This window comes from Pseudomonas sp. PDM02 (assembly GCF_014852285.1).
Classification (GTDB): domain Bacteria; phylum Pseudomonadota; class Gammaproteobacteria; order Pseudomonadales; family Pseudomonadaceae; genus Aquipseudomonas; species Aquipseudomonas migulae.
In genome coordinates this window covers 1-57,671 of sequence record NZ_JACVBL010000014.1, presented here as the reverse complement: position 1 = coordinate 57,671, position 57,671 = coordinate 1, and the positions used below count along the sequence as shown (strand labels likewise).

Sequence of the window (57,671 nt, the reverse complement as noted above, 5' to 3'; positions counted from 1 at the left end):
CGAAGATTGTGCTGGAGCGCCTGCAATCAGATGGTCCTACCACGAGATTGGTTGATATTGAGAAGTAGAGACAAATAGTTCCTTATGAGGCGCACTAAATACTGGCCAAGCTCATATTAAACAATTTACATCTCACTAAACGCGCAGAATGGCAAACTGCCTCCGAGACTATCTAAGTTAAGGACGCGCACACAGATGCCTCTTGGCTACAAGTAACAATCGACTCGCGGTAGTCATCCGACTTTTCAGTTGAGCTAACATGCCATCCAAACCAGAACAGCAAGTCGAGCTTGACCTCAAAAATCACCGCCCCATGGCGGGTGAAACTCGTCGTTTTTCCACAGGTGAAGCATTATTCTTCTCACCAGTGCCCGTTCCTACCGGGCAAATCCCAATGGATCTCGGCGGAAGCTTCGTTGAAGTCAACGACACCTACCTGGACTTGGGCAGCAGCAACCTCACCAAATCTTTCCAAACACGCTTAGCTGTGTCGCTTCCTACAGTCGTAGTTCTCGTTTGTCTGTTTGTTCTCCCAACCTTGATGGGCTTCGCAGCATTCATAAATCCATTCGGTAGAAGCTTTTGGTTTTACTTCAACGATTTTTTTGAGTTTGGACTATCACTAGCGCTCTGGTGTGGAGGAGGAGCAGCGCTGATCGGCCTGTACGCGATTATCAGCACCACCAGAAGCAAAGCCCGTACCCGACCTATTCGATTTAACCGGCAACGCCGAGAGGTCTGTTACTTCCCGGATGACTCCGATGAACCTGTGATCCAGCCTTGGGAAGACACGGTTGCGTGGATCTCAGTCAGCAGCGGATTTACAGGAGTAGGCGTAATCAGTAGCTACACCTTTGGCATGGCCATTGATAATCCCAAGGCCGATACGGTGCACTTTCTTACACAAGAGGTCATGACTCCTATTCATGGATTAGGCAAATGGGAAGCCATACGTGTCTACATGGAAAAAGGCCCAGAATTCTGCCCTGGCAAAGCCCCCTACGAAGGCCGTCACACCTTCGATAAAGAACGACAAGACATGCATGAGGAATACCAGCACAACGAGCGTTCCGCTTTAGGCGTTGGCTGGTGGTACCTGACACACCTGATCACCTGGTGGCGTTTTCCGTACTGGGTAGCGGAATGGGACCATCGTTTCAGCATGAAATCTCTACCTGAATCCATTGCTGAGTGGTCTAAATCTCTTCCGTCTGAGAAGTGGGCGAAGCCAAGCCAAGTTTTGAAAGAGCAAAGCACCAAGATCGAGGAGGCTTTTGCTCAGGGACAAGATTTCATGACTTACTTCAAGGTAAATCTAAACGCAAACAAGACAGAAGAATCGATAAATAGCTGAGTAAAAACGATGAGCCGCGTCCTTGAAGCATAAATATGACCGACTACCTCATGCCGGAGACTTTGAAAGTGACTCCGGCACGGAGATTGTCTACTTATCACCTAGGCCCGTCCCTACAGGGCTGTTGCCTTTCAGTCCGCGCCAACTGCACCGCTACGCCAATGAAGTTTTTTTAGACTTTGCTATTTCTCGAGGAAGCTTTGAGTTTATGGCCCGAGCTGGAATCGGGGCGGTGATGTTCCTGTTGATTTTTCTTTTTTTTACAACAGGGCTTGGATCTTGGATAAGAAGAGATATAGAGCCATTCTGGAGTAGCTGGCTGGATTTCTTTACAAGCATTGCGGTTTGGGGCTTTGTGGGTGCGCTTGCCATTCTTTACCTTTGCGTGTTTTTCTTTGCCATTCGCCAAGTCAGCAATCAACCTCCAATACGCTTCAATCGCCAGCGCCGGGAAGTTGTTTTTGTTCCCGAGAAGGGAATACTCCCTCGTTATGTTCCGTGGGAAGAAGTAATTGCAAGCGTTTCAGTTAGCAAACTGATCACTCAATATGCTGCAATCCCCGAATTTAAACTAATGATCGGACTTCGTGACAAAAATGGCGATGTGCTTTGGGTCAGCGTTCCGAGCGGGAACTTGAACCAAGCCATAGCTGAGTGGGAGGCCATACGCGTCTATATGGAAGAAGGGCCTCAAGCATTACCTATGGGGCAATCAGATGAGTTCGAAGCAGGTTCAGTCGCCTATTTCCATATGTGCAGACAAGGATATCGTTCTCATCATTCATTCCTTCGATATATATGGGGCTTTTTGACAATTCAGTTTTTCAGTGGCTGGACGATACCCTGCTACATCGCAGCCTGGATCAATAACCGCCCCAAAGCAGGATTCCCCAAGGAAGTTCTGGATTGGTCACTATCACGTCCTATTGAAGAACATGCGGTACCTAGCGATGGGTTGTTGAAGGAAAGTGCTGAGATCCGAAAAGCATTTGCGAAAGGCCAGAACCTGCTGGATTACTTCAAGGTGAAATTTTCCGAACCGGCTCAAGAGCCCACAGTGGACGCTTCCTAGGCCGAACACCCTTTATGGATTTCCGAATGATACCTATCTCTGCGCAGCACAACGAGTTCGATATTAAACAGCAGCGCCCTGTCGCTGGTGAAACTCGGAGCTTTGTCACGGGAGAGGCATTGTTTCTTTCACCACTGCCAGTCCCTACCGGTCAATTCCCGGTGGATCTAGGTGGAAAATTTATCGAAGTCAATGACACGTATCTTGACATCGGAACCAGTAATTCCGGAAAAGCGTTTCAAGTGCGAATCATGATAGCTAACACCATGTTCATTGCTTTTTTCTTTTTTATATTTGCGCCGCTTCTAGCGGGTACAACAGCGTGGGGAAACCCCTACGGAGTAACCTTCTGGTCTAGAGCAGAAGTCGTATTTGATTATGTATTCTATATGGCACTTGGACTAACAGGAGCCACCGCTTTAATTGCGATTTACGCAATAGCTGGCACAACCCTTAAAAAATTAAAAACAACTCCAGTTCGGTTTAATCGTCAACGGCGTGAAGTTTGCTACATCCCAGAAAAGTCGGATACACCTATAATTCGCCCTTGGGAAGAAACGATAGCCTGGCTATCGATAGGAACAGGCACAACCGGAGTTGGAGTCGTTAAAACCTTTACCCTTGGAATAGCCATAGAAGATAAAGCCAATGGGCTAGCCTACTACATTAACGATACTGTTCCGTCTCCGTTTCATGGGCTAGGACAATGGGAAGCCATGCGAAGCTACATGGAAAAAGGTCCAGAGTTCTGTCCTGGCAAAGCCCCCTACGAAGGCCGTCACACCTTCGATAAAGAACGACAAGACATGCATGAGGAATACCAGCACAACGAGCGTTCCGCTTTAGGCGTTGGCTGGTGGTACCTGACACACCTGATCACCTGGTGGCGTTTTCCGTACTGGGTAGCGGAATGGGACCATCGTTTCAGCATGAAGTCTCTACCTGAATCCATTGCTGAGTGGTCTAAACCTTTGCCGTCTGAGCAATGGGCCAAACCGAGCCCAGCTTTAAACGAGCAAAACGCAAAGATCGAAAAGGCCTTTTCTCAAGGACAGGACTTCATGACGTACTTCAAGGCCAACCTCAGCAAAACCGAGGCAAAAGAATCAGCGGGTAGTTCTGCATTATGAGCGTAGAGATCAAACAGCCCGGTGATTGGCGGGAGTTGAGCAATCAGCGCCCTGTCGCTGGTGAGTCCCGACGTTTTGTCACTGGAGAAGCTTCGTTTTTATCGCCTCTGCCGGTGCCAACCGGACAAATACCCTCGGATTTGGGTGGGAGCATTGTTGAGGTAAATGACATATATCTGGACATTGGTAGCAGCAGTTTTGGTAAAGCATTTCAAGCCAGAGCAATGATTGGTCTGTGCATGGGTTTCATAATTTCTTGCCTGCTGGTTTTACCTACAATTATGGGATTATCAACATTCAACAACCCTTTTGGACGTAACTTCTCATGGTATTTCAGCGAGTTTTTTGAATTTGGTATGTGGATTTCCGGTTGGGGCGGCGCGGCATTTGCCATTATCGGCTGTTATGTTGTCATCAGTTCCACACTCACCAAATCCCGCACCCGCCCCATTCGCTTCAACCGCCAACGCCGCGAAGTCTGTTTCTTCCCCAACAACTCCGACGAACCCGTCATCCAGCCATGGGAAGAACTGGTCGCCTGGCTCTCAGTCAGCACCGGTTCAACAGGCGAAGGCATCATCAGCACTTACACCTTCGGCATGGCCTTCGACGATCCCAAGTCCAGCAAAGTCCATTTTGTAAACCAAGGCGTAGCAACCCCCACCCATGGCTTGAGCAAATGGGAAGCCATACGCGTCTACATGGAAAAAGGCCCAGAGTTCTGCCCTGGCAAAGCCCCCTACGAAGGCCGTCACACCTTCGATAAAGAACGACAAGACATGCATGAGGAATACCAGCACAACGAGCGTTCCGCTTTAGGCGTTGGCTGGTGGTACCTGACACACCTGATCACTTGGTGGCGTTTTCCGTACTGGGTAGCGGAATGGGACCATCGTTTCAGCATGAAGTCTCTACCTGAATCCATTGCTGAGTGGTCAAAATCTATATCACCTGAGCAGTGGGCCAAGCCGGGCCAAGCTTTGAAAGAGCAAAGCGCGAAGATTGAAAGAGCCTTTGCTCAAGGACAGGATTTCATGACGTACTTCAAGGCCAACCTCAGCAAAACCGAGGCAAAAGAATCAGCGGATAGTTCGGCATTATGAGCGTAGAGATCAAACAGCCCGGTGATTGGCGGGACTTGAGCAATCAGCGCCCTGTCGCTGGTGAGACCCGACGTTTTGCCACTGGCGAGACATTGTTCTTTTCACCACTACCCATTCCTACCGGGCAGACACCAATGGATTTGGGTGGAAGCTTTCTTGAGGTCAATGATACTTATCTCGATGTCGGTAGTAGCAACTTCAATAAGGCTTTCCAAGCCAGAGTGATGATCGCAAGTGTAATGCTCTTGTTGATTGTAAGTTTGATAGTAGGACCTTTTATCGCAGGCTTGATGAGTATCGGTGATCCCTACGACCGAACATTTATATACATTTTCAAAGAGTTTTTTCCCATGGGTGCTGCCATCGGCGCTTGGGGAGCGGCAGGCGCAGCGGTTTTAGGACTGTATGCAGTGATCAGTACCACCCTCAATAAATCCAAGACCCGCCCCATCCGCTTCAACCGCCAGCGCCGCGAAGTCTGTTTCTTCCCCAACAACTCCAACGTACCCGTCATCCAGCCATGGGAAGAACTGGTCGCCTGGCTCTCAGTCAGCACCGGTTCAACAGGCGAAGACATCATCAGCACTTACACCTTTGGCATGGCCTTCGACGATCCCAAGGCCGACACAGTCCACTTCGTAAACCGAGGCGTAGCAACACCCATCCATGGCTTGGGCGAGTGGGAAGCGATCCGCGTTTATATGGAAAAAGGACCGCAGTACTGCCCCGGCAAGGCGCCTTACGAAGGCTGCCATACCTTCGATCAAGAGCGTGCCGATATGCATGAGGAATACCAGCACAACGAGCGTTCCGCGTTAGGCGTTGGCTGGTGGTATCTGACACACCTGATCACTTGGTGGCGTTTCCCTTACTGGGTTGCAGAGTGGGACCATGGCTACAGTATGAAAGCGCTGCCGGACTCGATTGCAGACTGGTCGAAACCACTGCCGCCGGAGCAATGGGCAACGCCAAGTGCCGAGTTGGTTGCACAGAGCGCCAGGATTGAAAAAGCCTTTGCTCAGGGCCAGAGCTTCATGGAGTATTTCAACGCCAGTAAGCACCCGATGCAAAAAACAAGTTAAGAAAAACGGGCGATCAAACGATCGCCCGTTTTTTTATGCACGCTCAGCCAATAAACTCTCTTCAACCTCATACTTGACCACCACCCGATTCTTATAAAGCCGCACACTCTCCAACACCTGACTCTCCTGGCCCCTAGTCCTCACATCCCGCCAGATTTCATTCTCCCGAAACACCCGCCCGCCTTCACGCACAAACCGGTGTTCCCGTTGATAAACGTGATACCGAAACGCCCGGATCTGATCACACAACAACTCCCCTTCCAACTGCCGCTCAGCCACTTTCAACTTCAACTGAAAGTGCCGATCCGTCGGGTTGTGCAGCACCAGGTCGATGTAGTTGTAAAAGATCGCCGCCCCGGAACCGAATGGCAGCACGCGCCCCTCGTCAGGAAATGGGTCGAAGCTGTGATTCGATCGCTCGACCACCAGCAGCGGGGAGTGAATCGCCATCCAGTGGATCAGGTTGCTTAGTTGGCAAATCCCGCCACCGACGCCGCTGCGTGCTTCACCAAAGGACAGTTCCATGCCTTCGACGTAACCGCGTTTTCGGGTCGGTCGGCCGACCAGACGGCAGAAGGAAAAGTATTCACCGGGGCCAATGACCACGCCGTCTATTGAAGCCACCGCCAATTTCAGGTTCACGACTTTGTTGTGTTGCAGCTGCACATCGGAGTTGCCGAGTTTGCGGATCAGTTTGGAGGTGTGTTTGAGGTATCGGTACGGCAAGCGCTCAAAGGTGTCTTTCGGGCGAGCGTAACGTTTGCGGGAGAAGCGCCATGCCAGTTGGCGGAACAGTCTTTTTTGCCACACGCGCAGCCAGTAGAGGGCCGGGTGATAAAGGGAGAGAGGTTTCATCCGTGTCAGAACGGCGGCTGCCGTTTTCATCCTTTATAAGAAATGCTGGGCATCCTATCGGATTTATGCAGTGCATATTGCACTTGAAGAAGGTGTTCGCCCAGTGTAATGGCCTCGGCAATCCATGCACTGGTAAAGAGCCCTGACACTGGGCGAACGGGAGGGATTTTAATAGAAGTTGGCGGATATGTCCGTGTGCATAAACATGAAATTTGTGTACACAATGTTTAACAAAATGTCGATTGCAATATTACGCCGACAACTTTTTAAACCCACCAGTTAGACCATTAAGTCTGATCATTCCTATACAAGAAACTGTACAGGAATGATCAAGCTGTAGAGCCAAGACTCAACTTTAGTGTTGAGTGGTCACTTTCAATACATCGGTATACGTCACGACGACGCTCTGCCCTACTTTCAAGTCTTTCAGTTTTTTCTGAACTTCAGGCTTTTCAACGTTGATGGTTTTCGAGTGTCCGCGGGGCCCCTTGAAGGTCACCTGATTTTTCGCCACATCAATTTTGGTGATTTGCAGTTGTACCTGCACCTGACGGAAGGCTTCACCCCCAGGGTTGGGGTCGTCTTTGGTGGCGCGGATTTCTCCGGTGCGTTCGGTAGAGCCCGGCAGACCTTTGTCGACATCGGTGTCGAGGTAAGCGGCAACCGAGCGGATAACCTCGACAGTGACCTTATCACCGACCTTCAGGTTACCCAGATTCTTGGCCTTGTCGCTCAGTTGTACATTCACCTCACGGCCTTCAGCACCTTCAAGGACGACTTGGTGGTTGGCGGCGTCTACGGCCAGGACTTTGGTCGTGACTTGATCGGCTTCAACGACGGCAGACAACGGAATGTCCGCTGCCACGGCGCTGAAGCTGACAGTGGACAGCACGGTGGCGAGGGTGATGGCTTTGGTCAGAGCATGAAGTTTCATAAGCGGAACATTCCCTGTGGTGGATGGCAGCAGACGGCTCTGAATCGAGGTTCGGCGCCGTCTGTGCCACTGAGCATAGACGCTGTTCAGCGATTGTCCGCCGTCTCTTGCACGGGTGGACGCGGTACGTCGGAGTATTTCGAGGCACGCGCTGTCGAGAGCTGCGACTCAATACCCGGTCATTTCCAGATAGCCCTGCCCCGCATGACTGCCGCTCAGGCGCACGGGGCCTTCCCAGTACGGAATGCGCAAATTCATCCAGGCATTGCGATTGAGGGCATCGAGGGTGATGTCGAGGTGCTTGGCGGGGATTTTGATTGACCAGCGCACCGGCATCGGACGACCGGCGACTGTCGCGGTGTCTTGTGGCGTGAGGATGATGTCGGCGGCGTGCAATAACTGAGTCTGGCCCTGCGCGTCGATCCAGGTGCCGGTGAGATACGGCTCGCCGTTTTTCAGCCGCATGCGGTACAGCATGACCTGTTCGCCGCTGTCCAGGTGCAGGGAAAACCAGTCCCAACCCGTCTGATTGGCGGTCAGTGGCTGGCTGCTCCACTCGCGGTCAAGCCAGGCTGGACCGCTGACCTGATAGGCCTTGCCGTCGATATCCAACGTGCCGCTCGCCTGGAAGAACGGCTGGCTGTAGTAGTACGACGCCTGTCCTTGTTCGGATTTCTGACTGAAACCCTTGTCGCCTTGGAGCACCAGAGGACGCGTGGACGTCAGCCGCAGCTGGTAGCTGAACGCCTTGTCGCGGGCACTGAGTTGAAGCTCCGCCAGAGGATCGGCGCCCTGGCTGCTGAATCGCCAGTCGTCGATCCACGCATTGAACGGGTCAAGACTCACACCCGCCTGACCAACGCCGCCCCGGGAATAACGCTCGGCAGCATGATGCACCGTGGCAGACGTCACCGCAGCATGCCCCAACCAGATCACCTGATTGCCCCAACCCGCCACCTCGGGCGCGGCTTTCAACGCACTACGAAACAGCGTCCATTGCACGCCGAACTCGCGGCCCTGATCGTCCTTGAGGTTAGCCGTGACGTACCACCACTCGATCCGAAAGCCATCGTGGGGACCGTGATCCGCCGGGAAGCTGAACACCCGGCCGGGCACTACCGGTGTGAACGCGGCGGCTTCACCCCCGAGCCCGGCGAAACCTTTTTCAACCGGCGCCGTGTCATCGCAGCCGCTCAAAAAAAGTGCCAGCAACAACGCGCCGAGCTTAATCCTCATGAGCAAACGTCCTCAGCAGGTCCGCCGGTTGCGAGCGATACAGCGCGTACAGCGGCCACGCCGACGCCAGCAAGGTCGCGAACAACGCCAGCCCCATCAACTGCAACAACTGCAACGGAAAGACCCGTAACGGCAGGCGCCAGCCGAACGCCTGAACGTTGATCACCGTGTCCAGGCACCACGCCAGCGCGATGCCCAACGGCAACGCCAACATCAGCGTCAGCACTGCCAGCAGCCAGGTTTGCCCGAGGTTGAGCAGCATCAATTGTCGGCGCGTCACGCCCAGCGCCCACAGGGGCGCGAGTTGTCCGAGGCGGCTTTGGCTCTGGGTCAGCAGGCTGATGAACAGCGCCACGCCCGCGACTGCGAGGGTCAGGCTGTTCAGCGCGGCAGTGGCGGCGAAGGTGCGTTCGAACACTTGCGTGGACCAGCCCTTGAGCCGGGCCTGATCGACGATGCGACTGTCATCGAGGGCGAAGCGCGCTTGCAGGGTTTGCAGGAACGGCGCAATCAACGGCGGGTCGATGCGCAGGTTGAAACGGTTCGGCGTCAGTTGCGGCCAGCCGCGCAGCAGGTGATTGACGTTGACCAGGAGGTGGCCCTTGGGGTTGCCGTAGTCGGCGTAGATCCCGACGATTCGCGGCGACCAGGGGCCCGCCGGTGTGGGAATCGTCAGGTGGTCGCCCAGATGCACTTTCAACCGCCGCGCCAGTTGTTCGCTGAGCATCAAGGCGTCGTCCTTGGCCAGCCGGTCCCACGGGTTGTCGCCCAAGGCCTCCAACAGCGGCCAGTGCTGGCGATAGGTCGGGTGATCGATCACGCCGAACACGTCCGCCGGCCAGCCTTGCAACTGGATCGACACCTGCCAGTTGGGCAGCACCGCGCTGAGGGAGGGTTGCTGTTTGAGCCAACTCTGCAGTTCTCGGGCCTGGGCCGGATTTTGCGGGTTCACGTACAGCTCGGCAGTCAGGCGTTGTTCGAGCCAGTTGCTGAAGGTCTGGCGGAAACCGGCGGTCATGCTGCCGGCACCGATGTTCGCCGCCAATGCCAACAGCAGCGCCATCAGCGCCAGGCTCAGGGCTGGCAGTTGCTGGCGGCAATCAGCGAGAAACCATTGGCCGAGCACCGAGCGGCTGCGATGCAGCGTCAGGTTCAACACGCTGTTGAGCACCACCGGCAGCGCCAGTGCGGCACCGATCAACAATGCCGCCATCAGCACAAATCCACTGGCGAGGCTGTCGCCCCGGATCAGCGCCAGCAACGCGATCACGCCGGCAATCGCCGCGACCCACGCCTGGCGCCGCAACCAGCGAGCGTGAGCCTGATGCCAGGCTTGCGGATCGGCCAGGGCCAGCAACGGCAGGCGCGCCGCCCGCAACAAACTGTTGGCTCCGGCCAATAACGCGCCGAACAGGCTCAGACCGACACCACTGAGCCACCACCATGGACTGAGGCTCAACTGCCCCGCCACTTCGGCACCGTACAAACCGCGCAAACTCGCAGCGACATCCGGCAGCAGCACGCTGGCCAGCAGGTAGCCGCTGGCAACGCCGGCGAGGCCGCCGAGCAGTGCCAGGCCGCCCAGTTCAACGGCGAGACAAGCGATCAACATCCGTGCGCTGACACCACAGGCGCGCAAGGTTCGCAGCAGCCCTCGGCGTTGTTCCAGCGCCAGCCCGATGGCCGCGTGAACGATGAACAGACCGACCACAAAAGACAGAAAACCCAAGGCATCGAGGTTCAGGTGAAAACTTTCGGTGAGTCGCGAGAGGTTGTTTTCTTCGCCGCTGCTTTTGAACTGGAGCAGGCCTTTGAACTGATCCGGCAAGGTGGCGGTGAAATTCTTGGGCAGCAGCAGACGTGACAGTTGCTCCGGCAGCCCCAGAATCTGCTGGGCGAAGCCGATATCCACCAGCAACACGCCGGGGGCCATGTCGGTTTGTACATGCAACGGCGGCAATGTCGCCCCGCTCAACGTCAGCGGCTGCTCGCCTTCGCGCATGCCCAACGCTTGCAACGTCTGCGGCGAAATCCAGGTGCTGCCCGGCGGGCTGAAAAACCGGACGATCTGCTCAATGTCCAATGCCCGCCCGGCCACCGCCGAACCGGCCGGCAGCGACACCGGCTCGATGCCCATCAGTTGCAAGCGCTGCTCTTCATGACCCTTGAGCGTCACCCGCCCTTGCAGCACCGGCGACACCGGCCAACCGGCGCGGCGCAGCTCGATAAACAATGCCTGAGAAAAAGTCCCGCCACCGGGTGCGCTGAGGCTGGCCTGCGGTTCACCGCCGATCAACTGACTGGCCCGCGCGTAACTTTCCCGCGCCTGACTGTTGAGCGCCTGCACGCCGGTCAGCAGGCTGGTGGCCAGCCACAGCCCGGTCAGCACACTGAAAAATTGCACCGGGTGCTGCCGCCAATGGCTGAGCAGCGCCCGCAACGTCTCGCGAAAGACCCGCACCTCAGTGCTCGTCCGCGCCAGCCAGACGGCCACGGTGCAGCACCACTTTTTCAGCCAGGCGCGCGGCCACTCTCGGGCTGTGGGTGACCATCAACAACGTCGTCGGACTGTCGTCGAGCAGTTCCAGCAACAACTTCAGCACTTCATCGCTGGTGGCTTCATCGAGGCTGCCGGTGGGCTCGTCGGCCAGCAGCAGTTTAGGTTGCGACGCCAGCGCCCGGCCCAGCGCGACTCGCTGTTGCTGGCCGCCGGACAACTGCTCCGGATAACGCCGCAAGACATCGCCCAGGCCCAGGCGCTTGACCAGATGCGCCTGCCAACGGGCATCATGCCGCCCGGCCAACCGCGCCTGGAACGCCAGATTGTCCTCCACGCGCAAACTGCCGATCAGGTTGAACTGCTGGAACACCAGGCCGATTTCGGTGCGTCGCCAGTTCGCCAGTTGCCCTTCACTCATTCGTTCAAGCTGATGTTCACCACTGCGGATGCTGCCGCTATCGACCTTGTCCAGCCCGGCGATCAAGTGCAGCAAGGTGCTTTTGCCGCTGCCCGACTCGCCCATCAGCGCCAGGCTGCTGCCGGATTTCAGCGTCAGGTCGACACCTTGCAGCACCGACAGCGGACCTTGCGGAGTGGCGTAGCTTTTGAAAACGCCTTGGACCGAAAGCATGGGTGAACCTGTTTGAGGGGCGTGGGGCAAAGGATAGCGGGCCAGCGCGGGTTTTGTCCGTTGGGGATTGCGGCGCGGTTGGGGTGTCCTTTGGATTTGGGGTGAATCGAATGGCCTCTTCGCGGGCAAGCCACGCTCCTACAGGACGGTGGTGACCTTGATTCAGCACTTCACCCCCACCCACGTAAAACACAACGGCAACTGCGCCTCTCGTTGCTGATACTGATCATAAATTTCCTCCCGGTTGGAATGCGGATATTCCTTGAAGTGGCTGATCTGCAACCCCGATTCGATGGCGCCGGTGAACATCTCGCTCAGGGTGTGGACGAACCAGTAGGACGTCGCGGCCTGCTGTTCGACTTTGCCTTCGTAGACGATCGGCTGGTCCTGCACGAAAGGTTCGCGGCGGAAGTACGAAGTGACCGGGCGAAAGGGATCGTCTGATTCGGGGTCGAACATTTCCAGGAACGGGTGGGTTTCGTACACCACCAACGCCCCGCCGGGCTTGAGGGTGCGGGCGACGTGGCGGAAGAATTCGCCAATGTCCGGCATCCAGCCCAATACGCCGATGGTGATCAGGGCCACATCGAACCGGTGGTGCAGTTCACTCGGCAGGTGATGAATATCAGCCTCGACGAATTCAGGCGCGTGCGGCGACTGGGAAGCCAGTTCCCGCGCCTGATCGAGAAACGCCACGGACTGGTCAACGCCGACGACGCTGCGGGCACCGAGCGCAAACAGTGCAAGACTTTCGCGGCCGTTGTTGCAGCCCAGTTGCACCACGTCCTTGCCGTCGACCCCGACCTGCTCCAGCACACCGCGCAACGTGTCGTCGATGCAGCAGAAATCGCCCAGTGTCACGGCCTTCAACAGGGACGGCCATTCGGGATTATCTTTGTGGTGTCGGGCGGAGTCATTCCACGCATCGCGGTTGCTGGCGATGGCTTTTTCTTTGGTCAGCATTTCCATTGCACGCTCCAGAACTCGGGTTTATCAGACCGGCCCGAGTCTAGATCAGCGTTTTTGAAAAACCCATGTAGCGTTTGTTGGAATGTTGTAAGCCGGCAACGCCCCCGTACGGCAGCTATAGTTAATGGCCTTGGGGAATTGCGGGACAACCGATTTCGCAGGTGCTGCCATGAAACACACCGATTTGATGCTGTTGCTCATCTTCTGCCTGACCGCCACCTCAGGGGTTCACGCGGATGACAACCTGACGCCGCCGTCCGGGTACAGCAGCGAGTTCAACTATTACGGCGAAAACCAGCCGTTCGCCCACCCCGTTCCGCCGACGCTGAGCACGGTGCCACCGCGCTCGTACATCCCCACGGCGCCGCAGGATTTCATCCCGATCTCCAGCGAGCACGTGTTCTCCGACTCACGGTTGCCGACAGTCGCGGATGCCACCGTCCGGGTGTTCATCCGCTCCTATGACCCGGAACTCGGCGTCTACGTCAACGAAGAAGTCGTCGACCCGACGTGCCTGCTGGCCTGCCTCAGTCGACAGGGCCAAGCGACGCCCGTCTACCACTGACGCTTGTCCGGGCGGGCGAGGCCGAGTTTTTCGATCCGGTAACGCAGCATGTCGCGGCTCAAACCCAGCAGCCGTGCGGACTTGGTGACGTTCCAGTCGGTCTTGTCGAGCATCTTGCGCACCATGTCGCGCTCGACCTCCGGCAGGTTCATCGACTCGCTGCCGTTGTACGCCGGGCGCACTTCGTTATGGGGCGCCTCGGGCATCGCCACCGGCTCGTCCACCAGGCTCAGGCAGACGTTCAACTGGTGCGCGGCGATAGTGTCGTACTGGGCCAGCAGCACGGTTTGTTCGAGCATGTTGCGCAACTCGCGCACGTTGCCCGGCCAGCTGTAGCTCATGAGCAATTCTTCGGCCTGTTCGCTGAAATGCAGGTTCGGTTTGCCATAGCGTTTGCCGTGGATGGCGAGGAAGTGCCGGGCCAGCAACAGGACGTCTTCGCCACGGGTATAAAGGCGCGGCACCTTGATCGAAATGATGCGCAAACGGAAGAACAGGTCGCGGCGGAACTTGCCCTGCTGGACCATTTGTTCGAGGTTGCAATTGGTTGCGCTGATCACCCGCAAATCGACCTTGCGTTCCTTCACCGAACCGACCCGGCGAATGGTCCGGTCTTCCAGCAGCTTCAGCAGTTTGGCTTGCAGCAGCAGGTCCATTTCCCCGACTTCATCGAGAAACAAGGTGCCGCCATCCGCCGCTTCCACAAGGCCGACGCGACGGTCCTTGGCGTCGGTGAATGCCCCCTTCTCGTGGCCGAACAGCTCCGACTCCACGAGGTTGGAGGGAATCGACGCGCAGTTGAATTCAATGAACGGACCCTTGCTGCGCGGGCCGTCGAAATGCAGTGCGCGGGCCACCAGTTCCTTGCCAGTCCCCGTCTCGCCTTCCACCAGCACCGGCGGCAAATCGGCGTTGGCCATCCGGCGCTCGGCGTCGAGCAACTGGCCGATGGTGTTTTTCAGGAAGACCATGGGCCCCGATTCGCCGATCAACGCCTGCACCCCCGACTTCTGCGCTTCGCGCTCCTGATAGAACGACAGCGTGCGCTCCATCCGCTCGGTGGCCAGGGCCTTGTCCAGCAACAGCTTGAGTTCCGGCAGCGCCACCGGTTTGGTGACGTAATGGAACGCGCCTTCTTTCATCGCCACCACGGCGTCTTCGACATTGCCGTAGCCGGTCATCATGATCACTTTCAGGTCCGGCGCGCTGATACGCAGCTTCTGGATCAGATCGTGACCGCTCATGCCCGGCAGCGAGTTGTCGGTCAGTACGACGTCCGGGGCAAACGTGTTCATTTGCTTCAGCGCATCTTCAGCCGAGTGGCAGACCGTCACCTCGAAGTCTTTGCGTTCCAGGTAGGTCTGAAGATTCCCGGCGAGGATTTCGTCATCCTCGACCAGCAGAATGCTGTACCCCATATTCCCCTCCCGTTGCCACTTTGAAGTTCAGACAAACGCGGGTTCCTTCCTGCTCCTGGCTGGTCAGTTCGACCGAACCTTCAAAACGCTCCATTATTCTTTTGACCAGGGCCAGGCCCACACCCAACCCGCCTTGCTTGGTGGTGAAAAACGGTTTGAAAACCATTTGTTGTTGCTGTTTGGTCATGCCCTTGCCGGTATCGCTCAGGGTCATGCGCAAGAGTCCGGACTGCGGCGACTCGATATCGATGCTTAGCACGCCGCCCTTGGGCATGGCTTCGAGGGCATTGGCGAACAGGCTATTGAGAATTTGCGTGAGCAGCACCTGTTGGCTGACGACCGGTGGGCAAACCTGCGGCGTGAACCGGACTTCGACACCGGAGCGCTTGATCAGCGCGTCAAAGGCACTCAGGGTGTCGTCGATGGCCAGCACCAGGTCCACGGTTTCGTAGTCGTCATTCACCGGCCGCAACGACACCAGCAACTCGCGAACCCAACGCGACATGCGATCGACCTGGTTGATGATGTCGCCGATGTTCTTCTGCGCGCTCTGACTGGCGATTTCCTGGGCCAGTTCGGCGCTGGAGCGAATGTTCGCCAGCGGGTTGCGCAAACTGTGGGCCACGGCCGAAGACATTTCCCCCAGCGCGACGAAGGTTTCGTTGGCAATCAGCTGTTTCTGCTGACTCTCGATCAGCTTCGCCGCACGCCGCACAATCCAGAACAACCCCAAGTAGATGGCGGCACCACCGAGCACGGTGGCCAGCCAGATGGCCTTGAAACCGCGCTGGATACGTTCAACCAGATCAGTAGGCTCCTTGTAGACCTCGACCATGGCGATGACTTTGCTTTTGTCGGCGTTGAACATCGGGATGTAGTTTTCAACGAACAGGTACTGGGGCTCGTGCAACAGTTTTTGTTCGGGACGTTCTTCATCAACTTCGTGGTAGCTGGTGGAAACGGGCTCCTTCATTTCGAAAGATTCGTCCAGTTCATCGTCGTCTTCGATACGTACGCCGATCAGCTCCGGGTTGGTCGACCAGACCACGGTGCGATCCTGGGCATACACCGTGGCCAACAGCAGGTCCGGCAGGTTTGCCACATGATCGAGAAACTCGATGCGCGCCGCAGCACGTGCGCCCGGGTTCACGTCGGGATGGGCGTTATCCAGGCGAGAATCGAGCATTTCGCCCATGGTTCTTTCCGGGGAAATCGATGCGTGGCGGATTTCGGCAGCACCGATGGCCTGGATAAATTGCGCGGTCAGCATGGAATCGCGCTCGATGCTCTCCTCCACCACGAAACGGGTGGAGATGTACCCCAGCCCCGCCGCCACGGCGGCAATGATCAAAAAACTGGCGAAGGAAAACCAGCGCAGCAGATTGAACTCGCCACGCCAGCTCGTGCATTCCCCCGCCGGAAGGTTCGACGGAGCAGGTACTTTTTGTTGTTCGAGTATCTGCATGGTGGGTCCTGAATTCGGTACTGGCTTGAAGCCTATTCAGTGGCGTTTCGCATCAGTGTAGGTGTCATTGATCGAGTCGGCGGTTCAATGATAGTAATTCGCCGCTATGGCACCTGCGCCGCTTGCAACGATTGCTGACGATCGGTTTCCTCCTGCAAAAAATCAATGATGGACTGCGCCGCTTTCTCATCCAGGCGCAGGTTTGGCATCGGGATTTTGTCGAAGCGTTGAAACAGTTCCAGCGCAATCGGGTCTTTTTCGGCCAGCATGCGATCCGGTTCTCGGATCCAGCGATTGAGCCAGGCGGGATCGCGCACGCGGGTTACGCCGATCAGGTCCGGGCCGATGGCGCGCATGCCGATGCCCTGCCCGTCTTGCGGCCCGAGGCTATGGCACGAGGCGCAACGGGTGCGAAACAACTCTTCGCCGTTGCTCGGCGGGCGGATCTCGGGCGCATCGGCATAATTTTCTTCAACACTGGGTTGCTTCCAGTTCTGCAAGGTATTGGCCAACTGATCGGCGAGGATCCATGGGTTCTCGAACGGTGAGGCTTTCATCCAGCGACCGGTGCCCTGGTTGCCGACGATCAGGCTCAGGTTGTGGTCCTTGCTGCGACCGTTGTCGACGCCCTCGATAAACAGCCCGAGCTTTTTGCGCAGGTCGGTGACGGCCTCGAACTCCCCGGTGAGGAACTGCCAGCCCGGTCCGACTTTGAAGCGCTGCGCGTAGGCCTTGAGCACCTCGGGTGTATCGCTCAACGGGTCGATGCTGATCGAGTAGAAAAAAATATCCTGGCCGACCCGGGGCCCCAACAACTGCTGCACCTGGCGCAGGCGCGCGGTTTCCAGCGGGCAGGAATCGCTGCACGTGGTGAAGATGAAGTTGATCACCACCACTTTGCCTTTGATCATGTCATCGAAAAAACGCACCTGCCGACCGTCCTGGTCGGTCAGCAAGGTGTTGGGAAAGTAATCGCGCCCCCAGGGGGTCGCCGATTCCGTCGGCGACGGCGACAGTGCGCCTTCATGAGCGAGCAGCACCTGGCTGGCCAGTAAAAACGTCACCAGTACCAGAATCAGGTGCATGCCCAGTGCGCGGGAGCGCGGCGTGTGCAGTGTCATGTCGGCTCCCCTGCGGATCATGGCTTGATCACCACTTGTGGGCCGTAGCCGTCGCCAGTGCGGAAGGTTGGCAGTGCAGCAGAGTTCACGTAGCGCACGCCATCCCAGCTCGGCAGCGGAACCGGCATCAATTGCAATTGCCCCGGTTTCTCAACGTCCCAACGCAACAGCATGGAGTTGTCCTCGTGTTGAGTGTTGTGGCAGTGCTCCATGTACGTCCCGGCGAATTCGCGGAAGTGGATCGCAATCTCGACGCTGTCCAGGCCGTCCTTTTCCGGACCGATGCGGTACACGTCCTTACGTGCCCATTTTTCCCACTCTGGTGGTAGCTTGCCGCCGCGACTGAGGATGATCCCCTCCTCGAAGTGCACGTGAACCGGGTGGCTCCAGCCCTCGCCGCCGAGTTTGATGTTCCACACTTCCAGCGTACCGAAGCCCGTGACGCCGGCATCGGTCGGGCCGGAGGCCAGTTTGGTCGAGACGTTCAGCCGACGAGGGTCCATTCTGAAACCGAAACCGCCGTCGGTCTTGATTGTCCACGGCGCCGAATCGGTGCCGTCGGAACGACCGAAGGTGAAGGTGCGATGACGGGCCTTGGCCAGCAGCGCCTTGTCGGCCACATTATCGCGGTGAATTTTCAGCGGGATCATCACCAGGCCTTCAGCCTTGCCCGGTTTGGCCGGTTCATAGGCCGCCGGGTCCATGGCCAGGTCCTGGCCGGTGTAGGCCTTGACGTTGAATTGCAACACTTTGCCTATCGCCGGATCACCGTCCTCCCACTTCGGACCCTTGCTGGATTGCCTGATGACGGCCTTGTACTTCTCGGACAGCACGTCAGCCAGGGCGACGGGTTCTTCCGGGCCCTTGCCGTCTTCGTGCACCAGCAGGTTGACGAAGAACAGCTTGTCGCCCGCCTTGACCCCGTTTTTCGAGAAATTGACGACGATGTCGAAACGTTCGGCGATGCCCATGGTTGGCAGGATCGCGTTGTGATTTTGAGTATCGCCGTCGGCATCCAGGTCCATGGTGCCGTCGAACGGCACGGCGTGTTCCATGATGTTGCCGTCGTTGGCAATCATGTGGAACGGCACGCGGGCGTACGACAAGCCTGACCCGACAGGCCCTGGGAACTCGCCACCGGTGCCCTTGATCTCGCGCACCAGCGCCAGTTTGAAGTAGCGCGATACCGAGCCATTGAGCATGCGGAACCGATAGCTGCGGGCGCGCACATCCAGGACCGGTTTCCACTGCCAGTTGACCAGCACCTGATCACCGAGGAAGCCGTCGGTATTGAACGGGTTAAACCACAGTTGACCGTTCTTGTCCCACGCTTTATCAGCAAACAGCAGGTTGACGTCGTAGTCGCGGTTGCCCCAAGGCAAGGCGTTGCCACTGGGTAAACGCAGGTTGACGCCGTCATTCACCGCTTCATTGCCACGGTCCAGGGCGCTGTAGTAGTTCATCATCGCCGCGTTGCCCTTGTAGACGTTCTGCGCGGTGAAATCGAGCATGTGGTCGTGAAACCAGTGGGTGCTCATGGTTTCGCGCCAGTCGCCACGGATCTTGATCGTGCCGTTGTCGCAGGTCTTGCGGCTGGGGATGAGGTCGTTGGTCCACAGGGTTTCGCCCGGCGAGCACGGAAAAGCTGCACGCGGGTCTGTAGCCGTGGTGTTGATGCTGTCGTAGCCGGCCAACTGGATCGGCCAGCGATAGTCGTAGAATTGCCCGGGGAAGAAAAATGCGTTGGCATAACCGTCGCTTTCCGCCGGTTGGTGACCATTGTGTTCGTGGGTGCTGAGGGTGTGCAGACCAAAACCCATGTTCGCCGACGGGTCGATCGGCAAGGCGTTGTAATGGCGCATCAGCACGGGTTGTCCGTAACGCACCATGAGCAATTTCGGTGGCAAGGTGCCGTCGAAGGTCCAGACCGATTTGTGGTTCTGCACCGGCATTTTCGGGTGAAAACGCGCATCGACGCCTTTGGCGGTGCCTACGGTCGTCGGCAGGCCAGCCACATTGTAATAGAGGCCACCGGGGCCAAACTCGCCCATGGCATAGCGGTGCATCTGACGACTGTCACGCAACCCGGTATTCACCCGTGCGCCGGATTGCACAGTCTTGTAGGCGATCTGCGGGTAAAACTCGTTCCAGCGCTGGTGCGACCAGCCTTTTCCTGGTGGACGGCCTTCAGCCGACGAACCGATACGGCGGTTGAGGAAAAATTCGATCTGCTTCTGCCAAGGGTTGCGGTCGACCACGTTGGAATAATGGCTGGGAAACGGGGTCAGTCCGGGTTGCCGCATGAAAGCGTCGAGCGCCGCACTCGGCGGAGCGCTGCGAGCGACGCTGGTGGGATCCTGTTGCGGCAGCGGGCCGATGGCGGCCGGTGGAAACGGCAACTGCGCCGCCGGGGTGGTGGGGTCGAGTTTTTCCGGACCGAACTCTTCGAACAGCACCAGTTGCTGAGTGAACGGCAGAGCACCGTACAACGGGCTGGGTTTGCCGTTGGTAGGGTAATTGAAGCTGGTCTGTATCGCCGGCGGAAGGACGTTTTCCTTGAGCGGAGTCTCTCGGGTGCCTTTGACGCCAGCCGGCAAGTCGAAGGCATCCAGGTTGGCGGGGGGCATGGTCAAAATGGCGTTCAAGGCACCTGCCTTGTCAGCCGGCTCGTCGTGATACGCCGAAGGGTCGGAAGGTGGCGGCTGCCCCTCGTCGTCGATCGGGCTGGCGCGCAGGCTCGTTGTGCCGAGCGTCATGGCCACAAAAACGCTAAGGGGCGTCAGGAGACCAAACCATTTGCAGGGGTGCAGCGCTTTTCTGTCCATCACCAGCCGCCTCGAAGTCGTGAAGGGGGTAATGGGGGTTTTGCAAGGAGCTCGCCAGACTTGCTACAGCCTATACAAACGCACTAATGCTCGTGGAAACAATGGCTTATCAACATCAATTTGCCATGCCCCGAAAAACGACTGGGGAATGACACTCGCAACCGGGGAAAGTTCTTCCCCATTTCAGGGACTGCGTTGGAACGACAGGCGAACACTTGTGCCCTCGCCCTCGCGACTGTCCAGGCTCACCGTACCGCCGCAGCGCTCCATAATCCGCTTGACCAGTACGAGCCCGACGCCGAGCCCGCCTTGCTTGGTGGTGAAAAACGGCCGGAAAGCCATGCTGCGCTGTTCCTCGTTCATGCCTCTGCCGGTATCGCTCACCACCACGCTGACGTCTCGGGCATCCGTCGGCTCCAGAATGACGGTGAGCGTGCCGCCCTGGTCCATGGCCTCCAGCGCGTTGGCCAGCAGACGGTTGAGTATCTGCGTCAACTGCATCTGCTGGCTCAGGACCATGGGCGTGTCCTTCGGCTCGAACACCACATGAACGCAGGCCTTGGCGATCTGCTGCTCGAAGGCCATGAGGCTGTCGTGCACCGCCGCCACCAGGTTCACCGGTTCCGGTTCATCGGTGAGCGGGCGCAAGGATTGCAGCAATTCCCTGACCCACGTCGACATGCGATCGACCTGACCGATGATGTCGTTGATGTTTTGGTGCGCCGGGCCATTGTCGAACTCCAGCGCCAGTTCGGCACTGGAGCGAATGGTCGCCAACGGGTTACGCAAACTGTGGGCCACCGCCGATGACATCTCGCCCAGGGCGACAAAGGTTTCGTTGGTGATCAATTGTTTTTGTTGCGCCGCCAACAGGATCGCCGCACGCCGCACGATCCAGTACAGCCCCAGATAAATCAGCCCGCCGCCCAGTGCGGTGGCCAGCCATATCAGCACCAGACCGCGCTCCATGCGGCTGATCAGGTCCTCGGGTTCCTTGTAGATCTCGACCATCGCCGTGACGTGCTCGCCGTCGGCATCGAACAGCGGAATGTAGTTTTCGATGAAGATGAATTCCGGCGGCGAGACGAACTTTTGCTCCATGCGTGTCTTGTCGACGTCGTGATAACTGGTCGACACCGGCGTCCTGGAGGCGAATGCGCGCTCAAGGTCTTCGTCGGCATGGATCGTGGTGCCCATCAATGCCGGGTTGGTCGACCAGATCACCATACGGTCGGGGGCGTATATGTTGGCAAGGATCACGTCAGGCAAGTGCTCGATGTGGTCGAGAAATTCGCCCCGGGCGTTGGCGCGGGCCATCGGGTCTACGTCGGGGAAATCCTTGTCCTTGCGCGGGTCCAGCAGCTCGCCCATGCTGCGCACATTGGGAATCGATACGTGGCGCACCTCGGTCAAGGCAATCGTCTGAATGAACTGCGAGGTCAGCAATGCATCGCGCTGCACGCTCTCGGTAATCACAAATCGCGTGGACACAGCCCCCAGCGCCACCGCCACCGTACCAATCACCGCCATGCTGATGAGGGAAAACCAGCGCAGCAGATTGAACGGTTGCTTTCGCGAGCTCAAGCGCACATCGCCCTCTTCGGACTGGAGCGATTGTGTGGGCATGTTCATGGGCGTACTTCCCGGCGATTCCCCCCATTGGTTATAGCCCACGGTCAGGCATTTGCCCGGTATTGGGTGTTGACGTGACGATCCGCTGTTGGATCCATCAATCGATACACGTCGTAACCGTTCGGCAAACACACATTCAGTGGTTTTGCCTTTGCAAACTGCCACGAGCACAGTCTGGCGCTTCCGAGATTTTCAGCAGTGCTTGCTCATGTTTAACCACGCGTGTTTAAAAACACTTCGTGTTACTTCGCGCAGGCTACAACGCCTTGCGCTATTGCCTACGCTTGCGCCAGAATCCGCCGGCTTGTGCGCCTTGATCTTGGGCTTTATCGTTTTCCGGTCGCTGAAAATCAGTGATCGGGTTTGGTAGCCCGAGCTGCATAAGGTGCATTGCATCGCCATTTGAGGCTTCTGGTCTCGCATTTATGGTGGTCATGCACAGGGCGCCTTCGGGCGCGCCGGTTTCCTTGTGCCCGGTCTACCAACCTGCGTATGGCCACCACCCCTCGTTTGGTAGCGAGGGTGATGGCTCCTTGTTGTTAGCATAAGGAGTTTTATTTATGTTCAAAGTAACGCCCAATCCACCGGACACCGATCCGGCATCGCCGCAAGACAACCCCGATTCAGAAGCACATCGCGAAGCTGTCAATCGCGCCCTCGATTTCTACTTCAACCCTGCCGCCCAGAACGCTCACATCAAAGCCACTCCGCGAACACCCACCACCCTGTTCATCGTCAACCCGGAGCTCGATACCGAAACCCTGTTGGCCCATGCGTGTGAATCCCTGGCATCGGCCAATGTCATGGCGACGGACCTGGCGGATCAACTGGACGGGACATGCCGCAACTCCCTGCTGGGGATTGCGCAAGTCATCATGCTGGGCGAGTTGGCGGTGAATCGGGCGCTGGATCAATTAGCCCCCACCGAGTAGCGACTGCGTCCAGCTGTCTGTAGGAGCAAGCTTGCTCCTACAGGTTTCCCGCCCTCCCCGGCATCCCCATCGCCCCCCAATGCTGGGGACAGTCGCCCGTTGGTTCGTCCGGCATCCAGGCAACGCTTAATAGCGAAACGCTGTAATGCCGGGCCTCTGCCGGCCGTTTTCAACGATTGGTACGGAAGTTGCCGACTCCCCCGTCAACTGACCCACCCCCCCAAGGGGCAGGTCTCTGATAGAGGGAATACTCATGCACCCTTTACTGTCCAAAACCACGATCGCCCTGGTCGTGTCCGCTCTGGCCCAAGGCGTCGCCCAGGCTGCGCTGTTTGCTGTCGACCCCGGCCCCTATGTTCCCGCCAACGGTAACTTCGCTTCCTGGTATCAGGACACCCACGGTCGAACCCTCGACTTGTGCCTGTCCAAGGCCGTCAGCTCCAGGGTTCCAAGTGCGCCCGGCGCACCGTCCTACATGTGCCTTTTGAATCCGAATCCCGGCATTTTCGATGACACTCAACCCATCGTTTTCCCGACCAACTTCCCCGACGAAGCGTTCTGGTTCACCGGCGACGGATCCATCGTCGATGCCGCACGGGGCATCGACCTGACCTATGTCAGCGCCGTTGAAGCCGCGTTCAGTGGTGGCGACCCGCTGGAAGGTGATCAGGTCAGTTTTGGCCGTATCCGTATTCGGGTCGACGTGCCCACTGCGGGCACCTATGTCATCACTCATCCTTACGGCGTCGATGTCTTCAACGTCGATACCCCCGGGCGCCGCGCGATCAACATGACCCGGGACATCGGCATCGGCTCGCCGAAAACCTACGACGGTGCGCTCAAAGCGGACATCGGCCCCTTCCTGCGCAGCCTCAACGGCCCTTACGTCGAGCCCAACCCGGTTACCGGTTCAACCGACACGTTCGTGGGCGATCCGAACCTGGAAGAGGCTTTCACCGGCAGCCCTTTCAATACCAACTACATCCGCATTGAAGGGCCTAACGGACTGGACTTGCGCACGACGGTGATGGCCATTTCCGGCAAATTATCGACGCTCGTTCGCCCCACTCCGATCATTGCCGAACGCAGCACCTATTCGCGCACAGCCGGCGCCAGCGCCCCGGTGGCCCACCAGGATGTTTTCGTCATGGCCCCGCCACCACCGGCCACCGTGACCCTGGACAGCAACACCCCGGTGTTGAACCTGATCGAGGCCAACACCACCGGCCACTGGTACGCCCAGTCAGCCACCAACCCGACGTTGCCGAGCAGCTTGCTGGTGACGGCCGACAACCATCTGGCCATCCCTACCAGCACGCCAACCTCCTTGTCCATGCCGCTGACCGACCTGGTGGTGATTTCACGGGCCGAGTACAGCCTGAGCAGCGGGCAAATCACGGTAGTGGCCTCGACCAGCGATGAAACATCGCCACCGATTCTCACCGCCACCTCCGGCACGGGTGTCGCCATCGGCGCCCTCAGTGGCAGCGGCGCAGAGAAATCCCTGTCGACCGGCATCTCGCCGATTCCACCGGCCAAGGTTCAGGTGACGTCATCCAATGGCGGCAGCGATACCGAAGAAGTGGTCATCGTGCAATGAACGCTCTCATGCCCAGATCCGCATCAGGAGGCATCATGAACAAGTGGCCACGCTTCGCGCTCAAGGCGCTCGGGCTGACTCTTTCGCTGTCCGGCAGTGCGTTCGCGCAACTTAATGCCGTCGATACCGGCCCCTACACTTTCGCCACGGGGAAATTCCCCATGTGGTATCAGGACAGCAACTTGCTGTCGCTGGAACTGTGCCAGTCACGGGCTACCAGCACGCGGGCACCGGGTGCTCCTGGCGCCCCCGCCTATATGTGCATCCTGAATCCGGAGCCCGGCATTTTCGACGACACCCTGCCGATGGTGTTCCCGGATAACTGGCCACCGGAAGCGTTCTGGTTCCTCGCCGAGACCAGCATCAATGATGTAGGTGGTTATGGCGTGGATGCCTACGTGGCCGGGATTGAAGCGGCGTTCGCTGCGGAAAACCCTGTCGACGGCGATCAGGCCAGCTTCGCGCGGATTCGCATGCGGGTAAACATACCTGTCGCGGGCACCTACACCATCACCCACCCGTACGGCGTGGAAACAGTCAACGTCACCACACCGGGCCGCCGGGCGATCAACATCACCCGCGACATCGGCATCGGCGCACCGGGCAACTTCGCCGGGGCACTCAACGGGGAGGTCGGGCCATTTCTGCGCAGCGTCAACGGGCCGTACACCGAAGTGAATCCGGACACCGGCGCCATCGAGACATTCGTGGGTGATCCGAACCTCAGCGAAGCGGTCACCGGCAGCCCGTTCAACAATAACTTCCTGCGTGTCCAGGGACCGGCCGGGACCATTCAGACCAACCTCTTTACCGTGTCCGGCAAAGTCCTCGACAGCCGTGCGCAAACCCCTGTGGAAATCGGCCGCGCCACTTACCGTCGCCTCCCGACAGGTCCGGGCACGAGCAGTACCCGGGTCGAAGTCTTCGGCAAATCGGCCATCAGTTCGAGCCTGTGCTTCCGTGAAACCGTGCCTCTGGTTCCCGGGCCACCGCAATCGCCCTGCCTGGTCACCATGCTTGGCAACAACACCGGCCAGTTCTTCGGCCATCGTTTGACAGGCAGCACGGTTCCTCCGGTGGTCGTGGTCACCGCGACCGACCCGAGTGGCACCAACCGGCCAACGGCAGTGTCGAGCAAAGTCACCGACATCGTGAAAATCCAGACTGCACGCTACAACTGGAGTAATCACAGCCTCCTGATCGAAGCCACCTCGTCAGACGAAGTCGTGGTGCCGGACATGGTCGCCCAAGGCTTCGGACGGCTGACGAAAACCGGCACCTTGCAACGCCTGAGCGTTGCCGATCTGTCGCAGCCACCGGCCAGTGTCACGATCAAATCCGCCGCCGGCGGCAACGACACCGAACCTGTGGTGGTGATCGGCACACAACCGAACAGCGGTGAAAACGAGGCGCCGCTGGCCGTTGCCGACACCGGCAGCACCAGCTTCGGGGTGCCGATCACCCTCAACCTGCTGGCCAACGACAGCGACCCGGACGGCAACACGCCATTGAGCATCGTCGCGCTGACCTCACCGGCCGCCGGGCAAGGCACCGTGGCGATGAGCGGCACGACCGCCGTGGTCTACACACCGCCCCCCGTAGTCACTGCGCCGATGACCACGACCTTCACCTACAGAGCTCAAGACATCAAAGGCCTGGCCTCGGTCACTCCGGCGACCGTGACCATCACCGTGGCGCCTAACCGGCCACCGGTGGCCGTCGCCGACAGCGTCGCAACCCTGGGCGTGGCGATACCGATCAGTGTGCTGGCCAACGACACCGATCCGGAAGGCAACGTGCCGCTGGCGGTCGCCAGCTTCACGCAACCACCGAACGGTCGCGGCAGCGTCAGCAGCAACGGGACGGTAATCACATACACCCCACCGGCCAACTTCACCACGGCGTTCACCACGACCTTCACTTACTTCGCCCGGGACAGCTTCGGCGCCCAGTCGACGGCACCGGCGACGGTCACCGTGCAAGTCTCGCCACGGCCACCGGCAGAAACCTTCACGGTGACCACGGCAACGGTGTCGGCACGCTCCAACAACCGCTTCACCTGGGACTTCGCGGGCACCTCATCGGTGACCACCGGCAACGTCGTCACCATCCGGGTGAGCACCCCAACCGGGTTGGCAACCCTGGGCACCGCCACGGTGGCGGTGACCGGTCGCTGGCGGCTGACGGTGAACAACACCACCACGGTGATTCCATCGGCGAACCCGACGGCCACCATCACCTCGTCCCAAGGCACCGTGCGCACCGTGACGGTGATATCCAACTGAGCCTTGGCCCCATCGGTCACGTGGCCGATGGGGCTGGCCTCTTGCGAAAGGACAGTCTCATGAAAACGTCGACCGCCGCCCTGCTCTGCCTGCTTCTGCTCTGCAGCAGCGCGGGCGTGCGCGCCGACGATCTGATGGAGAACGATGACCTGGGCCCCGGCACCGACCTCGGCGAGTTGCCTCCGCCGATTGGCCAGCACGCGCTGATCGACCAGAACGGTCAGGCCAACGTGGCGCTGCTGCAACAGAACGGCCAGTCGCTGCTCGGCACCATCGTCCAGTCGGGGAGCAATCAGGAAGCCTACATCCTGCAACAAGGCAGCGACCTGATGGCAATGATCACTCAGCAAGGTTCCGGCAACTCGGCCTCGATCACCCAGACCGGCAGCCAGAACCGCGCACAGATATCCCAGAACGGCAATAACAACGACGCCAGCATCGACCAGGCCGGCACGGGGCTTTCCAGCGCCGTGACCCAATCGGGAAACGGCATGAGCGTTTCAGTCAAACAATACCGCTAAAGCACCGCACCACATGGAGGTTTCATCATGTTCAAACTGACGCCCCTCACCGCCGCGATCCTGGTCATTGCCAGTGCCCAGGCGTTGGCCAACGACAGCATTTCCACCCAGGACCAGGTCGGCACCGCCAACATCGCCAATGTGAAACAGACCAAGGCCCCCTACAGCACCGCCACCCAGCAGCAACTCGGCGAGGGCAACGATGCGGCTGCGGTGCAGGACTCGGCCACCAGCACCATCGACCAGAACCAGGTCGGTGAATACAACGCCGGTTACGCCGAGCAATTGTATGAAGACAACAGCACCATCACCCAGAAACAGACCGGCAGCTTCAACACCAGCCATGCCAGTCAATCGATCGGCGCGGGCGGCGGTGAAGTGCTGCAACAACAGGAAGGCAGCGGTAACTTTTCGTTCGTCTATCAGGACAGCCAGGAGGGCACTTCCGGTCAAACCTTCCAGTACGGCGACAGCAATGAAGCCAACATCGAACAGATCCAGCCCGGCATCGGCAACATGGCGGTGATCATCCAGTACGGCACCACCAACTACGCCACCGCCGAACAGATCAACCACATGGGCGGCCAGATCGACATCAACCAGTCCGGCGCCAACAACTATGCCTACGGCGACCAACGCAACGGCGACGGCGGCAACCTGACCATCAACCAGAACGGCGACGGCAACGGCACCGAGATCTGGCAAGACGGACAAGCGGGCAGCACGGCCACCGTCGACCAGATGGGTGAGACCAACGAAACCGTGGTGGACCAGAGCTTCGGCGAAAACAACACCGCTCAGGTCTTCCAGGTCGGCAACCTCAACGCGATCTACGCCGACCAGTTCGAGTCCACCGGCTCGACCCTGGCGCTGTACCAGACGGGCACGGGCAACGTGCATTTCACCTATCAGTCCGGCGAAGGCCATTCGCTCACCGCGACTTCGGTGGGTAGCGACAACAAGGTCTACGCCAGCAATTGGAAAGGTCCGCAAAAAGGTGGTCAATTTGGCAGCAACCAGAACGCAACCATCACTCAGAACGGCAAGGAAAACATTGCCAACTTCACCCAGGACGGCGTCGGCCACGTCATGACCACCAGCCAGACCGGCATGGGCAACAAAACCATCGTCAGCCAGGCGGAGAACTACAACGAGCTGTACTTCGATCAGAACGGCACCGACAACATGCTCATCGCCGACCAGCGCGGCACCACCAACCTGGTCGAGGGCAGCAGCAACGGCATGAACAACCGTAGCGAATTCGACCAGTCCGGCACCAGCAACCTGGCCTCTACCAGCCAGTGGGGCAACGATAACAAGATCACTCTGAAACAGACCGACAGCATGAACGTGGCGTATGTGACCCAGAGCGGTATCGGGAACATTGCCAATGTTGATCAGAGTGGCGTGACGCAGATGGCGACCATTCAACAGGTGGGTATGGATAACCAGGCGACGGTGTTGCAGCAGTAATTGCGGGGGTATAAAAAACCGCGGCCCTTGAGGGGGGCGCGGTTTTTTTGTGGCCTGCTTTCTGTAGGAGCCAGGCTTGCCGGCGAAGGCGTCTTGACAGGCGACGATTATCTTTCAGGTGTACATATCCGTTGCTGCGGTAACGGCCGCTATGGGTTTCGCCCTTACGGCGAGTCACTTGGAAAAGCGCCAAGTAACCAAACGCTCTTGCCCCTTTCGTTCGGTGCCTCGCTAATGCTCGGCATGCCCTCGCTCCGGTCCTGCTCCGTGGGCCCGCCGCCATCGGCCATCCATGGCCGGGGGCGGCTAACCCGGCATCCATGCCGGGTTGCCCACTGCGCAGAACCTGCGCTCGGCCTCTCGAGGGGGCGCTCAGATCAAAAGCGCAAGGCGAGCTAACGCTCGGCCTGAAGAGTGGTGAAAATCAAAAGCAAATGCAGATCCCTGTAGGAGCCGGCTTGCCGGCGATGGCGGTGGGTCAGTCGACGCATTTATCGCCTGAAAGGACGCCATCGCCAGCAAGCCGGCTCCTACAGGGGGTGGGGGCATTCGTGGGTGAAGGGTCGGCTGCCAGGCCGCCTTCGCGAGCAAGCATCGCTCCTACGAAGAGCCAAGCAACGCACCCGCCCTTCACCACTCATCAGGCCGAGCGTTAGCTCGCCTTGCGCTTTTGATCTGAGCGCCCCTTCGGGAGGCCGAGTGGAGGTTCTGCGCAGTGGGCAACCCGGCATGGATGCCGGGTTAGCCGCGCACGGCCATGGATGGCCGATCGCGGCGGGCCCACGGAGCAGGACCGGAGCGAGGGAACGCCGAGCCTTAGCGAGGGGCCGGACGCTGGGGCGAGACCTTTTGGTTCCTTTTGGGGCGTTTGCCAAAAGGGACTCGCCGTAAGGGCGAAACCATAAGTGGCCGTTACCGCAGGAATGGATATGTACACCCGAAAGAAAATGGTCCGCCATCAGGCCGCCATCGCCGGAACGCCGCCCGCAGCAAGCCGGCTCCTACAGAGGTTCGGGGTACATCCGCATGAACCATGTCGGCCCGAAGGCCGCCTCGGTCACTCTTCTTCAGGCACCACCTTGTTCTGGGTCAGATACCGGTCAAGCGTCTCACCGCTCTCAGGCGAATTATCCCCCGCCACCTGCCACAAACGCCGCTCGATCCCCTGCGCCAGAAGATGCCCCACCGCCGCCTCGATCGCCGACAACACACACAACTGCGCCGGCTCGTTGGTGGTGTAGCCAACCTCCGCCTCAAGCAACTTCTTGAACTCGATAAACTTGAACACCCCGGCACTACGGCCCACGGAGTAAATCGTCTTGCTGGTCATCACATTGGCCAGCACCTGACCACTGCGCACATCCACCGCGCGCAGGTTCACCGTGACCTGATCCACCCGATACTCCCGGGAAATATCGATACCCAGGTAACGCGCCCCTTCCCCGCCGCTTTTCACATTGGTGTCGTACGCAATAATCCCGCCCTCAAGCATCATGTTCGCCGCTTGCAACGGCGGCAGTTCGCCCTGGATATTCACCGGCGTGTTCGGCTTTTTCTGCGAGGCGCGGATGATCTTGCGTTCGGTCAGCAGGTTCTGCAGCCCCTCCCGCTCCAGCACCACAAACCAGCCGCTGGCCTGCAACGCATCCATCAGCATGCTCGCCGCGCCTTGAGTGACGCTGGTAGAAAACGAACTGGCCGGGGTCGGTTTGTATTGCCCGGTCTGGTCGCGAAAACCGTACACCACCGCCATCAACCGGCCCTTGGGTCGTGGCATGTTGATCAAGTCGTAGTAAGTCGAAGCCCTCGGGGTCAGCGTCGGGGTTTCGGTGTCCTGCTCAGCCCCGATCGGCTCGCGCAGACTGCACCCCTGTAACGCCGCCAACATCAGCCCTAGCACCATTATTCTTTTCATATCCTTCCCTCCCCATCAACCCGGATCCCTTCAAGGGGCCAGGCCGCTCACCTGAATTTCGGAGACTTCACCGGTCGCTCGGTCGGTCACGACGATGGTCAATTGGCCGGAGTCGTCGACCACGTTGACGATAAAAGCGTCGGTGGTCAGGCTCCCGGTGTTGCCCGCGGAAATGTTGTCCAGCAACTGCCCGAGCAACCGCGACTGCAACTGACTGGAGAACCGCTCCAGCGCCGAAGTACCGGCCGCGGCGGTGCGTTTTTTCAAGTCAGGATCGTCGTAATCGTTTTGCGCCTGGGCGTTGTTGAGCAGCCAGGTCCCGTTCAGCGGGTTGCCGCCAAACGAGGGGTTGATGGGCGTGTAGACCAGCTCGGTGGCCTGGACCAGGCCACAACTGCCGAGCCCGACCAACCAGATGCCTGCCCTTGAAAACAGGCGGTGCTGCGAGAACGTTGTGGTTTTCATAGTTCGTCCCTCTCAAGGTCCGTTGTGTCCTGCAACAAGGCTTCCAGCTTGCGCTGGACGATCTGCCCGCGGACCCAGTCGGCGGCGTCATAGGCCTCTTCCTTGAGTTCCACGGTGTTCGGCGGCAAAAAACGCCGGTAAACCAGACGCTGCTGATATTCCACAGTGACCAGGGCGCCCCACCGCGCCGAAGGTCGTTCGCGTACCACCAGGTTGAAATCCATCGGGCTGGTGGCGCGCAGGCGTTCACTGAACGAGTAGTAAAAGTCGTGACCGATGTGCGAGATCGTGTCATCGACGATGAACCCCATCATTTCGTCCTCTTCGCCGGCCGTGGCGGCAGCAGACGCCAGCATCAGGATCACGGCCACGCAGAATCGGTTCATGGCTGCAACGCTTCGGGCGATTGTGACTGGCCCTTGGCAGGTCCCGATGTGCCCTCGAGAAACGCTTTCTCGGCCACAAACTGCCAGTCCTTGTAACTCGCCATGCCGGCAAAATCCGACCACTGAGAGGGGAAGTCCGCCTGCTTGAGCGGCGTGTCCGTGGAGGCGCTGTTGAGGCCGGTGATGCGGCCATCGAAACCGCGCATCAGGCTCCATTCGCCGCCGCCGATCGGGTCCGGATACAGCTGCCGGATATGGTGTTTTGGGCTGGGAAAACGCTCGTCCTGCAACAGGTCTACCAGCTCCTTCGGGTATTGCGCCAAGCCTGGTGAACTGCGGTAGTAGCTGCGCAATGCCTGGGCGTATTGCGTGCCGACCCAGAGCAACTGGCGCTCACGATCACGGCGCGAGAGGGTCGACCACAACTCGCCGGCAGTGGCCAGGCCCATGCCCATCAGCATGATCAGGAACAGCACGCCCAGGTAAGTGAAACCGCCCTCGCTCGAAGGTTTACCACTCGGAATAGAGGCTGCCATCACGCGCCCTCCCTGTGGCCCCGCTTTTGATATCGGCGACACCACCCGGTACGCCATCCGGTGGTGCGACCATGACCCAGAGGTCCTTGCGTTCGGCAATCGGATCCATCGGCGAGTTGCGCAGGTAGCGTTGTTCCACCAGTTGCTCAAGGGAATCGGGATAACGCCCGGTGTCGCCGTAGTAGTGATCCAGGGCTTCGCGCATCACCGACAGGCTCTGGCGCAGCGTGGTCTCTTTCGAGGCCTCGAGGCTGTTGAAATAACGTGGCAAGGCGATGGTCATCAGGGTTGCGATGATTGCCATGACCACCATCAGTTCCAGCAAGGTAAACCCCTTTTCCCGACGCATAAGCTCACCACTCCCGGTAGGCGATGCCGTTAAGCCCCTTGCCCCGCGCCTGGGAATAAACGTCAAAGACGTCTTGGCCCTCACGCGGGTTTTGAGCCGTGCTGTCATAGGAGCGCAAACCCCAGCCGCCGTCGTCGTCACGCTTGACCGGCTTCAGCGGGTCATGGGGCACGCGCCGCAGAAAATAGAACTTGGCCCCCTTGGCGCTGCGCACATCGCGCACCCCCTCCACCAACACTTTCAGGTTCGGCGGATAGCCGCTGCTGTTCAGGGACTTCTCGATGTAACCGGCGTCGAATGCGCGTTTGTACGCGTCGATGGCATCGCGAATCTGGTACAGCGCGGTGCGCAGTTCCTGCTCTTTGCCCCGGCGCACCACAGTCTCGGTCAGCGGCGCGGCCATGCCGGCCAGCAAGCCGATCAGGGCCAGCGTCACCACGACTTCGATCAGGGTAAAACCGCGTTGCGAGGCGCTCATGATCAAGGCTTCTCGATAAACACTTGAGTGGTTGAGGCCGCCACCGGCCGATCGATGTGCTCGTTCTGAATGGGCGGTTCCATCTGCCGGTCCGGTGCCTGAATGCGCATGCTGGTTTCGGTGCCGGTCGGGAATTCCATGTCCGACGGGCTCTGGTACGGCAGGTTGCGCACGATCCGTGGCGTGATCGACAGCACCAGTTCCGATTTGCTGACGTTGTCCTTGTTGCTGCCAAACAACCGACCCAGGCCAGGAATGTCGCCAAGCCCCGGAATCTTGTTGCCGGTGGCGCCATGGTCGTTGCGCATCAGGCCGGCGAGAATCTGGGTTTCGCCGTCATGCAGGCGCAGGGTGGTCTGGGCGTTACGGGTATCGACCTGCACCGGAATCGTGCCCTGGCGGGTCGGTTCCAGTGGCGTGGCGTTACTCACTTCCAGCGCGATTTTGATTGCCACTTCGTTGTTCAGGTGCACGGTCGGCTGCACTTCCAGCTTCAGACCGACGTCCAGGTAGGTGACGCTTTCGGTAATCACCGGGCCTTGGGTCGACGGCACCGACGTGGCGCTGATGATCGGCACGCGCTGACCAATGTGGATGCGCGCCTGCTCGCGGTTGCTGACACGAATCACCGGGCTGGCCAGGGTGTTGATGTCGTTGTCCTGGGCATTGATCTTGGCTTGCGGCGAAGGCGAGATGGTGATCCGGCTGGAGTCGATGCCTTTCAATTGATCGAGAATCTGCACCGGCGAACCGTCGCCGTTGACCACGCCGAAGGTGTTCGGCCATTGCAGGCCGAGGTCGAGAATCCGTTGGGTGGCGACCTCCATCACCTCCACTTCCAGCACCACTTCGGGGTTGGACTGGTCTTGCGATTGCAGGAGTTTTTCCGCCATGCGGATCGCGTCTTCGGAGTCGCGCATGGTCAGGGTGTTGAGGCGCTCATCGACAAACACGTCGCGGGTCTTGAGCATGGTTTTGATCATGTTCAGCGCGGTGTTGGCATCGATACTGGTCAGGTAGAAGGTGCGCATCACCAGCTCCTGGTAATCCTTGAGCTTTTGCGGTGAGTCCGGGTAGATCAGCAAGGTGTTTTCGTTCACCACTTTCTGATGCAACTGGTTCTGTTGCAGCAGCAGTTCCACGGCATCTTCGATGCGCACGTCACGCACGAAGATCGTGGCTTTCATGTCCGGGCGCAGGTCCTTGTCGAAGATGAAGTTCAACCCGGCGACCTGGGACAGCACCTCGAAAATGGTTTTCAGGTTGGCGTCGCGAAACTCCAGGGTCACGGGACGTTCCAGGCGTGTGCGCAGTTGTGGGTACTGGATGACGTTACGGCTCTGGACCAGACGGATGTTGCTTTGCAGTTCCAGGGCGCCTTCATTTTTCGGGTCCAGTTCGAGGATCTGTTTGACCTGACGGTCGGCCCCGTAGATGTCGCCGCGACGCAAGTCGCCACGGGCCAGCTCGAGTTTTTCATCGAGGCTGCGCATGTAGTCGAGCTGGCGCATTGCATCCTGGGCACGCCGATTGTTCGGCTCGATGGTCAGCACCCGGTTGTAGCTGACGCGCGCGGCGGCGAAGTCCCGGTGCGAACGGTCGGTGTCAGCCTCGGTCAGCAGCGCGGTAATCGCCTTGGCGTGGGCGGAGTTGCGGGCCAGGTGCAGTTCGGTATTTCGAGGGTTTTCCCGCAGCCCTTCTTCAATACGCGCCAGGCCGGCCTCGTATTGTCCCTGCTCGATCAGCTCGGACGCTTCCTTGTTGGCGACCTGGGCAGAACTGCACGCCACCAGCCCGGCACACGCACAGCAAAAGCTCATCAGCAAACGGGATCTATTCATGGCGTGCTCCCCATAGACAAGGTCTGGGACAAATGCAAAGGCAGGTAGACGAAGCTCAGTTCCACATCGGAAATGCCCACGATCCGCCAGGTTTCGTCGATCACATCCCCTTTGCGTACGACGTATATTTTTTCTCCGCTCAACAAAAACACTTGCTGGTCTGAACGATCATCCATGCGCCCGATAAACTGGAAAGGCATTGGCGGTGCACTGGGGACGGTCACCACCGGGGTCACGTTGACGGGTTGTTCGGTGACGCTGGCGAGCGTCGGTTCAGCCTTCCAGCTGCGGGCGGCGAACAGGTCGCCCGCCGGGCTCAAGTCCTTGATCACAGCGGCTTTGCCGGTGGCTGGCGCGGCAGGCAGGGCACCGCGGGTTTTGCTGTTGGCCGCCGTGGCCACGACGGTGACGGCCGCCTCGCCGTCGTCCGCCGACATCCAGTAATCAGGCAACCAGGCCAGCCCCGCCGCTACGCCGAAGAACCCCACCCACCCCGCTACGCGTTTGGTATTCATCATGACCTCGACAGGTAGAGGGTCATGCGGATCCGCCCGGTCAGGTCGGTGTCGGCGATCTTTTTACGCTGGAACTCCACGTCCTCCACCACCACCGCCGGCAACTGACCGAGCAAGGCATGCAGGAAGCGCCGCAGTTGCGGGTAGCTGCCACGCACCGGCAGCAGAATCTGATAGCGCGCCAGATGGGTCTTGGGGTCGATGCCCAGGGCATATTCACCGCGTGCCAGGGTGATGTGTTCCTGGGCCGCCAACGCGTAGATCTTGTCGATGGCCACCGTGGCTTGCGGCTGCGAAGGCAGCTTGCTGCGGAAGTCGTCGAGCTGACGTTGTGGCACCACCGGCGCGGCGACGCTGCCGTCTTCAACCCTGGCCAGGTATTCACTGGCTTCGCGGGTCTGTTGGCTGAGCTGTTGCAGCGACTGCCAGTCCGGCATCAAGCCCGCCAGGCCATAGACCGATGCCAACGCCAGCAGCGCCATCCCTGCCAGACCGGGAATGCCCAGGCCTTGCAGGTATTCGTGGACGATCAGTCTAGGGATTTGCATCGCCAATCTCCCAGGTAGCCGACAGGTTGAATTGCACCGGGTGCTCGGGCACGTTGGCCACGATTTCGTGGCTCAGCAGCGACACATCGGACAGCTCGTCGCTGGCCTCCAGGTTGCGGTGGAAGTCGAGCATGGCGTCGAGGTCTTTCGCCTCGGCGCTGATGCGCACCTGGCCTTTGCGCGCATCGGGGGTCAGGGTCAGCAAGGCGATGTCGCCCCGGGGCATGGCTTCGAGCATGGCGAACAGGCGCTCCCACGGCCGGCGCAATTGCTGCGAGACCTTGCGCATCTCGGCGAGGTTTTGTGCCTGCTCGCGGATTTGCGCCGGGGTCAGGCTGACCGTGCCACCGTCGTCGCCGGTGAGGACACGCTGGGCGGTTTGCAGATGGCCCTGTTGTTGCGCGGTCTGATCACTGAGGTGTTGCTGAACCACCACGCAAATCAGGCTCAACACCACGCCCACGGCCAGCAGGCTCCAGCCCAGTGGGCCTGAGCGGCGGCGCGGCTGAAAGTCGAGCATCAGGGCGCGCATGTCAGGCCACCGCCCGGGACATGACGTACAAGCCATCGCGTACGGTTGTCCGGTCTTCTTCAAGGGTGCGCAAGTGCACGCCGGGAATGTCGGGTTGCACATCGATACGCGCGGGCGCATGCAGGTAAACGTTCAGTGGCCGCTCGCTGGTGGAGGCCTGCAATTGGCTTTCACGACCGATCAACGCGGTCAGTGCGGCGTCGCTGTCGCCGGTGCCCACCGAACGCACCGAGGCCCAGCGGCCTTCCCGGGCCAGCAGCAATACGCTGCGTACCGGCTCGGCGACCACGAACAGGAAGTCGCCGGTATCGAGGCTTTTATCGAAGTGGTTGAACGCCGTCATCAGGTACGGCTGCACCGAACGCAGGCGCAGGCCCCGGGCACTGACCAGGGTGCGCAGACGCGTCAGCAAATCCTGTGGCAGTGCGCTGGCGACCCGGTCGTAGCCGGCCGGTTCCGGCGAGAGCACCAGGCTCCAGGGTTGCGTCGGCACGCCGTAAAGGTCTTCGAAGCACAGCCGGGCAAACCCGAGCAATTCGTCAGGGCTGCTGATCTGTTCGCTCCAGGGCACCAGACAGAAACGGCTGAAATGCCCGGAAATCACCACGCTCAACTCGGCACCGGCGTGGGTGTGATCGGCCAGCAGATGATCGAGGGTGTCCAGCGCCACCGCCCAGGCGTGGAAGCCTTCGTCGATAAAACCGACGCTGCCCAGCCACAGGGTTTCACTGCCACGACGCTGGCCGAGGCCGACCCCACTGGCGCCGAGCACGGCGATAAAACGATCACGAGACAAAAGTGACACGATTGATCTCCTCGAGCGTGGTGCGCCCTTCCTGAACCAGTTCCAGCGCCGACTCGCGCAGCAAGCGCAAGCCACGTTTGCACGCATGGGTTTTGATTTTCGAAATCGGTTGGCGCTCGACGATCATCTGCCGCAGCTCATCGTCCAGGTGCAGCAGCTCGGCGATCGCCGTGCGCCCGCGATAACCGGTGCCCCGGCAATGCCCGCAGCCCTTGCCGTGAACGAAGTGGAAGTGATCGACGTTGTGGGGGTCGAGACCCGAAGCGAGCAGTTCGTCATCGGTCGGGGTGCACGGCGCGCTGCAACTGGTGCAGACCAGACGGATCAAGCGCTGCGCCAGCACGGCATTGAGCGCCGAGACGAGGCTGTAGGGATCGATTTCCATCTGGGTGAACCGGCCGATGACATCGAACACGTTGTTGGCGTGGATCGTGGTGAACACCAGGTGGCCGGTGAGCGCCGATTGCACGGCGATCTGCGCGGTGTCGGGGTCACGGATTTCACCGACCATGATCTTGTCCGGGTCATGACGCAGGATCGAGCGCAAGCCACGAGCGAAGGTCAGGCCTTTCTTTTCATTCACAGGGATTTGCAGCACGCCCGGCAACTGATATTCCACCGGGTCTTCAATGGTGATGATCTTGTCCACGCCGTGGTTGATCTCGGTGATCATCGCGTACAGCGTTGTGGTCTTGCCGCTGCCGGTGGGGCCGGTCACCAGCACCATGCCGTAGGGTTCGGCGGCCAGCCTGCGCAGTTGACGCAAGGTTTCGTCTTCAAAGCCCAGGGCCTGCAACTGCACACCGCAGACCTTGTCCGCCAGGTCCTGTTTGTCGAGCACCCGCAGCACCGCGTCTTCACCGAAGATGCTCGGCATGATCGAGACCCGGAAGTCGATCTGCCGGCCACTGATGCCGATCTTGAAGCGACCGTCCTGAGGCACGCGCTTCTCGCCGATGTCCAGTTCGGCCATGACCTTGACCCTGGAAATCACCTGCTCGGCGAACTCGCTGCCCTGGATCTTGCTGATGTTGTTGAGCACGCCGTCGATGCGGTACTTGATCACCAGGCCGCTGCCGGTGGTGCCCAAATGGATATCGCTGGCGTGCATTTTCAAGGCGTCGTACAGGGTCGAGTTGACCAGTTTGACGACGACGCTGGCGTCTTCGCTGATGCTGGTCAGAGACAGGCTTTGCAGGGTGTCGGTTTCGATGTTGGCATCGGCCTGGGCGTTGAGCGATTCCACCGCATGGAAGCTCTCTTCGTGACGTGCCAGATAGGCTTTCAGGTCGTCGGCATGCACCAGGTACAGCGGCGCGCCGTGCAGGCAGTCATCGATCCAGGCCAGGCGCGACGTGTCGAACGGATCGGCGAACACGCCGATGATCTCCTCGTCGTGACGCAGCAGGATGAATTCGCGCTTGAGGCATTGGGCCAGGGTGACCCTGTCGAATACGGGAGTGGACTTGAACAGGTTGTCGGTGTCGAGCACCGGATAATGCAGGGTGGCGCCGAGGCACTGGATGAAGGGCATGGGGGCCAGTTCGCACAACACCCCGAGGGCTTCGAGCATCCGCTCGCCGGAACTGGCGGCCAGTGATCGGGCCTGGGCCAATTGCTCACTGGAAAAGCGCGACGGTACGGATTCCAACTGCGCCGGTTCGACGGCAAGGGATAGACGGTCCATGGCTTGCTCTCCAACGCCGGGGGCTTTGAGCCCTGTCGACGCGGCGAGCAATTACGGCGGTTACCGCAACGGCTGGTCGCGCCACTACTCCCCGGTGAGCAATTGTTCGTCGTCTGGTGCCTTGGACGTCGAGGGATTGCGTCGACGATCCGCCAGCACCCAACTGCCGTCGTACAACTGCAGCGGGAAACTCTCGGTCCTGCTCTGGCGTCGTTCGACAAACCCCTCGGATGTGCGCGCGCCTGCTTTGGGTTCGCGCTCCATCCCCAGAAGGTCACAGACTGCACGGGCCAGTTCCGCCATTGGAAACGGTTTGAACAGGATATGGCTGACTCCCACCTGCCGGGCCCGCTCACAGACTTCAGCGGTCGGGTGCCCGGTAATCAGCACAAAATGACAGTTCCTGTTCCGGCGGATGGCATCGAGCACCTCAAAGCCTTCCATATCGGGCAAGCGGTAATCGAACACCATCACATCGGGTGCAAACTGCTCGGCTTCGCCGATAGCCGCCGCACCGTCATGTGCAACCCGGACGTCCAGTGCTTGCGCCTCAAGGTAATCCTTGAGGTTTTGTGCAAGAAGCTGTTCGTCATCGACAACCAGTACTTTGTTTAACAAGGTGGACTCCTTGAAACCGCAGGCCCGAGTTCCGAACCTGGCAGAGTGCTCGCCTTACCGAGGCTAACGCACACTTCATGCCAGGCTGGGTGCCGGGTGTTTCACCACTGCATGTGTTTGATTTTCATAAAAAAGCCTTTCCGCCCAAATACACCGCCCCCCCAAAGGCGGGGGCGCACACGGAATTGCCCTGAAGCTTTTCCCCACTATTGGGGGGGAACCTTCATTCATCGTCAATTCGTTCGATTCGATTACGCGATCGCAGTTGCGCCAAAACCTGCAGGCGAACCTGAGCCTGTTGCTGTCGGTCGAGGTACGCCCTGACCATCTCAAGCCCTTGCACCTCTGTGACATCGGTCACCTCCCTGTGGTTCTGCACCTGGATCAAGTGCCAGCCCAGTGCCGTGCGAACCGGCTCACTCACTGCGCCCGGTGCCAGGGCAAAGGCTGCCGCTTCAAACGCTGGCAGCATGCGTCCACGTGGAAAATAGCCCAGATCTCCGCCCTCACTCGCCGAGGCATCTTCGGACCCCGTCCGGGCCACGCTGGCGAAGTCCGCGCCCTGGCGGATTGTCGCCTGCATGTGCACCAAGCGTAGCCGCGCCGCTTCGACTGTGGCGGCATCGGCGTCCTGGGCAACCTTGATCAGGATGTGCCGCGCCTGCACCGCTTCGGGCTGGCTCATCTGCGCACGGTGTTCTTCATAGAACGCGCGGACCTGTTTTTCGTCCGGCCCCTCGACGCTGGTCAGCTCGGCAAACACCTGCTGAGCCGCGAGTTCACGGCGGGTGTATTCGACAAAACCGGCCTCGTCGAAACCCGCGTCTTCCAGGCGTCGAGCGAATTTCTCGGCACCGCCAATGGCCTGCCGGGTCTGATCAACCTGGCGTTGCACGGTGGCATCGCTAATCACCACCCCACGCTTGACCGCTTCCTGCCACAGCAACTCGCGGTCGATCAATGCGTCCAGCGCCTTTTGCCGAAGTTGCTTGTACGCCTTGGGATTACGAATGCTGCCCAGCGCCCGGCCCTGGTCCTCCAGGTACTCGGCAAAATAGCGTTCGAGGCGGAACTGGGAAATCTCCTCGCCATTGACCCGCGCGGCGACCGGCCCATTGCTGCCGAACGCCACGGGCAGCCATAGGGTCAGCAGGATCAACAGAGTCTTGAGCGTCATGATCGAGGCCTCCGGTCAGGGTTTCGCGGTAATGGGCTTGTAAGGGGCGACCAGGTAGAAGCGCTGGTCGGGCAAATCCACGGTGACGATATGCGCGCCGCTCAAGCCCAGCCGCTGGCCCGGCCCGAAGTTGAGGCGCGGGGTCAGCCCGGTGTCGAAGTCATGCAGGCCTTCCAGCGCATAGATCAGCTTCTCGCGGCTGGCGTCGCGCCCGGCCTGCTTCATGCCTTCGCTGAGCAACAGCATCGAACTGAACGCGCCGACTTGCAGCACCGCGTGCTGGCCACCGAGCCCCTGCTGTTCGCGCAACTGGATCAGGGCCAGGCGCCCGGCCAGCGTCCAGTCGCTGGGCACGAACGGATAGGACAAGAACAACCGCCGGGAAAAACCACTGGGCACTCGCAAAAGGTCACCCGCTACCTGATTCGCCATGGCGAACAGGTAAGGAACCTGCCCCGCCCTCTGCAACCTTTCGGCGAGCAGGCTGAAATCGCTACCGCAGCCCAGGTAAAACAACGAGCGCGAGCCCAGCGGCAATTGGTCCTTTACCGGGTCGTAGGCCTGCAGGCTGACATTTTGCCAGGCGTGATCTTGCAAATACTGACGCAGGGTATGAGCCGCCAGTCGTTGACCGGGATCGTCCGTGTAGGTAATCAGCGTCGGGCCCTGGAGCACGCGCAAACTCCCGGTGGCGTAATCGGCCAGGGCGATCAGTTGCTCGCGCGCCCCTGGCATCGGCTCAAAAATCTGTCGACTGCTCTGCGCCGTACCCTGCAACGAGAGCGGACCAATCAACGGAATGCCCGCCTGCTCCAGACGCGAAACCAGTTGCGTGTCGAGTGCCGGCGCCAGTGGCGCGATCAGGGCAAACACCTGCTCCTGATAGATCAACTGATCCAGCGCCCGCCCGGCACTGACAGGGTCCGGCCCCGGGTCGAGGATCGTCAGGCGCACCTGCCGGCCATGAATCCCCCCCGCCTTGTTGATTCGCGCCACGCTGCCTTTGAGTACCGCCGCCACCGTCGCGCCCTCTTCCGCCAACGGTCCCTGACTCGGCAACAACGTGCCCAGGTGCAGGCTGTCAGGCGTCAGGCCGGGGTCGCGCTCATCAGCCAGGCGTTTGAGGTAGGCCGTGAGGTTGCGCTGATCCTTCATCGATAGCACGAACCGCGGCATCGCCGGGTCGAGGCGATTGTTGGCGGAATCGCGCCCCTCCTGAATCGCCCGCGCCAGGGTGCCGTCGGTGTACGCCGGGTAGTTGCGGCCATTGACGTGCCGTTGGCCATAGGTGCTGGTCAGCCGCGACCAGCTCAGATCGGGTGGACGCACCCCGCCCTCGGGCCGGCCCAGGCCATCGGTGCCGTGGCAGTTGGCGCACGGCAGGCTGGTGGCCGGCAGCAACATGCCCGTCGCCCCGATACGCGCCATGATCGGTTCACCGCTGCCCGACACGCCCTCGCGGTACAGCCGTTTGCCGGCACTTTCGTCAGGGTTCAAGGGCAACGTATCGGCAGCGCAATGAAGATTGCCGATCAGGAACAGGCCGAGGATCAGGGAGATTTTCATGGTGCGGGCTCAGCGACCGGCCACGGGCATTGTCAGCAATTGCAAGCGCTGGGCAATGGCGGCGGCCGGGGCATCGGGGCGGATTTTGCTCCAGCGTTTGTTGGCCACGTCACCCACAATCAGTTGCGTTGAATGTTGCTCGGGAGTCGGCACGATCTGGCCGATGCGCCCCAGCACCAGATCCATTTGCGCCTTGTCGCCAGTGAGAAAAAGCCAGTGGGGGCCATTGACGCCCTGCTTCAAGGTGTAAGCCTTGAGTACCGCCGGGGTATCCCGCAGCGGATCACTGGTAAGGGAGATAAAGGTAATGCCGTCTGCTTTGTCGCCCAGCAACTCACGCACTTCCTTGAGCTTGCGAGTGATCAGCGGGCAGGCATCCGTGCAACTGGTGAAAATCACGTTCAGCAGCACCACGCGGTTATGCAGCGCGTCGCTGTAGAAGCGCAGGGTCTCGCCGTTCTGGTCCTGCAACGGCGTGTCGGTGAACCAGGTTTTCGCATCGCGCGTGCCGCTCGACGGTTGCGCGGTGGCCACGACAGGAGCGGGTTCTTCGTGCCCTTCGTGAGCGAAGGCCAACGAGCTGAAAATCCAGAAGCACAGGCTCAACGCAACCCAGTCGATGACTCTCATGGTTGCTGCTCCATGGCAATGGCGGTGTGTTTGGCGTGGCTGTTGCGCTGGCCGCTGAGTTTCTCCACTTCACGGGTCAGTACGGTCGGGTCGGTGAAGCCGTAATAGCGCGTCCAGTGGCGGCTGTTGCCGTCGCCGACGAGGATCAGCGGCGGGTGGTTCTTGAAGTCGCCGCTGAACGTGCCGAGGCCTTTGAGCGTGGCGTCGATCGATTGCGCACTGCCGGTCAGCCAGCTCCAGCCCGGACCGTTCTGGAAGCTGCGGGCGTAGGCGTTCAGGCGTTTGGCGTCATCACGCTGCGGGTCGATGCTGATCGATACCAGTTGCACCTCGGTACCCACCCGCGCGCCCAGCTGTTTCTGCACTTTGCCCATGATCGACGACACCACCGGGCACACCGTGGTGCAACTGGTGTAAATGAAGCTCATGACCACGATTTTGTTGGTCACCAGATCCTTCTCCAAACGCACCGGTTTGCCGTTCTGGTCCACCAGCGCGACGTCGGCGAACTTGACCTGGGCGCTTTCCGAACGGGCGCCTTTGGCCGGCATGTCGTGCCCGGCGTGTTCATCCGCCGAGTGCGCCAGGGCTTGCCCCACGCCGACGGTCAACAGGCAGAACGTCAGCAGTCCACGGTGTGCGAATCGGTTCATGTCAATTTCCTCTTCAACGGGCATCGCCGGGCAGGACCCGAACGCTGGCAAAGGTCTTGTCATCGAAATTCGCGCCAAGGGACGCCGCACGCACGTGCAGGTACCAGGCGCCGTTCTGGTCGAGCGTCACTGGGGCTTCGTAGATTCCGTTGCCGACCTCAAGGGCCGCGACTTCCCGGGCCCGCGAAGTCGGGGCGCGGAAGTAGCGCACCTGCACGTCTTTCACGCCGCTGCGCTGGGCTTTCTGTTGGCCCTCAACGATGCGAAAGCGCACGGTGTACGGGCTGCCGAGGGCGGCCGTGGCGTTGTCGAGCAGGAATTCGACTTTCGGTACGCCGGGGTGTCGGCTGAGGCGGGTATCCGGTTCAACCAGCGTCGTGAAGCAATGGATGATGTTCGGCTGGTTGAGCAGGAACGCCACGTCGAAACGCCCGGCCGGAGGCAGTTTGACCCGCGCGCTGTACAGCCCCGGCTCGACTTCGCGCAGGCTGCGGTCGATGACCATCGCCGCCCGCGCCACTTGCCCGCGATTGGGGTAACCGGACATCGGTGCGTTCATGCCTTCGGCGTAGAAATAGGTGGTGTTGTCCACCGGGTTGACCACAAACACCGCGTTGTCGTCCCGCGATACCGCAAGGCTCGACGCCAGCGGCAAATCACCGGCCAGCCGTGGCGCCTGGGGCCCGGCTTCGAAACCCTGGCTGATCGGCTGGCGACCTTCACCGAGCGACGACAGGTTGATCATCGTCACCTTGGGCGACGCCAGCCCGCGCACATAGGCGTAAGCCTTGGTGAACACCAGTTGATACGGTTCGGCGGACACGTCCAGTTCATGGACCAGCGAATCGGTGGCGGTATCGATCACGGCCACCTGGTTTTCCAGGGTGTTGAGGACGATGCCAAATCGACCGTCGGCGCTGAAACCCATCGGGCCCAGGCCCTGTTTCATCTTGATCACCCGGCGCACGTCGAGGCTGGCGGTATCGACCACGGTCACGGTGCCGTCCTTGCCGTCGGCGACATACACCGCCTGGGACAGCGGCGAGTACGCCACCGACAAAGGATGCGAGCCGGTCTTGAGTTGCTTGCTGAGGGTCAGGCTGGCGATGTCGATAATGCTCAGCGTGCCGTCGTCGCGGTTGGTGATGAAGGCAAACCGGCTGTCCTTGCTGAAGGCAATTTCGTGATGCCCGGCGCCGGTGGCCAGGTGTTTGAGCGGTTTCAGGCTTTGGCTGTCGATCACGGTGACCCCGGACGCTTCGGCCTTCGGCGCATTGTTGCCGACCCACAGCAGGCGCTCGTCCGGTTGCAACGCTACGCGCACCGGGTGGGTGCCGGCGGCCACCGAGGCGATCAACTTGAACTGCTCGCTGTCGATCACCGCCACTTCGCCGGCGGTGGGCATGGAGATGAATACGCGTTTGTTGTCCTTTGGTGTAACCCAATCCATTGGCGGCCGCTTGAGGTCGATGCGAGCCATGGTGCTGGTGATGCCGCCCACCGAGACCGACGGGTCGACCACGGAGACGCTGGCATCACGGTTCATCACCAGCAGGAAATAGCTGTTCAGGTCGAGCAGCGGCCGTGCGCCGATGCTCGATTTCAGGAACACCCCGACCCGGGATTTGCAGCTCCGGTCACGGCCCTGGGCCAGGTCGGCGGCAACGGTTTCCGGGTCCAGCCAGGCACCGGGATTGACGCCGGAAAGGGGTTGGCCCGAAGCGCTGTCACTGACCCGGAAGAGCACGTCGGCAAACTCGCCTTCGCGCAGCACACCGTCCTCGACCAATGGCTGCATTTGCAAGGTTACGGACACGCCGTCACGCTCCAGCGTCTGACCGCTCCAGGTGTCCGGTAGCGCTATCTCGCTGAGCATGTCGGGCGGAGTCGTGCGCCAGACGCCCAGCCAGATCAGCGCCAGCCCGACAACCAGCGCACAACCGGCAATTGCAGTGGTCCTGTTCATGTCACCTTCTCCCCTTACAGATCTGCGCCTGTCTTGCGGCCGCCATCGCTGGCAAGCCAGCTCCTACAATTTGCCCTGTGCGAACCCGATCCCTTGTAGGAGCCGGCTTGCTGGCGATGAGGCCCTTACGCCTGGCATCAATCTCACGGCCGCCATCGCTGGCAAGCCAGCTCCTACACTTCGAACCCTGTAAACCCGATCCCTTGTAGGAGCGAGGCTTGCCCGCGAAGGCGTCATCCGCCATACCACCCACAACCGAGGTGTCCCCTTCGCGAGCAAGCTTCGCTCCTACAGGGCTGGTGTCGCACAACGTCTACGGTGCCGGTTCTGGTTCGTTGGTCACGCGCAACAAGCCCCAAAGCCCGGCGGTATTGCCGTAGGCGCCGTAATCGCGGAACAGGTAGTCGCCCGGTATCGCGTTGCTGCCCCCGGCGCTCGGGTGCATGAAGCTGAAGTGCGCCGCCGGCAGGACGCTTTCGCGGGCGCCGATGTACATCGACATCGGGTTGAGCCCGAACCGCACCGAACCCACGCCAGGCGTACTCATCGGATAACCGCTGGTGTCGCTCTTCTCCGACTGGAACGGGTTGACCGACCAGACGTGACCGTCCAGCTGGAACGTCGTGCCGCGGCTACCCCCGGATGGCATCAGGATGTGCGTGCGGAACGGTTGCCCCGGTTTCACATACAGCACCGGCGTCTGCGGATCGCCGCCCACCAGCGCATTGCTGTACGCCATGTGCGCGTTGGGCACGTCGCCGTAACCCGCGCCGTCGGCATGACCGAACGGCGCATCCGGCGCCAGGCCGAAGCGGAACCATATCGGCTCGGACTTGTAGTTGATGGCCATGCTTGAGTTGTCCTGTGGATCGGTCGGCACACCGAGGCCTTCGGCAGCGATGCCTTCCACCGGCCGGCCATTGGCCCAGCGAATGTTCAAGGCTTTCTGCCAGACCATCGCAAAGTCGCGGTAAGGGGTCTGCCCCGGTGCGGTGACCGTCGCCGTGACTTTGCGCGCGTCGTCCACCCAGGTAGCACCGACCGGCAGGATGCTCATCGCGCCACCCAGGCCTTTCTGCGGTTGCTTGATCACGTCCGCCGGGGTGAAATTCAACCCGCCGAACTCCACGGCCGTGGCGTTGATGTTGTCGACGTTGCGGCCCAGTTGAGTGATCGGTTTGCCTTCGCGCTCCAGGTGCCCGGCGTAGTACTGATACGTACGGGTCGGGTAGGCGCCGCTGTTGCCAACCCGTGGTGGCACGGTCTGGATCGGGTTGGCGCCGACGTTGGTACCGTCGGATTTGGTGATGTCGTACGCCAGCAATTGGGCGTGCAGGCCCACGTGGCTGGACGGCCGCATCAGGTTGTTGCTGAAGGTGGTCGAGCCCTGTCCGCTGTTGCGATCACGTTTGACGATGCCTTGCATCACCGCCGTCTGGGTCAGGTCCGGCATGACCATGGGCAGACGGTTTTCCAGGGTGATGTTGATGCAGTCCCCCGCCGTTGCGCGCAGCACCAGCGGTTCGACAGGCACACCAGGCTTGAGCTTGCCGGTGACCGTATCGAGGTCAGACTTGCGCACGTAAATGATCGCGGTCGGGTCATGCAACGGACCGCTTTGCCCGCCGATGGTGATGGTTTCGCCATCTTCCGGATCAGTCACGGTGACCTGCGGAATATTGACCACCCGCGAGTTGTACACCAGGGTGCCGCCCGCCGGATTCAACGGCCCGCCGACATGCTGGCCGATGCTCTCCGGATCGCCGAGGACCAGGTTCAGCGGATTGCCGAGAATGTCGTTGGCCAGTGCCGCGACCACTTCATAGTTGCGTTGCACGGTCGGCCGGGTGCCGATGCCGTTGGGGTTGGCGCTGATCCGTGGACAGGTACCGTCGAACGCCACGGTGTTGCGCATCCCCGCCGGTTTCGGGTTGTTCGGCAGCGCGAACAGATCGCTGCGCTGGGCCGTGTAGTTACGCATCACGCCCCAGATCCCGCTCCAGTAACCTTCGAGGGAGGCGTCCATCGAGTACAGGTAATCACCCGTGGTCGCCGCCGAGCTGGACAGCATCGAGACCGGCGCAATAAAGCCCATCTGCTCGGAGATCCCGATCATTTGCGACGAGCGCCAACCCGAGTTGGAGCTGTTGCCGTAACCGGAACCGCTTTGCAGCCACTTCACGCCGTGCAGGGTCACGTTGTGCTCTTCTTCGTGACCGCCGGCATGCACCCGCAGCCGCACGTTGTCACCGGTGTAGGTACGCAGCATCGGCGTGAACGGATCACCCGGTTCCGCGCCGCCACGGTTGATGTGCGGCGGGAACAAAGTGGTGCCGCCAGTCGGGCCGGTGGCGGCGGTGATCAGGTTCGGCGCCTGGTTCATCGCCGGGATCGCACGGTCGGTGCGGCTTTGCATGGCGTACGCCAGATCGCCGCCGAGGCCGTAGGCCTGCATGCCGCGCTTGCCGTCCGGGCCGATCTTGTAGGGGTCGTATACCCGCAGGGCCAGCGGTTCGTTGCGGTAGTTGACCACGAACATGCCGGGGTCATCGACCGAGATCGCTTGTGGGCACGGCCGGCTCGGACAACCGGGGACCATACCGCCCTGCACTTCGAGAATGCCGTCCAACAGGGTGCTGGCGTTGTTGCGCACCGGCGGATTGATCGCGTAGCGGAAACTGTCCGCGGTGGCCGGGAACGCTTGTGGATTCGGCACCCCATTGGGACCCGCTCCCACGTACACACCGGCTTCATAGGCATGCTGGAAGTCGCTGTATTCGAGGAAGAATTCACGGAAGCTGTCGTTCTTGCCGTCACCGTCCAGGTCGCCGGTGGACACCACGGCTTGCCACGAAGTCGGCCCGCCATCCTGGCGCGCGCCGCTGTACAACGGCTCGCCGGTTTCGGCGTGGAACCAGGTGGAACCGGCCGGTTCAGCGAGCACGGTGGCGTACAGACCAATCTGCTGGTGAGTCGATGGCCCGAGATGATCGTGGGTAAAAATGGTCCCTAGGCCACGGTCGACGCCTTTGCTGTTCACCACCGGGTCGGCAAACCAGCGCTGCATCGCGGTGCGCGCCCCGACCCAGTCGGCCCGGCCAAACTGGCCGAAGTACGGGTGGTTTTTAGCTTTCGGGCAGGCCGGTGTGCCGTCACGCGGGTCAGCGCCCTGGCATTGGTTGAACTCGCGAATGGCGTGGATGCGTTCTTGCACCGCACCGGGGGAAAGTACGCCGTCTTCGTAGTTCCAGCCGTTGGCCGATCCGTCCGCCGCCGTCAGGTCCCATTTCGGCAAGTGAATGTGCTGGCCGATCACGTCAGTCGGCGTGCGCACCTGATAGTCGTCCATTTCATAGGTGGCCGGCACCAGGTTGGTTTGCTGGTATTGCACGCAGTCGAGGGTGTTCATGCGCATCACCAAAGGCTCTGGTGGACGCTGCTTGGTGATCACCGGCCAGGCGTCTTCCCACAGGGCCAGAATGCGCGCTTGCGGGAAGTGGTAGCCGACCTTGTTGTAGACCGCGTCGAACTGGATGTTCGCCGCTTTGTAGACCCGTGGCCGGTCAGCCGTGAAGGTCGAGGCCCCGCTGAAGGACATGCCGTCGAGCCGTTCGCCGCTGAAAAACTCGCCCATGCCGGCACTGCTGGTCAGGCGTTTCTGCCGGTCGTCCATGCACGGTTCGTAGAAAGGCGCACCGGCGACTGGCAGCGCGCCGTTAGTGCGGAAGGCGCGTGCGACGATTTGATTGCCGGGCAGCACGGCGAAGCTCGGGTGGTCTTTTTTCGCGTGGAAGGCCATGGCCGCCTGTTCAACTTCGGTGCCCTCTTCCGGCAGGTAAAGCGCTTTGGCGCGGGTCACTTCCTTGGAGAAATCCAGCGAGGTGGTCACGGTGTTCGCCTCGCCACCGGCAGAGAAACCGTCCAGGGAATGGCGTCCCAAACCGCCGTCCCAGCCACCGGACTGCGCCGGATCGAGGTTGGCCCACAAGGCATTGCCGCTGGTTTTCAAGGCATAGGCCTTGGCGGCGTCGAGCATGTCCAGCGGTGGGGTTGGTGGACGTTGGCCGACCGAACTTTCCATGCCGCCGATCCAGAACGGATATCCAGGGTTTTTCAGGCTGCCGTCGGTGTTGCGGTTGGCGTAGCTGCGGTCAACCAGCGCCAGGGAGCCAATGGCCTGGGCGCCACCGCTTTGCTCACCGTCGCCGTCTTCATCATCATTGCCAGCCACCAGGGTCTCGCCGACTTTCGGCACGACCACGACCTTGCCCGGCATCGGCGCCATGGCTTTGCCCGGTAGCGGCACGACCGCTGGAATCGGCGTGCCGGCAATGATCTCGCCATCGGGCAAGGCCCGGGCGCCAGCGGCCGGTTTACCGCTGCGCAGTGCGTAAGGTTCGCTGTGATAACCGTCGGCGCCCTGCTGGGACACCTCGAGTCGGGTGCCTTCTTCAAACACGTCGTGCACCCGCCACATGCTCCACATGCCTTGGGCGAAGTGCGGATAGAAGTGGCAGTGATAGATCGCATCACCGGCGACGCGATTGCGGTTGCCCGACCCGCCGTTGGCGATTTCATAGGTGTAGCCGGCGCCCGGCCCGATGCCTTGGGCGTCGACATAGTCAGAGTTGTCGTCGTTGGGATTGAACAGCCACTGGTGCCCGTGCAAGTGGAAGATGTGTTGCTCGTGGCCGTTGTGGGTGTTGCGGAATTTGACGAAATCACCGATGTAGCTGTGGTTGACGTTGGACGGCTCGGATGGATACAGCGCCATCGTCGCCTTGACCCCGACCTGATCGGCGCGCGGTGTTTCGCCCGGCCGGATGCTTTCCAGACCGGCGTTGGCCGGTACGTCCACCAGCATCGCCACGTCGCCGACAGTGTGCGAGCTGAGGAAGAATTCTTCATAGGCACAAGACAGGCAATCGTGCATCGGCCCGACGCCTAACCGGTTGGCCACCACTTCGGCACCCATGCCGCCGGAGCCGTAGTTGATCATGAACGAATCGCGGGTCGGCTCCAGCACGTGGGCCATGACCGGGTCTTCCCAGTACGCGGGGAATGCCTGGGTCGCGGCGGTTTCATCCTGGAATTGCGAGGCGAAATCGCGGAACGGTTCCAGCCGGTTAGGCAGCGCCGGGTTGCGTTTGCCGATGGCTTCCAGCGGATAGGTCGACGGCGGGAAGCTGCCGTCGGCGTAGCTGCCCATGACGATCGCATCGCTCTCGCTGGAGATGATTTCGTTGCCGTCGACCATGTTGATGATCGGCGTGCCTGCCTTGCCTTCACGAATCCACGGTTCACGCTGCGGGTAGCGTGCCTGGTAATCGACAATCGGTTGACCGGCCGGCGTGCGGCCGGTGCTGGCGAGGCGCATTTCTTCTTCGGTCACTGTGTTGCGATAGGTACGGCCGCCCTTGGGCACCACCACCACTTCGCCGAACAGGCCATTGGCGACGTTGCCCGCATCGCCTTCACCACCGAACGTTGCACCGCGGCTGCTGGCTGCGAACGCTCCTTCACGCTCAGCGTACAAGGTGTAGGAACGGGTCGCGCCGGGGGCGACCAGCGTATTGGGGTTACGTCCGGTGTAGGCCGAAATGTCGTCAATGCTGTTGACCGCCTGCAGACCGTTGACCTGAAAGCCGACGTGGCGGTCGGTGACCTGCTCATCGACCTTGAACTGCTCCGCGTTGCCGATTTCTACCTCGCCCTCGATGTCCCCCTCTTCTTCCTCGCCGCTGTCGTGGCTGCCAGGGTTGGCCTGATAGGCCAGCAGGTTCTGCAGATTGATGGTCAGGCAGTCACCGGCGGCAACCCGCAACACCAATGGACGCGGACGCTTGTCGGGCCGCAGCGAAACCTTGCCCGGCACCGCTGCGCCACCGTAGGCCAGGGACACATTGTGATCGTCGACCACATCACGACGCAGGGCGAACATCATGCCGTTGGCGTTTTGTGCACCGAGGCGGTTGAACATCAGCGGTTGATCCAGCGCCACAACGTTCGCCACCAGATTTCGTTCACAACGCACGGCGGCTTCGGCCAACTCGATGCCAAACAGGGGTGCAACAAGCAGCAGCAAGTTAACCAAATGATGAGCGTGGGGTATGCCGGTCATAATCACGGGCCTCGCTTTGGGTACTCACGGGAATGATTCTCGACAAATCCCCTGGAGCAATCCGCATGCCATAAATTTTTTTGTTATTTTTCAGTTAGCTACGTAAACGACTTGATAAGTCGGGGGATATTCCCCACCCAATCCCCACCATTCGGGTTGCCCTCTGATTCCACCAAGACGCCCACACCTGTAGGAGCCGGCTTGCTGGCGATCGGATTTGTGGACAGGTGGTGATTGTGAAAATGCTTTCGCCGGCAAGCCGGCTCCTACAGATGAATGTGTTGCCCCACATGTGGGGCCATCACCCATCACAGCGGCGCATCCACGGCCAGGCCTTGCAAGCGGCGATACTGGCGCAGCACGCTCGGCACATAACGGCGGGTTTCGGCGAACGGCGGGATCACCCCGCCACGGCTCAGCACCGCTTGCGGCCCGGCGTTGTAGGCCGCCACGGCGAGCGCGATGTCGTTGTCAAACAGGGTCATCAGGCGCTTGAGGTATTTGGCCCCGCCCTGAATGTTGGCCTTGGGGTCATAGACGTTGGTCACGCCCATTTCCCGGGCGGTGTCGGGCATCAATTGCATCAGCCCGCCAGCCCCCTTCGATGAGGTCGCGCCGGAGTCATAGTGGGACTCGGCCTGGATCACCGCATGCAACAGCGCCGCCGGTAATTGATTGGCCTTGGCGGCCGCCGAAACCAGCTCGGCATAGGGTTGCCGGGCAATCATCTGTGGCTGTTGATCAAGGCTTACCTGCGCCGATTCAGGCTCGCGGATCACCCGTTCATAGGTACGGCCGGGGCGGTGGACATTGGACAAAACGTAGCTGCCCTTGCTGTCCACGGAAACGAATACATCGGCCTGAGCTGTGCCTGCCAGCAGCATGCAGCCGAGCAGTCCAGTGGTGAGTGTTTTCATTATTCTGTCTCCCCTGACCGGCCCCGAAAAATGGGGCTATTGCCCCAATGACCGGTAGTGAACCAGCCATACGCAAGCACTGTGCCGTAAGCGCGAAGGCCAGTAATTCAGGGGTTGCGGCAGGATGTCCGGGGGTGAGCATGGCAATTGCATGAGCCTCTGTGGCGACCCTTCTGCCGACTGTGTGAGGTCATCATGAATCATCGTCTGTGTTGTGCCCCGCGTAACGGCTCACCGCGAGCCCAGCGCGGGTTCACGTTGCTCGAACTGTTGGTGGTGCTGGTGGTGCTGGGGTTGTTGGCCGGCATCGTCGCGCCGAAGTATTTCGCCCAACTCGGCCGCTCCGAAGTGAAGGTGGCCAAGGCGCAAATCGAAGGCCTGGGCAAAGCGCTGGATTTGTACCGCCTGGAGGTCGGCCATTACCCGTCGACCGAACAGGGTTTGCAGGCGCTGGTCACCGCGCCCAGTGATGAAACCCGCTGGACCGGCCCCTACCTGGCGAAAAAACTGCCGCAGGATCCGTGGGGCCGCAATTACACCTACCGCTACCCCGGCGAAAACGGTGAATACGACCTGTTGTCCATGGGCAAGGACGGTCAACCCGGCGGCGAAGGCGAAAACGCCGAAATCACCAGTTGGCAGTGACGGGAGGCGAGCATGCGCTTTCATCTCAAGGCCGTCGGCAAGGCTGGCGTGGTCTCGATGACAGTCGAGGCCCATGGGGACAGCGAAGCCCGACGCATTGCCGAAGACCAGGGCCTGCGGGTCGTCAGCCTGCAAGCCGAAAAGCACTGGCGGGCGTTGCGGCTGCAAAAGCGCGAGACGTTCAACCTGGTGCTGTTCAGCCAGGAGCTGACCACCCTGCTCAACGCCGGCCTGCCATTGATCGATGCGCTGGAAAGCCTGGCGGAAAAAGAAATCGCGCCACAGGCCCGCAAAACCTTGAGTGAACTGGTGCGCCTGCTTTATGAGGGCAAATCGTTTTCCCAGGCGTTGGGTCAGTTGTCAGCGGTTTTCCCACCGCTCTATGTGGCGCTGGTGCAGTCCAGCGAGAAGACCGGCGCGGTGGGCGATGCGCTGGGCCGCTATGTCAGCTATCGCCAGCGCATGGACGAGGTTCGACAGAAGATCGTCAGCGCTTCGATCTACCCCATGCTGTTGCTGGTGGTGGGAGGTGGCGTGGTGCTGTTTCTGATGGGTTACGTGGTGCCGCGCTTCAGCCTGGTGTTCGAAGGGCTGGGCAATAACCTGCCGTGGCTGTCACAAGTGCTGATGAACAGCGGGATGTTCCTGCATGCTCACCAGGGCGAATTCTTCGGCACTTTGGCGGCGGTCGTCGTCGCCTTCGCCTTCCTCCAGCGCCAACCGGCCTTTCGTCGGGGCGTGGACCGGGTGATCGAAAAACTCCCGGCAGTCCATCAACGCATCTTCATGTACGAACTGGCGCGCTTCTATCGCTCGTTGGGGATTCTGCTGCAGGGCGGCATCCCCCTCGTCACCGCCATGGGCATGGTCCGTGGCCTGCTCACCGCGGCCTCCCGCGTGCGCCTGGACCAGGCCTGCGAGCGGGTGCGCGAGGGGCAATCGCTGTCGACGGCGCTGGAGCTCAATCACCTCGTGACACCGGTGTCCCTGCGCTTGCTGCGTGCCGGCGAGCAGTCCGGCAACCTCGGACAAATGATGGAACGCAGCGCGGATTTCTACGACGAAGAAATCAGCCGCTGGATCGAATGGTTCGTACGCTTGTTCGAACCCTTGCTCATGACCTTCATCGGCCTGTTGATCGGGGTCATCGTGATCCTGATGTACATCCCGATATTCGAACTGGCCTCGAGCATTCACTGACCCCGGGACAGCGTCGACTCGTACCGTTCATCGTTCATCGACGTTGCCACTGAATAAACCGGAACGTTGCAGTGTTCTCCCACTGAATCGAGCAGCAAGTTGCATTGTTCATCAACGTTCCAACCTGAATAAAAAGACGGAGAACGACATGCACATCAACAAGCTTTTACTGGCAGTAGCTATTGGCGCGGTTTTGTCGGCGTCTACCGTATTGATTCCGGACAGCCTGTCCGGCGTATCGAGCGCTCAGGCCAAGGATGGTGGGGGTGGTGGCGGCTCTGGTGGTGGTGGCGGCGGTGGCTCTGGCGGCGGTGGTGGTGGCTCTGGCGGTGGCGGCGGTGGTGGAAACGGTGGCGGCGGCAACGGCGGTGGTCACGGCGGAAGCGGCAGTGGCGGCAATGGCGGCAGCGGTCACGGTGGAAACGGCGGCGGCAATAGCGGCAGCGGTCACAGTGGCAACGACCATGGCTCGGGACATTCCGGTAACACCGCCTCATCCGGTCGCAGCGGCACCCATGCCGAACCGGGAGACGATCACGGCGTTCACCACGCCGGTGAAGTCGGCCACAACCGTGGCGTTCATCATGCCGGTGAAATCGGTGACGACCACGGCGTTCATCATGCCGGTGAAGTCGGCCACAACCGCGGCGTTCATCGCGCCGGTGAAATCGGTGACGACCACGGCGTTCATCGCGCCGGCGAAATCGGTGACGACCACGGCGTTCATGTCGGCGGTGAACCGGGTGACGACCACGGCGTGCACGTCGGTGGCGAGCCGGGTGATGACAAAAGGTCCTGATCACCCCTGACCAACAGACAACACCGCCCCCTGTAGGAGCAAGCTTACTCGCGATAGCAATCTGTCATTCAACATTAATGTGTCTGACACACCGCTTTCGCGAGCAAGCTTGCTCCTACAGGGATCGCGTGGACCTAGAGTCCACCCTCGGCCTGATCCAGCCGCTCGCGCAGAAACTCGATCAACGCCTGCACCGGTCGCGAACTCTGGCGATGCTGCGGGTACACCGCCGACAACGTCAGCGGCTGCGGGCGAAACTCATCCAGCACCGGCACCAGCCGCCCATCCTTCAACGCCGCCCCGACAATGAAGGTCGGCAGATACGTGATCCCCATCCCGGCAATGGCCGCATCCCTGAGCAACTCACCATTGTTGACCCGCATCCGCCCGGTCACGTTGACCGCCAGTGGCTTGCCCTGCCCTTCAAAACGCCATTGCACCTGGCGGCCGTGGCCATACGGCAGGCAGTCGTGTGTGTGCAGGTCCTCGGGTTTACCCGGCGTACCGCGCTCGGCCAGGTAAGCCGGGCTGGCGCAATACACCCGCTGGATCGAAGCGATGCGGCGGGCGATCAGCGTCGAGTCTTCGAGGATGCCGATGCGCAACGCCAGATCGTAACCCTCGCTGAGCAGATCCACCGGGCGATCGCTCAAATCCACTTCCACCGTGACATCGCGATAACGCTGCAAGAACACCGGCAGCAAACACCCCAAATGCGCCACCGCAAACGACAACGGCGCGCTCACGCGAATGGTGCCGCGCGGTTCGGTGGTCTGGCCGGCGATGCCCTGTTCCACCTGCTCGACTTCGCTGAGCAAGCGCAACGCCGACTCATAATAACTCTGGCCCAGCGGCGTGACGTCCAGGCGCCGCGTGGAGCGGTTGAGCAACCGTACGCCCAGGCGTTCTTCGAGTTGCATCAAGCGACGGCTGACGAACTGCTTGGACAGGCCCAATTGATCGGCGGCCGAGGTGAAGCTGCCGGAGTCCATGACCTGGCAAAAAATACGCATATCTTCGAACGGGTTCATTGTCACTTTCCGGTTGACAGTTAAACGCTTTATAGCCGCTTTTTCCCTTTCGAGCACCCTATTAATCTGTGTCCACGGTGTTGCTGAGGCCTGAGTCCCAGCGCAGCAGCAACCTGACCCTTAGGTAACCAATCTCTAATTAAAAAGGATTTGCTCATGAACCTCGTCAAAAAAACCCTGACCGCTTCCCTGCTCGCCCTCTCCGTCGGCAACGCCTTTGCCGCTGGCAGCCCAGGCGTTGAACACAACACTCAAGCCTTCCTCGAAGCCCTCGCCGCCGGTGGCGGTAAACCGCTTGAGCAGTTGAGCCCGAAAGACGCCCGTGCGGTGCTGACCGGTGCGCAAAACTCGGTCAAGGTTGATCTGTCGGGTGTGGACGTCAGCGATCGTGCAATCAAGGTCGATGGTCAAACCATCAACCTGAAAATCGTGCGCCCGGCCAAGGTCAAAGGTGAGTTGCCGGTGTTCATGTTCTTCCACGGTGGCGGCTGGGTGCTGGGCGATTACCCGACTCACCAACGCTTGATTCATGACCTGGTGGTCGGCTCCGGTGCCGTCGCGGTGTATGTCGATTACACGCCGTCGCCGGAAGCGCACTACCCGACCGCGATCAACCAGGCCTACGCCGCGACCCGTTGGGTGGCCGAGCATGGCAAGGACATCGGCGTCGACGGCAAGCGTCTTGCGGTGGCCGGTAACAGCGTCGGTGGCAACATGGCTGCGGTCGTGGCATTGATGGCCAAGGAACAGAAAGCCCCGGCGCTGCGCTTCCAGTTGTTGATGTGGCCAGTGACCAACGCACAGTTCGACACCGGCTCGTACCAGCAATTTGCCGAAGGCCACTTCCTCACCAAAGGCATGATGAATTGGTTCTGGGACAACTACACCACCGACCAGGCCGAGCGTGCGCAGATCCACGCCTCGCCGTTGCAGGCCAGCGCCGAACAGCTCAAGGGCTTGCCGGCAGCGTTGGTGCAGACCGCCGAGTTCGACGTGTTGCGTGACGAAGGCGAAGCGTATGCCCGCCACCTCGATGCGGCCGGTGTGCCGGTCACGGCGGTGCGTTACAACGGGATGATTCACGACTTCGGCTTGCTCAATCCGCTGAGCCAGATTCCGGAAGTGAAAGCGGCGGTGCGTCAGGCCGCGCTGGAACTCAAGACTCATCTGAACTGAGTTCCCACGCCCCTCCCACGGTCATCGTGCGAGGGGCTTTTCTGTAGGAGCGGCCGGGCGGCGCTCCGTTTGCCGGCGAAGGCGCCCTCAAATACGCCTTCGCCGGCAAGCCTGGCTCCTACAGGGGATCGGGTTCACACAGTTCAACTGTAGGAGCGAAGCTTGCTCGCGAAGGCGCCCTCAAATACGCCTTCGCCGGCAAGCCTGGCTCCTACAGGGGATCGGGTTCGCACAGTTCAACTGTAGGAGCGAAGCTTGCTCGCGAAGGCGCCCTCAAGTACGCCTTCGCCGGCAAGCCTGGCTCCTACAGGGGATCGGGTTCGCACAGTTCAACTGTAGGAGCGAAGCTTGCTCGCGAAGGCGCCCTCAAGTACGCCATCGCCGGCAAGCCTGGCTCCTACAGGGGATCGGG

At 60.3% G+C, this 57,671-nt stretch carries 48 protein-coding genes (1 of these 48 running past the window's edge); 16 read left to right on the top strand and 32 right to left on the bottom strand.

All coding sequences use genetic code 11. The annotated features are described in order from the left end of the window. The 6 genes from IB245_RS23025 to IB245_RS23000 form a co-directional block, all read left to right on the top strand. Positions 1–68: the 3' portion of a hypothetical protein gene (locus IB245_RS23025; protein ID WP_192228739.1), read on the top strand. 868 nt of this gene lie to the left of the window's left edge; only the last 68 of its 936 coding nucleotides appear in the window; its start codon lies beyond the left edge, outside the window; it ends in the stop codon at positions 66–68. Between the two features lie 191 nt (positions 69–259). Beyond that, positions 260–1,354, top strand: a complete 1,095-nt coding sequence (locus IB245_RS23020) for a DUF6708 domain-containing protein (protein ID WP_318652984.1) — start codon at positions 260–262, stop codon at positions 1,352–1,354. A 22-nt stretch (positions 1,355–1,376) separates the two neighbouring features. Continuing rightward, a complete protein-coding gene (locus IB245_RS29120) occupies positions 1,377–2,426 on the top strand; it encodes a DUF6708 domain-containing protein (RefSeq protein WP_225609963.1) in 1,050 nt (349 codons plus the stop codon). 26 nt (positions 2,427–2,452) lie between these two features. Then, positions 2,453–3,556, top strand: coding sequence for a hypothetical protein (locus IB245_RS23010; protein WP_225609962.1), 1,104 nt, complete (start codon positions 2,453–2,455; stop codon positions 3,554–3,556). After that, a complete protein-coding gene (locus IB245_RS23005; protein ID WP_225609961.1) occupies positions 3,553–4,659 on the top strand; it encodes a DUF6708 domain-containing protein in 1,107 nt (368 codons plus the stop codon). The genes IB245_RS23010 and IB245_RS23005 overlap by 4 nt, the downstream gene beginning before the upstream one ends. Continuing rightward, entirely contained in the window at positions 4,656–5,741 is a 1,086-nt protein-coding gene (locus IB245_RS23000) for a DUF6708 domain-containing protein (protein WP_318652983.1), read from the top strand. Before IB245_RS23005 ends, IB245_RS23000 begins: the two co-directional genes overlap by 4 nt. A gap of 33 nt (positions 5,742–5,774) precedes the next feature. On the opposite strand, the gene IB245_RS22995 is transcribed toward IB245_RS23000, so the two are convergent. The 6 genes from IB245_RS22995 to IB245_RS22970 all read right to left on the bottom strand — a co-directional run bounded on the left by IB245_RS22995 (position 5,775) and on the right by IB245_RS22970 (position 12,866). Beyond that, positions 5,775–6,596, bottom strand: coding sequence for a VanW family protein (locus tag IB245_RS22995; RefSeq protein ID WP_192228738.1), 822 nt, complete (start codon positions 6,594–6,596; stop codon positions 5,775–5,777). A 355-nt stretch (positions 6,597–6,951) separates the two neighbouring features. Next, complete coding sequence (locus tag IB245_RS22990) at positions 6,952–7,530, bottom strand: hypothetical protein (protein WP_008043603.1); 579 nt, start codon at positions 7,528–7,530, stop codon at positions 6,952–6,954. Between the two features lie 168 nt (positions 7,531–7,698). Beyond that, on the bottom strand, positions 7,699–8,766 hold the full coding sequence (locus IB245_RS22985) for a lipocalin-like domain-containing protein (RefSeq protein ID WP_192228737.1): 1,068 nt from the start codon (positions 8,764–8,766) through the stop codon (positions 7,699–7,701). Next, positions 8,756–11,227: an ABC transporter permease gene (locus IB245_RS22980; protein WP_192228834.1), complete on the bottom strand. Its 2,472-nt coding sequence runs from the start codon at positions 11,225–11,227 to the stop codon at positions 8,756–8,758. Before IB245_RS22980 ends, IB245_RS22985 begins: the two co-directional genes overlap by 11 nt. A gap of 1 nt (position 11,228) precedes the next feature. Continuing rightward, a complete protein-coding gene (locus IB245_RS22975) occupies positions 11,229–11,897 on the bottom strand; it encodes an ABC transporter ATP-binding protein (protein ID WP_008034147.1) in 669 nt (222 codons plus the stop codon). Positions 11,898–12,059: 162 nt separating this feature from the next. Beyond that, on the bottom strand, positions 12,060–12,866 hold the full coding sequence (locus tag IB245_RS22970) for a class I SAM-dependent methyltransferase (protein ID WP_192228736.1): 807 nt from the start codon (positions 12,864–12,866) through the stop codon (positions 12,060–12,062). A 169-nt stretch (positions 12,867–13,035) separates the two neighbouring features. Here IB245_RS22970 and IB245_RS22965 point away from each other — a divergent pair, with 169 nt between their 5' ends. Continuing rightward, a complete protein-coding gene (locus IB245_RS22965) occupies positions 13,036–13,431 on the top strand; it encodes a hypothetical protein (RefSeq protein ID WP_192228735.1) in 396 nt (131 codons plus the stop codon). Here the strand turns inward: IB245_RS22965 and IB245_RS22960 are convergent. From IB245_RS22960 to IB245_RS22940, 5 genes are all read right to left on the bottom strand, one after another. After that, complete coding sequence (locus IB245_RS22960; RefSeq protein WP_008043613.1) at positions 13,422–14,849, bottom strand: sigma-54-dependent transcriptional regulator; 1,428 nt, start codon at positions 14,847–14,849, stop codon at positions 13,422–13,424. The genes IB245_RS22965 and IB245_RS22960 overlap by 10 nt on opposite strands. Then, on the bottom strand, positions 14,818–16,314 hold the full coding sequence (locus tag IB245_RS22955) for a sensor histidine kinase (protein ID WP_008034155.1): 1,497 nt from the start codon (positions 16,312–16,314) through the stop codon (positions 14,818–14,820). Before IB245_RS22955 ends, IB245_RS22960 begins: the two co-directional genes overlap by 32 nt. A 104-nt stretch (positions 16,315–16,418) precedes the next feature. After that, complete coding sequence (locus tag IB245_RS22950) at positions 16,419–17,435, bottom strand: SCO family protein (RefSeq protein WP_008043625.1); 1,017 nt, start codon at positions 17,433–17,435, stop codon at positions 16,419–16,421. Between the two features lie 17 nt (positions 17,436–17,452). Beyond that, entirely contained in the window at positions 17,453–20,260 is a 2,808-nt protein-coding gene (locus IB245_RS22945; protein ID WP_192228734.1) for a multicopper oxidase domain-containing protein, read from the bottom strand. Between the two features lie 183 nt (positions 20,261–20,443). Then, positions 20,444–21,892, bottom strand: coding sequence for a sensor histidine kinase (locus IB245_RS22940; RefSeq protein WP_192228733.1), 1,449 nt, complete (start codon positions 21,890–21,892; stop codon positions 20,444–20,446). Between the two features lie 560 nt (positions 21,893–22,452). Between IB245_RS22940 and IB245_RS22935 the strand changes: the two genes are divergently transcribed. From IB245_RS22935 to IB245_RS22915, 5 genes are all read left to right on the top strand, one after another. After that, on the top strand, positions 22,453–22,824 hold the full coding sequence (locus tag IB245_RS22935) for a DUF6124 family protein (RefSeq protein ID WP_008034164.1): 372 nt from the start codon (positions 22,453–22,455) through the stop codon (positions 22,822–22,824). A gap of 253 nt (positions 22,825–23,077) precedes the next feature. Beyond that, entirely contained in the window at positions 23,078–24,424 is a 1,347-nt protein-coding gene (locus tag IB245_RS22930; RefSeq protein ID WP_008043629.1) for a hypothetical protein, read from the top strand. Positions 24,425–24,459: 35 nt separating this feature from the next. Further along, a complete protein-coding gene (locus tag IB245_RS22925; protein ID WP_008043630.1) occupies positions 24,460–26,709 on the top strand; it encodes an Ig-like domain-containing protein in 2,250 nt (749 codons plus the stop codon). 59 nt (positions 26,710–26,768) lie between these two features. After that, positions 26,769–27,230, top strand: coding sequence for a curlin (locus IB245_RS22920; RefSeq protein WP_192228732.1), 462 nt, complete (start codon positions 26,769–26,771; stop codon positions 27,228–27,230). A gap of 27 nt (positions 27,231–27,257) precedes the next feature. Further along, positions 27,258–28,703 (top strand): curlin, encoded by a 1,446-nt coding sequence (locus IB245_RS22915; protein ID WP_192228731.1) that lies wholly within the window; start codon positions 27,258–27,260, stop codon positions 28,701–28,703. Positions 28,704–29,760: 1,057 nt separating this feature from the next. On the opposite strand, the gene IB245_RS22910 is transcribed toward IB245_RS22915, so the two are convergent. The 20 genes from IB245_RS22910 to IB245_RS22815 form a co-directional block, all read right to left on the bottom strand. Next, entirely contained in the window at positions 29,761–30,618 is an 858-nt protein-coding gene (locus tag IB245_RS22910) for a CsgG/HfaB family protein (protein WP_008034033.1), read from the bottom strand. Positions 30,619–30,648: 30 nt separating this feature from the next. Then, positions 30,649–31,083 (bottom strand): curli assembly protein CsgF, encoded by a 435-nt coding sequence (locus tag IB245_RS22905; protein ID WP_008043342.1) that lies wholly within the window; start codon positions 31,081–31,083, stop codon positions 30,649–30,651. Next, entirely contained in the window at positions 31,080–31,469 is a 390-nt protein-coding gene (csgE, locus tag IB245_RS22900; RefSeq protein WP_008034030.1) for a curli production assembly/transport protein CsgE, read from the bottom strand. The genes IB245_RS22905 and csgE overlap by 4 nt, the downstream gene beginning before the upstream one ends. Beyond that, complete coding sequence (locus tag IB245_RS22895; RefSeq protein WP_192228730.1) at positions 31,466–32,005, bottom strand: type II secretion system protein; 540 nt, start codon at positions 32,003–32,005, stop codon at positions 31,466–31,468. The genes csgE and IB245_RS22895 overlap by 4 nt, the downstream gene beginning before the upstream one ends. Next, the gene (locus tag IB245_RS22890) at positions 31,980–32,354 is read right to left on the bottom strand and encodes a type II secretion system protein (protein WP_192228729.1); all 375 of its coding nucleotides are present in this window, start codon (positions 32,352–32,354) and stop codon (positions 31,980–31,982) included. The genes IB245_RS22895 and IB245_RS22890 overlap by 26 nt, the downstream gene beginning before the upstream one ends. A gap of 4 nt (positions 32,355–32,358) precedes the next feature. Then, complete coding sequence (locus IB245_RS22885; protein ID WP_008043347.1) at positions 32,359–32,832, bottom strand: type II secretion system protein; 474 nt, start codon at positions 32,830–32,832, stop codon at positions 32,359–32,361. 2 nt (positions 32,833–32,834) lie between these two features. Continuing rightward, entirely contained in the window at positions 32,835–34,673 is a 1,839-nt protein-coding gene (locus IB245_RS22880) for a secretin N-terminal domain-containing protein (RefSeq protein ID WP_008043349.1), read from the bottom strand. Next, positions 34,670–35,188, bottom strand: coding sequence for a hypothetical protein (locus tag IB245_RS22875; protein ID WP_008043350.1), 519 nt, complete (start codon positions 35,186–35,188; stop codon positions 34,670–34,672). The genes IB245_RS22880 and IB245_RS22875 overlap by 4 nt, the downstream gene beginning before the upstream one ends. Continuing rightward, positions 35,188–35,736 carry a GspMb/PilO family protein gene (locus IB245_RS22870; protein WP_008043352.1) on the bottom strand — a complete coding sequence of 183 codons (549 nt, stop codon included), beginning with the start codon at positions 35,734–35,736 and terminating at the stop codon, positions 35,188–35,190. The genes IB245_RS22875 and IB245_RS22870 overlap by 1 nt, the downstream gene beginning before the upstream one ends. Further along, on the bottom strand, positions 35,723–36,268 hold the full coding sequence (locus IB245_RS22865) for a PilN domain-containing protein (protein WP_008043354.1): 546 nt from the start codon (positions 36,266–36,268) through the stop codon (positions 35,723–35,725). The genes IB245_RS22870 and IB245_RS22865 overlap by 14 nt, the downstream gene beginning before the upstream one ends. A gap of 1 nt (position 36,269) precedes the next feature. Beyond that, positions 36,270–37,073: a hypothetical protein gene (locus IB245_RS22860; protein WP_008034013.1), complete on the bottom strand. Its 804-nt coding sequence runs from the start codon at positions 37,071–37,073 to the stop codon at positions 36,270–36,272. Further along, positions 37,054–38,760 carry a GspE/PulE family protein gene (locus IB245_RS22855; protein WP_008034012.1) on the bottom strand — a complete coding sequence of 569 codons (1,707 nt, stop codon included), beginning with the start codon at positions 38,758–38,760 and terminating at the stop codon, positions 37,054–37,056. Before IB245_RS22855 ends, IB245_RS22860 begins: the two co-directional genes overlap by 20 nt. 84 nt (positions 38,761–38,844) lie before the next feature. Beyond that, positions 38,845–39,378, bottom strand: a complete 534-nt coding sequence (locus tag IB245_RS22850) for a response regulator (protein ID WP_008043360.1) — start codon at positions 39,376–39,378, stop codon at positions 38,845–38,847. Positions 39,379–39,601: 223 nt separating this feature from the next. After that, positions 39,602–40,555, bottom strand: coding sequence for a peptidylprolyl isomerase (locus tag IB245_RS22845; RefSeq protein WP_192228728.1), 954 nt, complete (start codon positions 40,553–40,555; stop codon positions 39,602–39,604). Positions 40,556–40,570: 15 nt separating this feature from the next. After that, entirely contained in the window at positions 40,571–42,121 is a 1,551-nt protein-coding gene (locus IB245_RS22840; RefSeq protein WP_192228727.1) for an ABC transporter substrate-binding protein, read from the bottom strand. 9 nt (positions 42,122–42,130) lie between these two features. Further along, on the bottom strand, positions 42,131–42,751 hold the full coding sequence (locus IB245_RS22835; protein WP_008043374.1) for an SCO family protein: 621 nt from the start codon (positions 42,749–42,751) through the stop codon (positions 42,131–42,133). Further along, entirely contained in the window at positions 42,748–43,404 is a 657-nt protein-coding gene (locus IB245_RS22830; protein ID WP_192228726.1) for an SCO family protein, read from the bottom strand. Before IB245_RS22830 ends, IB245_RS22835 begins: the two co-directional genes overlap by 4 nt. A 13-nt stretch (positions 43,405–43,417) precedes the next feature. Beyond that, positions 43,418–45,370, bottom strand: a complete 1,953-nt coding sequence (locus IB245_RS22825; protein ID WP_192228725.1) for a YncE family protein — start codon at positions 45,368–45,370, stop codon at positions 43,418–43,420. Positions 45,371–45,683: 313 nt separating this feature from the next. Next, positions 45,684–51,491: a manganese-oxidizing multicopper oxidase MnxG gene (gene mnxG, locus IB245_RS22820; RefSeq protein ID WP_192228724.1), complete on the bottom strand. Its 5,808-nt coding sequence runs from the start codon at positions 51,489–51,491 to the stop codon at positions 45,684–45,686. 308 nt (positions 51,492–51,799) lie between these two features. After that, on the bottom strand, positions 51,800–52,408 hold the full coding sequence (locus tag IB245_RS22815; RefSeq protein ID WP_192228723.1) for a lytic transglycosylase domain-containing protein: 609 nt from the start codon (positions 52,406–52,408) through the stop codon (positions 51,800–51,802). A gap of 195 nt (positions 52,409–52,603) precedes the next feature. Between IB245_RS22815 and gspG the strand changes: the two genes are divergently transcribed. The 3 genes from gspG (at position 52,604) to IB245_RS29115 (ending at position 55,052) form a co-directional block, all read left to right on the top strand. After that, the gene (gspG, locus tag IB245_RS22810) at positions 52,604–53,053 is read left to right on the top strand and encodes a type II secretion system major pseudopilin GspG (RefSeq protein ID WP_008043382.1); all 450 of its coding nucleotides are present in this window, start codon (positions 52,604–52,606) and stop codon (positions 53,051–53,053) included. Between the two features lie 12 nt (positions 53,054–53,065). Continuing rightward, positions 53,066–54,253 (top strand): type II secretion system F family protein, encoded by a 1,188-nt coding sequence (locus IB245_RS22805; RefSeq protein ID WP_192228722.1) that lies wholly within the window; start codon positions 53,066–53,068, stop codon positions 54,251–54,253. A gap of 148 nt (positions 54,254–54,401) precedes the next feature. Continuing rightward, on the top strand, positions 54,402–55,052 hold the full coding sequence (locus tag IB245_RS29115; protein WP_225609960.1) for a hypothetical protein: 651 nt from the start codon (positions 54,402–54,404) through the stop codon (positions 55,050–55,052). A gap of 134 nt (positions 55,053–55,186) precedes the next feature. On the opposite strand, the gene IB245_RS22790 is transcribed toward IB245_RS29115, so the two are convergent. Continuing rightward, positions 55,187–56,083, bottom strand: a complete 897-nt coding sequence (locus IB245_RS22790) for a LysR family transcriptional regulator (protein ID WP_192228719.1) — start codon at positions 56,081–56,083, stop codon at positions 55,187–55,189. A gap of 156 nt (positions 56,084–56,239) precedes the next feature. On the opposite strand from IB245_RS22790, the gene IB245_RS22785 reads away from it, so the two are divergent. Beyond that, the gene (locus tag IB245_RS22785; RefSeq protein WP_008032696.1) at positions 56,240–57,259 is read left to right on the top strand and encodes an alpha/beta hydrolase; all 1,020 of its coding nucleotides are present in this window, start codon (positions 56,240–56,242) and stop codon (positions 57,257–57,259) included. Positions 57,260–57,671: the final 412 nt, after the last annotated feature.

Bases quoted from the DNA above. Each gene is read 5' to 3' on its own strand.
- IB245_RS23020 (WP_318652984.1), top strand. From the start codon at position 260: ATGCCATCCAAACCAGAACAGCAAGTCGAGCTTGACCTCAAAAATCAC.
- IB245_RS23010 (WP_225609962.1), top strand. From the start codon at position 2,453: ATGATACCTATCTCTGCGCAGCACAACGAGTTCGATATTAAACAGCAG.
- IB245_RS23005 (WP_225609961.1), top strand. From the start codon at position 3,553: ATGAGCGTAGAGATCAAACAGCCCGGTGATTGGCGGGAGTTGAGCAAT.
- IB245_RS23000 (WP_318652983.1), top strand. From the start codon at position 4,656: ATGAGCGTAGAGATCAAACAGCCCGGTGATTGGCGGGACTTGAGCAAT.
- IB245_RS22995 (WP_192228738.1), bottom strand. From the start codon at position 6,596: ATGAAACCTCTCTCCCTTTATCACCCGGCCCTCTACTGGCTGCGCGTG.
- IB245_RS22990 (WP_008043603.1), bottom strand. From the start codon at position 7,530: ATGAAACTTCATGCTCTGACCAAAGCCATCACCCTCGCCACCGTGCTG.
- IB245_RS22985 (WP_192228737.1), bottom strand. From the start codon at position 8,766: ATGAGGATTAAGCTCGGCGCGTTGTTGCTGGCACTTTTTTTGAGCGGC.
- IB245_RS22975 (WP_008034147.1), bottom strand. From the start codon at position 11,897: ATGCTTTCGGTCCAAGGCGTTTTCAAAAGCTACGCCACTCCGCAAGGT.
- IB245_RS22970 (WP_192228736.1), bottom strand. From the start codon at position 12,866: ATGGAAATGCTGACCAAAGAAAAAGCCATCGCCAGCAACCGCGATGCG.
- IB245_RS22965 (WP_192228735.1), top strand. From the start codon at position 13,036: ATGAAACACACCGATTTGATGCTGTTGCTCATCTTCTGCCTGACCGCC.
- IB245_RS22960 (WP_008043613.1), bottom strand. From the start codon at position 14,849: ATGGGGTACAGCATTCTGCTGGTCGAGGATGACGAAATCCTCGCCGGG.
- IB245_RS22955 (WP_008034155.1), bottom strand. From the start codon at position 16,314: ATGCAGATACTCGAACAACAAAAAGTACCTGCTCCGTCGAACCTTCCG.
- IB245_RS22950 (WP_008043625.1), bottom strand. From the start codon at position 17,435: ATGACACTGCACACGCCGCGCTCCCGCGCACTGGGCATGCACCTGATT.
- IB245_RS22945 (WP_192228734.1), bottom strand. From the start codon at position 20,260: ATGGACAGAAAAGCGCTGCACCCCTGCAAATGGTTTGGTCTCCTGACG.
- IB245_RS22940 (WP_192228733.1), bottom strand. From the start codon at position 21,892: ATGAACATGCCCACACAATCGCTCCAGTCCGAAGAGGGCGATGTGCGC.
- IB245_RS22935 (WP_008034164.1), top strand. From the start codon at position 22,453: ATGTTCAAAGTAACGCCCAATCCACCGGACACCGATCCGGCATCGCCG.
- IB245_RS22930 (WP_008043629.1), top strand. From the start codon at position 23,078: ATGCACCCTTTACTGTCCAAAACCACGATCGCCCTGGTCGTGTCCGCT.
- IB245_RS22925 (WP_008043630.1), top strand. From the start codon at position 24,460: ATGAACAAGTGGCCACGCTTCGCGCTCAAGGCGCTCGGGCTGACTCTT.
- IB245_RS22920 (WP_192228732.1), top strand. From the start codon at position 26,769: ATGAAAACGTCGACCGCCGCCCTGCTCTGCCTGCTTCTGCTCTGCAGC.
- IB245_RS22915 (WP_192228731.1), top strand. From the start codon at position 27,258: ATGTTCAAACTGACGCCCCTCACCGCCGCGATCCTGGTCATTGCCAGT.
- IB245_RS22910 (WP_008034033.1), bottom strand. From the start codon at position 30,618: ATGAAAAGAATAATGGTGCTAGGGCTGATGTTGGCGGCGTTACAGGGG.
- IB245_RS22905 (WP_008043342.1), bottom strand. From the start codon at position 31,083: ATGAAAACCACAACGTTCTCGCAGCACCGCCTGTTTTCAAGGGCAGGC.
- csgE (WP_008034030.1), bottom strand. From the start codon at position 31,469: ATGAACCGATTCTGCGTGGCCGTGATCCTGATGCTGGCGTCTGCTGCC.
- IB245_RS22895 (WP_192228730.1), bottom strand. From the start codon at position 32,005: ATGGCAGCCTCTATTCCGAGTGGTAAACCTTCGAGCGAGGGCGGTTTC.
- IB245_RS22890 (WP_192228729.1), bottom strand. From the start codon at position 32,354: ATGCGTCGGGAAAAGGGGTTTACCTTGCTGGAACTGATGGTGGTCATG.
- IB245_RS22885 (WP_008043347.1), bottom strand. From the start codon at position 32,832: ATGAGCGCCTCGCAACGCGGTTTTACCCTGATCGAAGTCGTGGTGACG.
- IB245_RS22880 (WP_008043349.1), bottom strand. From the start codon at position 34,673: ATGAATAGATCCCGTTTGCTGATGAGCTTTTGCTGTGCGTGTGCCGGG.
- IB245_RS22875 (WP_008043350.1), bottom strand. From the start codon at position 35,188: ATGAATACCAAACGCGTAGCGGGGTGGGTGGGGTTCTTCGGCGTAGCG.
- IB245_RS22870 (WP_008043352.1), bottom strand. From the start codon at position 35,736: ATGCAAATCCCTAGACTGATCGTCCACGAATACCTGCAAGGCCTGGGC.
- IB245_RS22865 (WP_008043354.1), bottom strand. From the start codon at position 36,268: ATGCGCGCCCTGATGCTCGACTTTCAGCCGCGCCGCCGCTCAGGCCCA.
- IB245_RS22855 (WP_008034012.1), bottom strand. From the start codon at position 38,760: ATGGACCGTCTATCCCTTGCCGTCGAACCGGCGCAGTTGGAATCCGTA.
- IB245_RS22845 (WP_192228728.1), bottom strand. From the start codon at position 40,555: ATGACGCTCAAGACTCTGTTGATCCTGCTGACCCTATGGCTGCCCGTG.
- IB245_RS22840 (WP_192228727.1), bottom strand. From the start codon at position 42,121: ATGAAAATCTCCCTGATCCTCGGCCTGTTCCTGATCGGCAATCTTCAT.
- IB245_RS22835 (WP_008043374.1), bottom strand. From the start codon at position 42,751: ATGAGAGTCATCGACTGGGTTGCGTTGAGCCTGTGCTTCTGGATTTTC.
- IB245_RS22830 (WP_192228726.1), bottom strand. From the start codon at position 43,404: ATGAACCGATTCGCACACCGTGGACTGCTGACGTTCTGCCTGTTGACC.
- IB245_RS22825 (WP_192228725.1), bottom strand. From the start codon at position 45,370: ATGAACAGGACCACTGCAATTGCCGGTTGTGCGCTGGTTGTCGGGCTG.
- mnxG (WP_192228724.1), bottom strand. From the start codon at position 51,491: ATGACCGGCATACCCCACGCTCATCATTTGGTTAACTTGCTGCTGCTT.
- IB245_RS22815 (WP_192228723.1), bottom strand. From the start codon at position 52,408: ATGAAAACACTCACCACTGGACTGCTCGGCTGCATGCTGCTGGCAGGC.
- gspG (WP_008043382.1), top strand. From the start codon at position 52,604: ATGAATCATCGTCTGTGTTGTGCCCCGCGTAACGGCTCACCGCGAGCC.
- IB245_RS22805 (WP_192228722.1), top strand. From the start codon at position 53,066: ATGCGCTTTCATCTCAAGGCCGTCGGCAAGGCTGGCGTGGTCTCGATG.
- IB245_RS29115 (WP_225609960.1), top strand. From the start codon at position 54,402: ATGCACATCAACAAGCTTTTACTGGCAGTAGCTATTGGCGCGGTTTTG.
- IB245_RS22790 (WP_192228719.1), bottom strand. From the start codon at position 56,083: ATGAACCCGTTCGAAGATATGCGTATTTTTTGCCAGGTCATGGACTCC.
- IB245_RS22785 (WP_008032696.1), top strand. From the start codon at position 56,240: ATGAACCTCGTCAAAAAAACCCTGACCGCTTCCCTGCTCGCCCTCTCC.